The following is a 57,671-nucleotide window of genomic DNA, read 5'->3' on the forward strand; positions in this document are numbered from 1 at the left end:
CGTCAGGGAAGGTGTACGGGCTATCAAGGAAAGGCGACCGCCTCACTTCAAGGCCCGACAGGAAGCAGAGAAGTCACTCAAGTTGCCGGGCTTCTAACCAAAGGATGCACTATGTCACGAGACTCCCGCGTTTGCCACGAAACACGAAGACCTGCCCGCAGAACGGATCCGGTTCAAGCACCGTCTGCACCTTGGTGGCGAGACTGTTGAATCATGCCCGCATGCCTTCACGCCCGCAGCAAGCCACACACGCGTGCCGACAGGAAGACCGATCACGCATCAGTCTCCGCCGCGGCGCCCAACGTACGCAACACAACACGCAGCGTGGCTGCGTCGGGTGTGCCCTCGATACGCACGCGTGTAATACAGGCCGCAGGCACGCTACTTCGAACAATGTAGTCATTGCTCGCAGGTGAAATCGCCGAACCGAAAACCGAAACATGAGGGTCTGCTCTCGGGTCTGTTGCGGGTCTGAGCCGATCGCGTCAGGCAGTGTCGGTCAGGCAGGGTCATTCGCTCGTACCGCCGGTCGGACATTCGGACAGCGGCTCAGAATCTGCAAACGGTCACTCGTCGCACTCGGAGGCGACTGTCCGAACGACATGGAACCCGGCGCCCTAATGGGAGGCCCCCCGCTGACGCCACTACAACAGCAACGATGCTGGGGCACGTGGCCGGGAACGCCGGCACGAAGTTTTGGTGATCAATGTTGATGCAGAGGGTCTGGGCAAGAAACTACCCTACAGAATTGCCGTGCGGGTCGGGCTAGCGCCGTCGCATGCCACCGAAGCCGCGCATGCCGCTGGGCGCTTGCATGCCGCCGAAGCCACGCATGCCGCCGGACGCTTGCATGCCGCCGAAGCCGCGCATGCCACTGGACGCTCGAACGCCGCCGAAGCCACGAATGCCGCCGCTCGGGAAAGGTCCGCGGTGAAAGCCCGCGCCCACCGGGTTGCCGAAGTGGTTGTGATCCAGTTGATGGAAATGACGGAAGTGGTGGAAGTGATGGAAACGATCGACGAAGATGAAGCTCACACCCGCGCCGATGAAAATCGGCGGCCCCCACCACCACGGGTCAGGATATGGGTAGGCGGCAACCGAATACCACAACGCCCCGCCATCGGGACTCTGCTCGAACTGCCATGTCCCGTCACTTTGCAGGCACGCGCGCCCGATGATCTGTTGCATCGAACCGTCGATGTTCGCCTGACCGGCGACCGCGCGGCAATTGGTGCTGTTGGCCTGTATGGGTAAGCCGTCATATGCTTGCGCGAACGCGGGGGCAGAAAAGCTGACGTAGACGAGTAACGCCCCAAAGCCAAGTATCTTGTCCATGATGGACTCTTGCATGTATCGCCGACGTTTCGACGCGCGAAGTCGTCGGCGTCGCCCGGCACATCGGCGTGCTTCACAAATTCAAACCGCCACGAAAAAACGCGCGGCCGATGACGTGTTGCCTCACGATTAAACGATGCAGCAAGCTGGGTTATTCCGGAACGAAAATCTGTCCGGCAGGGTCAGTTTATCCAGGTGATTCAATAGTTGAAGCCATCAAGCGAACTTCAGCACCGACCCGCTCGGAACATTCGACCCGGAAGGTTGACTACCGCCGATGGCACAAATCAGGCGGGACATCGATCGGGCCTGCGGTCTGTGAACGTCCTTTTTTCTCGTTGGGCTAAGAGCTAAGGCCCCCCGCCGTACGCGGGTCGCCGAGCACCGACAGGGCATCGTCGGTCGGAGTGCCGCGAACTCCGGTCGTCGCTGCAAATATGATGGCGACGGTGCGAGTTAACACAGAGATGAGTCTGTACGTACTTGCCTCCAGCATGAAGCGCGTTATTAAGCTCCTTGTTCACAACGGCTGATTGAGACGTAGCAAGGTAACGCCGCCAATTTGACGGCGCTGCCCCCACGCTGTGGCTTAGGACATCGTTGTATTGACGGTTCATGACAGATCTTAAGCGTTGAATGTGATTGAGAAGTCGCCTACAAATCGAACCGGAAAGCCAAAAATGCAACTCGAACCCCGAAAAGGCTCATTCGCGCGTGCGCTATGTGCAGAGCGTTACAGACGAATCTAATTGAAGGTAGAGCGGCTGTATAGCGCAGACATCCTCACGCGATCGACATTAATTATTTCGCTCTTCACTCTCCCGCGCAGGCGGCGTAGCAGGCTGTGATTGACCCGGTGCGACCAACATCGACGTCAAGCGAAACCGGCTTTACTTCTGGCTAACCCGTCATGCTGAACCACGCTGACGTGGCGGACGCCCAAATTGCGCAGCCAAAAGCAAGACGCTGGAAGAAACAGTGACCGCAGACTGCATCCGGATCGGGACCTTTCGCGTATATCCCAATGCAGAAGGGGAAGGTCGATGTCGGGTTGGCGATTCGTACCGTTGGTAGCCGCGCTTGTCCTGCTCTCAGGCGAGAGTTGGGCGAAACCGTATGTACCCGAAAGCGACGGCGTGGTGCTCGAACACCTTCCAGAGAAAAACGATCCGGCGCTTGCGCAACTGAAGCGCATGCGCGCGACGCTGATGATGAACCCGCGCGATCTCAACCTCGCAGTGTCCGTCGTGCGTCGCGCTCTCGAAGCGGGGCGCAGGCTGGGCGATCCGCGCTTCTTCGGCCAGGCGCAGGCCGCGCTGGCGCCGTGGTGGGACGCGGAGGATGTGCCGCCGACCGCGTTATTGCTGCGCGCGACGCTCAAGCAAAGCCAGCATGATTTCGAAGGCTCGCTTGCCGATCTGGATAGGTTGCTGGCCGCGCATCCAGCGCTCGCGCAGGCGCGACTGACGCGCGCCACAGTGCTCAGCGTGCGCGGGCGCTACGCGGACGCGCGGCACGATTGCGAGCAACTGAGGGGACTCGTTGCACCCATCGTCGTCATGGGGTGCGATGCGACACCGGCGAGCCTGACCGGCAACGCAGCGAGCGCATACGGGGCGCTCGTGCAGGTGCTTGCGCAAGGTGCCGGCAGCCTCGATCTGCGCGAGTGGGCGTTGACGCTCGCCGCGGAAATTGCCGCTCGCCGCGGCGACTTCGATGCAGCCGAGCGACATTTCCGCGACGCACTTGCGCTCGACCCGCATGACGCTTATCTGCAGGGGGCATACGCCGATTTTCTGCTAGATCGCGGTCGTCCGCGAGAGTTGTTGCCACTTTTGCGTGATGCTGCAAAAAACGACATGCTGCTGCTTCGTTTAGTGCTGGCCGAGCAACAGCTGCCGGAATTGCGCGAGTCATTCGCTGCGCACCGTGAGGATCTTTCGGCGCGCTTTGACGCTGCGCGTCGCCGCGGGGATAGCGTGCATCGCAGGGAGGAGGCGCGCTTTCGTCTCACAGTGGAACATGACGCCAAAGCGGCACTCATTCTCGCGCGCGAAAACTGGTTGGTCCAACGCGAGCCGTCCGACCTGCGGATTCTGATCGAAGCCGCGCGCGCGGCCGGCGATGCTGATGCCCTAAAGAACGCATCCGATTGGGTCGCCGCAATGCATCTCGAAGATGTGGCGATCGCCACGCTGCTGCAGGTACGGCAATGAAACGGGTCCTCCTCGCCTTAATGCTCGCATTGCTGATAGCGCCCGCGTTTGCGCATAAGGCAAGCGACGCCTACCTCACGCTTGAGCGCAGCGGGCAAGCGCTGCGCGGTCAGTGGGATATCGCGCTACGCGATCTCGACAACGCGCTTGGGCTCGATGAGAACGGCGACGGGGACATCACGTGGGGAGAAGTACGTGCGCGAAAGCGCGATATCGCGGCATATGCGCTTGCACACCTCAAGGTGTCCTCTGCTGGCAAACTTTGTGCGCTCGAACCGGCTGGGCAACTGATCGACTCGCACACTGATGGCACCTACGCAGTGCTGACGTTCACAGGACAATGTCCGCGGGCGAGCCCAACGCTTTCTATTGATTACCGGCTGTTCGAAGGCCTTGATCCCCAGCATCGGGGACTTCTCAACTTCGTCGAGAATGGCCAGAGCCGAAGCGTCATATTTAGCGCTGACGCGCCGCACCGCATTGTCGGTACCGATACCGGCGGGCCGTTGACGCAGTTCGCGATATATCTGAACGAAGGCGTATGGCACATCTGGACCGGATACGACCACATCCTGTTCCTGCTCTCGCTGCTGCTGCCTGCGGTGCTGATTCGTGAGGGGCGTGCATGGCAGCCGGGCGCATCGTTTCGCCAGGCACTCGTCGATGTCACCAAGGTTGTGACCGCATTTACGGTGGCGCACTCGATCACACTCACGCTGGCGGCGCTATCGATCGTCGTGCTGCCTTCGCGGCTCGTTGAATCGGGCATCGCCTTGTCGGTAGTGCTGGCGGCGCTAAATAACCTGTTTCCGCACGTGACGAACGGACGCTGGATGGCGGCGTTCGGTTTCGGCCTGCTGCACGGATTGGGTTTTGCAGGCGCGTTGCACGACCTCGGCTTGCCGGCAGGTTCGCTTGCGTTGTCGCTCGCGGGATTCAATCTTGGCGTCGAAGCAGGACAACTCGCCATCGTATTCGCTTATCTGCCACTGGCGTTCTCGTTGCGGGCAACCTGGACATACCGGCGCGTGGTACTTGCCGGCGGCTCAGCGGTGACCGCGACCATCGCCATGATCTGGCTAGTCGAGCGCGCACTTAACGTTGCCATATTTGGCTCGTTGGCCGCCCCGTTATAACCTTGAAGGAGAACACCATGAGATCTGTTGCCCGCATCATGGCAGCCGTCGCGCTTTGCGCCGCGGCGCTTTGGAGCAGTGGAACACTCGCTGCCAGTCACCGCGAGGCCCCCCTGATTGCGAACGACCCGACCGCCGACAACACCGACTTTTACATGTTCCGGAGTTGGACGAACCCTAACAACGTCGTTTTCATTTTGAACGTGATTCCCATGCAGGACCCTGACGCCGGGCCGAACTATTTCAATTTCGGCGATGACGTGATTTATCGCATCAACGTCGACACCAATGGCAACGGCAGGGCCGACGACCTCGTCTATGAAATCCGCTTCAAGACCGAATTGCGCGGGGATCTGGCGAACCAACAGCTGCCGCTGTCATATGCCGCGCTACCGCCGATCACTGCGCTCGACGGCCCGGGCTCGGACGGTCTGATCCTGCGCCAGAGCTACACGGTGACGCAAGTGCGTCACGGCGAGCGCACCAATCTGGGTACCCAGACGATGTTCGCGGTCCCGTCCAACGTGGGACCGCTAACGATGCCCAATTGCGAAGCCCTGGCCGCACAGGGTATCTACTTGCTGGCGAACGGCGGCAAGGTCTTTGCCGGCCAGCGCGGTGAGACGTTCTACATCGACCTGGGGGCAGTGTTCGACACTGTCAATCTGCGCCGCACGCCACCCGTGTTGACACCGGCGGAGGATGCCAACGATCACGTGAATCCTTTTGGCAATGACACGTTCTCCGGCTTCAACATCAGCTCCATTGCGATCGAAGTGCCAATCAGCACGGTGACGTCTAAACCCAATGCCGTAATCGGCGCGTACGTGTCCACATTGCGTCGGGAAGGCCGCGGAATGGACCGCGATGACGACAGAGCCGGACGTTGGGTGCAGGTGTCCCGCATGGGCAATCCACTCGTCAACGAATTGATCATTGGGACCGACACGAAAGACAAATGGAATGCGACCGATCCGGACGACGAAGCGCACTTCCTGGGTTTCTATCTCAACTCAAGGCTGGCGACTGCACTCAACCTGCGGTTCGGCTTGACGATTCCCACGACTAACCGGACCGATTTGGTCAACGTGCTTCTCAAGTATCCGTCCCAACCGCAGACTGGGACGTGCGGCGCACGCGATTGCTCGGAACTTCTGCGGCTCGATCTGGGTGTTTCTCCGACACCACCTGCGCAGCAGCGTCGCCTCTCCGTTCTTGCTGGGGACAACGCCGGCTGGCCCAATGGGCGGCGCCCGAATGACGACGTGACCGATATCGCACTGAGGGTCGTTGCGGGCCGCCTGACAGGCGCGCCGACGGGCAATCTGTTGCTGGGTGATGGCGTGAACTTCAACATCGGTGCCGAAGGCAGCAACTTGACCGCGAACGGCATCTATACGATCTTCCCCTACCTGCCGACACCGCACGCAGGGAGAAATCGCCGCCACATCGACTGCGGTGAAGCGGGTGCCAATTCCTGCTGAATGGTGATCGAGGTCCGCCGCGATCCGGCATAAGGTGTTCGCGGCGGTCGACAATTGCACAAAACATCACCAATACTTAAGCAGAGAGATCTGGCAGGCACTGTGATCTGGAAGATCGTGCGCGCGGCGAGTTCGCGCTGGCCCACAATTGACCGCGGCCGGGCAAGTCCACACCGGCCGTTCCAACGAGCGCCGTGACGGTCGGCGAAAAGTTGCTCCAGGCTCTTCGGCTTACTCATCGCCGACTCTTCTATTCGTTCAGTTCAAAACGCTAACCGATTCGCTGGCGCGATTTGCAGCAGACGCGTCAGATCGGCCTCTCGGCAGCTCAGGACGCATACAAGCGGGTTTTCCGCTGAACGGACCGACACAAAATTTTGCGCTGCACACAAAAACTGAGCAAAAAGTACAGACAAACTGCCCCGTTTTGGTGTGGATGGCACTCCGGCTAGGTGCTAACTTGTGCTCGCTATCTGCCGGCAGGCAAAACTCGCCGCCCGATAACGCGGATTCGAACGAAAACCTACAAGGAGACAGCGGTGAAAAGGTTCCCCTATTGCACACTGTGTGCACTGCTGAGCGCGAGCGTGCCGATCGTGTCGGTCGCGCAAACGTGCGACGTCCCAGTCCTCAAAGTGCTTGCGCAGAAGAGTCTCGGCCTGACCGTGATGGAAAAGTCCTTGCCGGACTACCAGAAGAAGACCGGCACGAAGATCGAAATCAGCTATTTCGGAGAGAACGACCGCCGCGCGAAATCACGGCTCGACGCATCGACCGGCGCTGGGTCCTACCAGGTCTATTACGTGGATGAAGCAAACGTCTCCGAGTTCGCGACAGCGGGCTGGATCGTGCCCTTGCTGAAGTACTACCCCAAGGATGCCGATTACAACGATTTCCTCCCCGGACGCCGCGCCGTAGCGAGCTACAAGGGCGTCGCGTATTTCGCGCCGCTGATTGGCGGTTCCGATTTCCTCTTTTATCGCCGGGATATTCTCGACAAGGCACACATGCCCGTGCCGCGCACGCTCGACGAACTGGTTGCCGACATCAAGAAGCTGAACGCGCCGCCGAACCTCTACGGTTGGGTTGCGCGAGGCCAGCGCGGCTCTGGAATGAACGTCTGGCGCTGGGCTCCGTTCATGCTGGCTGAAGGCGGAACATGGACCGACAAGGAGCAGCAACCCGCGTTCAATTCGCCGTCCGCCGTCAAGGCCACGCAGCTTTACACGGACCTCTTCAAGTACGCACCTCCCGGCTCGACCACCTACGACTGGAGCAACGCACTCGAGGCATTCCGCTCCGGCAAGGTGGCGTTCATGATCGAGTCAACTCCGTTCGCCGACTGGATGGAAGACCCCACCAAGTCGAGTGTCGCTGACAAGGTCGGCTACGTCCGGCCGCCGGCACCGCTGCCCTCCGCTGCTTACGGGCATGGCCTGGCCATTTCCGCGGTTGGCGCGAAGGACGAATGCAGCCGGCAGGCCGCAGGCAAGTTCATCGCGTGGGCAACGAGCAAGGAACAGGAGCAGGCGCGTTTGCGCGAGAACGTATTCAGCGACTACAACCGCACCAGCACGATCGAAAGCGACTACTTCCAGAAGCACGTCAAGCCGCAGATCCTCGCCGGATTGAAGGATACGACGCCGGTGTCGAAGGTCACGTTCTGGCCAAGCCCGCAATGGCCGGATATCGGCGACAACCTCGGCGTGGCGCTCGAGGAGATCTTTACGGGCACCCAAAAGGACATTCAGGGTGCGCTGAACGATTCGACCCAGTACGCGCAGGATGCCATGGAGCATGCGCGCAAGTGAGCAGCAGCACGGGGATGAACGCGAGGCGCGCGAATCCCCTCTGCGAACGGGAGCGGCAGCAGACGCTCCTGAGTGGTTCGATGCTGGAGATCTGAATGTTCAATCGCGGAAAGACTAGCCTTCCGTTCGTGTTTCTTGTACCGCCTCTCGTTGCGATGGCGGTGCTGGGATTCGTCCCGACCGTCGCGGCAATCAACCTCGCGCTCAGGAATCGCGTGCTGCGCTACCCGGATAGCGAACTGGTGTGGTTTCGCAATTTCGTGCGCCTTGCCGCCGACCGGCGCTTTATCAACTCCATTGAAGTTTCAGTGATCTGGGAGATTGTCACGGTGCTCGGTGCGGTCGCGCTCGGCATCGTCGTTGCAATTTATCTGTTCGAGCACGTGCACGGCCGGTTGCGCAATGCCATCAGTGTTTTGTTGATCATTCCCGTGCTGTTGCCACGCGTTTCCGCGGCGTTTATCTGGAAGTTCATGTACTCGCCGCTCAACGGCATCCTCAGCTGGCTGGTCGGTCTGTTCGGTTTTACGAACACGGCCTTTCTCTCCGATCCGGGGCTCGCGCTCTATGCGGTCGCGCTGGTCGATGTCTGGCAATGGGGGCTGTTCTTCTCGGTGGTCGTGCTAAAGCTGCTCGAAACGCTGCCGCCCGAGCCGCTCGAAGCGGCACGGCTCGACTATGCGAGCACCTGGCAGGTCTACGCGTACATCGCGCTGCCGATGCTCAAGGCGCCGATCATGAGTCTCGTGTTCATCAAGATGGTGGAATCGCTGCGCTCGTTCGACCTGATTTACGTAATGACCAAAGGCGGCCCGGGCGTCTCCACCGAAACGCTGGACCTGTATGCGTACTCCCAGGGGATCGGTCTCGCGGGAAAGGTGTCGTACGCATCGAGCATGGCGGTGTTGATGATGGCCGCAACAACCTTGATTTTCACGCTGATCTGGAAGCGGGTGAACAAATGGGAAGACTGATCTCCCGCAGTACGATCCTGTTGTTTGGCGTGGCGCTCGCCGTGGTGGCGGTGTTTCCCGTCCTTTGGGCGGTCCTCAATTCGCTGAAAAACCTGCTCGATATCGTCACACCTACGCCGCGTTTCATCTTTACGCCGACTCTGGACAATTACCGGCAGGTCATTTCAAGCCCGGAGGTGCTGATCGCGCTGGAGAACAGTTCCGTGATCGTGGGCACCGCGGTCGTGCTGGGCACGCTGCTCGGCGTGCCGGCGGCCTATGTGATCGCGCGTTTTCACGTTCCCGCAAAACGCGACATCCAGTTCTTTCTGTTGTCGCTGCGTTTCCTGCCGCCCGTGGCAATCGCGATTCCACTCATTGCGATCTGGGTAGACCTGGGTCTGTATGACACGCGTTTCTCGATGATAGTCACCTATCTGCTGACGACGTTGTCCACCATCACATGGCTGTCGATACCCGTATTCCAGCGTATGCCGCGCGAGATCGAAGAGGCCGCCACGCTCGACGGCTATGGACCTTACGCGGTGTTCTGGCGCATTGCGTTGCCGACCTGTGGCAACACGCTGCTGGGCGGCATCATATTCAGTTTCGTGCTGGTCTGGAACGAACTGATGATAGGCCTCGCATTGACGTCCTCGCGCAGCGCCACCCTGCCCGTCGTGGCGTCTGCCTTTACGTCGCTCGGACAGGAAGTGCCGTGGGGCGTGATCAATGCGTCGACGGTCCTGCTCGCGCTGCCACCGATCATCTTCGTGGGCGTGCTGATCCGCTTGCTGAACTCAATGCTCAAAGGAAAATGAGGAGAATGTCGTGAAGGCACTTGTACTGGAAGAAGCTCGACGCCTGAGCCTGCGGGACATCGATTTGCCGCTCGCCGTCGGGCCGCGCGACGTCAAGGTCCGCATTCATACCGTTGGCGTGTGCGGGAGTGACGTGCACTACTTCACGCACGGCCGGATTGGGCCGTTCAAGGTCGAGCAACCTATGGTGCTCGGTCATGAAGCATCGGGCACGATCGTCGAGGTGGGTAGCGAGGTGGGCCACCTGAAGGTAGGCGACCGGGTTTGCATGGAACCCGGAGTGCCGCAGTTCGACTCGCGTGCGACCATGCGCGGACTCTATAACCTGGACCCTGCTGTGCGATTCTGGGCCACTCCGCCGGTGCATGGCTGCCTGACACCCTACGTGGTTCACCCAGCCGCGTTCACCTACCGCCTGCCCGACAATGTTTCGTTCGCGCAAGGGGCGATCGTCGAGCCGCTGTCGATCGGACTGCAAGCGGCCACGAAGGCCGCCATGAAGCCCGGCGACGTGGCGGTCGTGATCGGCGCCGGCACCATCGGCGCAATGACGGCACTCGCGGCGCTCGCGGGCGGCGCGTCGCGCGTGATCCTGGCAGACGTCGTGAAAGAGAAATTGCGCCATTTCGCCGGCAATCCCGCGGTGACCACCGTGAATGCCGCCGAGCAATCGCTCGTCGACGTGGTGCGTCGGGTGACCGAAGACTGGGGCGCCGATGTCGTGTTCGAAGCGTCGGGCAACGCGAAGGTCTTCGAAACACTGCTGGATCTGGTGTGTCCGGGCGGTTGCGCGGTGCTGGTGGGCATGCCGCCAGGCCCGGTCGCGCTGGACGTGGTAGCCATGCAAGCGAAGGAAATCCGGCTCGAATCCGTGTTCCGCTACGCGAATATTTTCCCGCGGGCGCTGGCCCTGATCAGTTCGGGAATGATCGACGTCGATCCATTCATCTCCCGCAAATTCGCCTTTTCAGAAGGCATCAAGGCGTTCGAGGAAGCCGCAGCCGGTCGGCCCGAGGACGTGAAGATCCAGATCGAAATGGACTGAATCATGGCGAATATTGTCTGCGAAGGACTGACGAAGCAGTACGACGGGGGGCAGCCGGTGTTGCATCCTCTCGACCTGCACATCGACGAAGGCGAGTTCGTCGTGCTGCTGGGGCCGTCGGGATGCGGCAAATCGACGATGCTGCGCATGATCGCGGGGCTGGAGGAAATCTCCGGAGGCAGCCTGTCGATTGGCGGCCGGGTAGTGAACGATGTGCCTGCACGCGAGCGCAATGTTGCAATGGTGTTTCAGAACTATGCTCTGTATCCGCACATGAGCGTGTACGAGAACATTGCCTTCGGCCTGCGGCGCCTCAAAACGCCCAAGGCGGAGATCGACCGCCGCGTGCGCGAAGTGGCGGCCCTGCTGAATCTGGACGCCCTGCTCGAACGCAAGCCGCGCGCCATGTCGGGTGGCCAGCAGCAGCGCGCCGCCATCGCCCGGGCGATGATCAAGACGCCCTCTGTCTTCCTGTTCGACGAGCCGTTGTCGAACCTCGACGCCAAGCTGCGGGCACAGTTGCGCACTGACATCAAGCGCTTGCATCAGCGCCTCAAAACGACCACCGTCTACGTGACGCACGACCAACTCGAGGCGATGACGCTAGCCGACCGCGTCATTCTGATGCGAGGCGGTCACATCGAGCAGGAAGGCACGCCGACCGAGCTTTACCGGTATCCGCGCACGATTTTTGGCGCGGGTTTTATCGGCACGCCCGCGATGAACTTTCTCGATGGCTCCGTGCAATGCACAGGCGAGCGAGTGACTGTCTCGTCTGCCGCCGGTCACTGGCAGCTACGCGCGAACCGTTTTCGGCGCTTGCAGGACGGGCAGACGATCAAACTGGCAGTCCGGCCTAATTTCGTACGGATTCCAGAATCCGGGACAACGGACGGAGATCTCGTGCTCAACGGTGCGGCGGAGCTCGTTGAAGTGTTGGGCGCGGAAGCGCTCATTACCGTTGACTGCTCGGGTGAACGTGTAACCGCACTGGTTCCGGCGAGTGCCGCGCCTCATACCGGAGATCACGTCAAGCTCGCGTTCCACGAACGGGATCTGCATGTTTTCGACGTCGCGACCGGAGAAAATGTTTCGCTCGAGCCGGCAGATGAGGCGGCGGCGCCCCTACCCGCCGCGCGCCTGCACGCGGCGTCCGGCCTCGGAGTACATTAGCGTGCAAGCGCGCGCATGTCACGCGAAGTGAGAGTTGCTGTGGAGGCGAGAACAATGAATCCGGATCTCGAATTGGTCCATACCCGTCAGGACGAGTCCTTTCGCGCCTGGGTGCACGACTATCCGCATACGGTCGCGAAATGGCACTTCCACCCGGAATACGAAGTGCACGTGATCCGTGCCTCCTCGGGGAAGTTCTTTGTGGGGGACCACATAGGGGACTTCCAACCCGGCAATATCGTGTTGACTGGCCCGAATCTGCCGCATAACTGGGTGACGGACAGCGACGGCGGTGCCAGCGTGCCGTCCCGCGACCTCGTGCTGCAGTTCTCACGCGATGCCGTCGACAGGATGGTCGCGGCTTTTGCCGAACTCAGTCCTGTGATGGCGCTGATTGACCAGGCGTCGCAAGGCATGCAGTTTCCGGACGCACTCGGCCTCGCGATCGCCCCTGTCATGCAGGAACTCTCCGGTGCGCACGGTGCGCGACGCGTCATGCTGCTGATGTCGATCTTCGATCAGTTAATCGCCTGCAGCAGCAGGAAGCTGCTCGCCGGACCGGCGTACAACGTCAGTGCGCAGCGCTATATGTCGTCGACCATCAACCAGGTACTGTCTTATATCCAGCAGAATCTCGCCGGAAACCTGCGCGAAGTCGACGTCGCAGAAATGGCGGGCATGAGCGTCAGCAGTTTTACGCGTTTCTTCAAACGTCACACCGGCTGCACGTTCATCCAGTATCAGAATCGGCTGCGCCTGAATGAAGCCTGTGAGCTGCTCATGTGTTCGGATCTCGGAGTGACCGAGATCTGCTACCGCGTTGGGTTCAATAACGTATCAAACTTCAACCGGCAGTTTCTCACGCAAAAAGGGATTCCGCCTTCGAGGTTTCGCGCGTTGCACCGACTCAACGACGCTCCGTCACGCGAACACAAGGCTGCGGCCTGAGACCATGCCAGGCGGCGCGGCCGCCTACTCACCGTTGGGAATACACCTTGAGTTATCTGGGAATCGACCTCGGTACGTCCGAGGTGAAGGTAGTGCTCACCGATGCCGACTCGAACGTCATCGCCAGCAGCCGGGCTGGACTGCGTGTCGACAATCCTCACCCCCTCTGGTCGGAGCAAAGCCCTCAGGACTGGTGGAACGCCACGCTCGACGCCATAGCGGCAATCCGCGCCGAGCACCCTCGCGTGTTCGGGGCACTGCGCGGTATCGGCCTCTCCGGCCAGATGCACGGTGCAACGCTAGTCGATCGCAGTGGCAATGTTCTGCGTCCGGCGATCCTCTGGAATGACACACGCGCATACGCCGAGTGCGTGGAGCTCGAGGCGCTCGTGCCCGATTCCCGCAGTATCACCGGGAATCAGGCCATGCCGGGCTTCACGGCGCCCAAGCTGCTTTGGCTCTCGAAGTACGAGCCCGCTGTCTTTCGTGCCGTGCACAAGGTGCTGCTTCCGAAGGACTACATTGCGTGGCGCCTGACTGGCGAGTTTACCTCCGACATGTCCGACGCCTCGGGAACCCTCTGGCTCGACGTCGCGAAACGGGACTGGTCGGACCGCATGCTCTCCGCGATCGGTATGTCGAGGGAGAACATGCCTCGGCTGGTTGAAGGCAGCGAGCCTGCAGCCCAACTGCGGGGAGAACTTCAGCGCGAGTGGAGCCTCGACGGCAGCGTGACGGTTTGTGGCGGCGCAGGTGACAACGCCGCGAGCGCAATTGGCATTGGTGTTGCCCGGCCGGGCGATGCGTTTCTGTCGCTGGGGACATCAGGCGTGCTTTTCGCCGCGACCGACGGCTATGCACCGAACCCGGGGCAGGCGGTCCATGCGTTTTGCCATTGCGTGCCGCAGCAATGGCATCAGATGAGCGTGATCCTCAGCGCAGCGGCGAGCCTGCACTGGCTGTCCGGTTTGCTTAAGAGCAGCGTTGCCGAACTGATCGAGATCGCACCTTCGGGACAAAGCGCCACAGCGCCTATTTTTCTGCCCTATTTGAACGGAGAACGCACGCCGCACAACGATGCCACTGCAAAGGGCATCTTCTATGGCATGACGTCAGCGCACGGTGCTCAGCATCTCGCCTACAGCGTGATGGAAGGTGTCGCGTTCGCGATGGCGGATGGATACGCCGCGTTGCAGGCTGCGGGAACGACGCTGAGCGCCGCCTCGTTTGTGGGCGGTGGCTCGCGCAGCGCATTCTGGGGGAAACTCTGTGCTTCCGCACTGGGCTTCGAACTCAATCGGAATGAAGGCAGCGAACTCGGCGCGGCACTTGGAGCAGGTCGCCTCGCTCGTCTTGCATGTGAACGGGAAACACTTGCTGCCGTGGTCAAAACGCCGGCCGTCGTTGAAAGATATGAACCCGACCCGGCGCTTCGGAGCGTGCTGGGAGACCGGTTCGCACGGTATCGGCGGCTTTATCAGGCATTGAAATCCGAGTTTCGTACCTGACCGGCTGGAGGACATCAGGCGCGAAGCGTTCGCCTGGCCATCCGCTGCCGCTTCACGAAACGCTTGCTGACCACCTGGTTGACAGCCGACTCGACGTAGCTCGAGAGGATCGGCTGGCCATGGTGGCAGGCGTTTCCGGTCACACTTCCCTAGTTCTTTCTTCTGTGCCGGGGCGTGGTTGTGTCCGCCACGACGGCCTTGTGGACCGGTGTCTTGTCCTTCCAAGCCCAGCAGCGCGGGACTCCGACAGCAATTCGGCTATGTCGACGACGTTCGCGGTTTGCCTTTCATGGTGCAATTTCTCTTTTCCGCTTCAAAGCGATGGCTCTTTGTCGTCTCCGCGCTGATTCGGTCCTAAATTCGTTACCGGTAACCAACCGCATTGCACGCGCCAAAACCAGTCGCTATACTGGCTCCGCGATCAATTGGCCTGACCAGAATAATTGGCCTGACCGCTGCAGCGATCAATACAGACCGATAGCGGCGCACTGCCAGTGAAGCCGCGTCATGTCGCGAAGAAAAACCATAGGAGACGACAGAATGTTCCGTAGAGGAATCGATGTCAGGGCCGCGCTCGTGCTCGCAGCGTGCATGGTCGGCAGCGCGGCGCACGCACAGGTCGCCATCGGCGATACGTCGCAAAAGAAAATCGCGCTATCCAACAGCTTCGCGGGCAACGCGTGGCGCCAGTCGATGCTCAAGAGCTGGAACACGGTCGCGCAACAGGCGGTGAGCGACAAGAAGATCGCCGCCGCGCCCGCGTTCACGACCGCTGAAAACCAGGTGACCGAGCAGGCGCAGCAGGTGCAAAACCTGGTCCTGCAAGGCTACAACGCGATCGTGATCGACGCCGTGTCGCCCACCGCACTCAACGGTACGATCAAGAAGGCATGCGCGGCGGGCATCGTCGTCGTGTCGTTCGACGGTGTGGTCGACGAGCCGTGCGCGTATCGCATCAATTTTGATTTCAAGGGCTGGGCCGAACAGGGCGTCGACTACCTGGCGACCCGCTTGAACGGCAAAGGCAACGTCCTGGAAGTGCGGGGCGTGGCCGGCATCTCCGTCGACAACCTGATGCATGAAGGCGTGCTCGAAGGGCTGAAGAAGCATCCGGGCCTGAAGCTCGTCGGCTCGGTGAACGGCGACTGGACGCAGTCGGTCGCGCAGAAGGCCGTCGCGGGCATTCTTCCGACGCTGCCGCAAGTCGATGGCGTCGCGACCGAAGGCGAGATGTCGTTCGGCATCGCGCAGGCGTTCAAGGCAGCCAATCGACCCACGCCGCCGATGATCATCGGCAGCACCTACCCGGAACTCCAGTGGTGGAACGAGCAGGCGAAGACCGGTTACCAGTCGCGCTCGCTGTCGAACCCGCCGGGCGCTGTGTCGTTCGCGTTCTGGGTCGCGCAGCAGGTGCTCGCCGGCAAGCACATTCCGAAGGACGTAACGATCAACGTGCCGCTGCTCGCAATCTCCGAACAGGAATTGCCGGCGAAGCTCGCAGCGACGCCGCCCGGCGGGCTCGCCGACGTGACCTACACGTTACCGCAGACCGTGGCCTTGCTCGACAAGAAGTAAGCGCGTCCGGTCACATCCCAGCAAGCAATTCGAGCAGGCAGTTCGCGTCGCCAAGCATGGAGGCATGTGAATGGGAGCAACATCAAGCAACGAGCAGCAGCGCGCGCTGATTCGCTTCGAAGGCATCGGCAAGGTCTTCGGCCGGGTACGCGCGCTCGCCGACATCGACTTCGCGTTCCAGCGCGGAGAATGCGTCGGGATCGCGGGACACAACGGCGCCGGCAAGTCCACGCTGATGGCGGTGCTGGCCGGCGTCTATCCGCCGACGCAGGGGCGCATCGTCGTCGACGGCCAGCCCGCGCCGCATTACGACGCGAACGCCGCGCGCGATGCGGGCGTGCGCTGCGTGTTCCAGGAGTTGTCGCTGTGCGCGAACCTGACGGTCGCCGAGAACATGACGATCGTGCATCCGCAATTGCGCGGGCGCGGCTGGCGCCGCGAGGCGACCGCGCTGATGCGCGAGAAACTCGATGAAATCTTCCCCGGCAATGGGCTCAAGGGCAACGAGCTGGTTTCCGACCTGACGCTCACGCAACAGCAGATGGTGGAGATCGCGCGCGGCTTCACGGTGACAGACACACCGGTGCGGCTCGTGATTCTCGACGAGCCGACCTCATCGCTCGACGCGCATACCGCCGATCAATTGCTCGCGTTCGTGCGACGCGCCGCGCAACGCGGTATCACGTGCGTACTGATCACGCACATGCTCGGCGAGATCGAGCGTGTCGCGGATCGCGTGGCCGTGATGCGCGACGGCGGCATCGTCGGCGTGTTGCCGCGCGAGGCGTCGAGCCGCGCGGCGATCATCCAGGCGATGGGCCAGCAGCTCGAAGCGGACAAGACCCCCACGGCCGCGCGCTCGAGCAACGCGCGCGGCGGCGAACGCGCGTTCCGCTGGAACGTCGGCGCACATAAGCGCACGTCGATAGAGGCATCGCGCGGCGAGATCGTCGGCTTTGCGGGACTCGCCGGACAAGGGCAGACGGAGGCGCTGCTCGCGATCTACGAGGCCGCGACGCGTCACGGCGCCGCCCGCGTGAAGGCCGCGTTCGTCGCGGGCGACCGCGGCCGCGACGGCGTGTTTCCGGTCTGGTCGATTGCGCAGAATCTGGATCTGCGGTGGCTACTCGGCGGCGCGAAAGCGCGGCGAGGTCTGGTTGATCGCACCGCGGCGCGCGCGCTCGTCGAAGCGTGGCGCACGAAGATCGGCATACGCGGCGCGCCGATGAACGCGGGCATTCTGTCGCTGTCCGGCGGCAATCAGCAGAAGGTGCTGTTCGCGCGCGCGCTCGCGTCGGACGCGGAGTTGATCCTGATGGACGATCCCACGCGCGGCGTCGACGTCGGCACGAAGCGCGATATCTATCAGCTCGTGCACGACGAAGCGCACAAGGGCCGCACCTTCATCTGGTACACGACCGAAAACGAAGAGCTGTCGCATTGCGACCGCACGTATGTATTCCGCTCCGCCGCGGTCACGCGTGTGCTCTCTGCCGACCAATGCACGGAAGAAGCGCTGCTTGCGGCGAGCTTCGAGGAGCAGGCCGCATGACGCCCGCGCGCTTTACAGTCGAACGCTTCACTGTCCAAAACACTCAGGCGCGCCTGCGCGCACTGCTTCCGGCGATCTCGCTGATCGCGGTGCTGGTGCCGATCGTGATCATGCAGCCTGCGGTGATGAGCTACTTCGGCAGCAGCCTGCTGCTCAATCTCGCGGTGCCGATCGTGCTCGCGACGCTCGCGCAGCTCGCGATCATCACCGTCAACGATCTCGACCTGTCGATCGGTTCGTTCGTGAGCCTGGTCGCGTGCATCGGCGCGACGCTGCTCGCGAAAGAGCCCTGGCTCGGCGTGCTCGCGCTGGTCGGCTGCGTGCTGGCGTATGCGGCCGTCGGCGCGCTGATCGAGCTGCGGCAAATCCCGTCGATCGTCGTGACGCTCGGGCTTTCGTTCGTGTGGAGCGGCCTCGCGATCGTGCTGCTGCCTTCGCCTGGCGGCACGAGCCCCGGCTGGCTCGGCACCGCAATGAACTACCAGACGCCGTTGATCGCGGCGCCGATCGTGTGGTCTGTGGTGATCGCGATCATCGGCCATGTGCTGCTTATGCGCACCTCGGCCGGCGTGCGGATTCGCGGCGCCGGCGGCAATCCCCGCGCGATGCGTCGCTTCGGCTGGTCGCTCGTGCGCAGCAAGGCGACGCTGTACGGGATCGCGGGCATCTTCGGCGTGCTGTCTGGGCTGTCGTTGCTCGGCCTCACGACCTCCGCCGACGCGAATCTCGCGCTGCGCTACACGCTGCTGTCGATCGCGGCGGTGATCCTGGGCGGCGGCGAATTCATCGGCGGACGCGTGTCGGTGATCGGTGCCGTGCTCGGCGCGATAACGCTGACGCTTGCGGCATCGTTCCTCGCCTTCCTCAACATTTCGGCTGACTGGCAGGTCGGCATGCAAGGAGCGATTCTGATCATCGTGCTGTCGCTGCGCGTGCTGCTTCAACGCGGGGAGCGTCAATGAAATCGCAGACTTCGGACAGCGCGATCGGTGCCGGCGACGGCGTCTTCACGCGCTTGAGGGAACTTCAGGCGCCGTGGGCGTGGTCGTTCGTCGGCGCGGTGCTGGTGTGGTTCGGCATCGTCGGCGTGTTCGGCTTCGGCATCGCCAGCAACGTCGCGCAAACGGCGCTCACGTACGGCGTGTTCATGGTGTTGGTCGGTCTCGGACAGATGCTCGTGATCACGTCGGGTGTCGGCAACATCGACCTCTCGGTGCCGTCGACGATCGCCCTCGCCGGCGTGATCGGCATGCACGTGATGGGCGGATCGGACGCGCGCGTCGCCCTCGGCGTCGCAGCCGCGCTCGGCGTCGGCGTCGCGGTGGGCCTCGCGAATTATTTGCTGATCCGGTTGCTGCGCATTCCGCCGATCATCGCGACGCTGTCGTCGAGCTTCATCATCCAGTCGATCGCGATCACGCAAGGCCGGCAGCTGCCGCCGCCGCCGCCCGCGCTCGGCGCGTTCGCGACCGGCCGGTTCGTCGGCGTGCCGTACATCGCGCTTTTTGCGCTCGCGCTGTCGGCGGCGCTCGCGGTGCTGTTGCATCGCGCGGTGTATGGCCGCAGGCTTTCGGCGATCGGGCAGAACGCGCGGGCCGCGTGGCTCGCCGGAGTCGACGTGCACCGCACGCGCTGCGTCGCGTACGCGTTGTGCTCGATGATCGCCGCGCTCACCGCGCTGCTGCTCGCGGCGACTTCGGGCGGCGCGTCGCTCGACATGGGTGTCGAGTACATGCTGATCTCGATCGCCGTGGTCGTGATCGGCGGCACGCTGGTCGCCGGAGGCAAGGCGACGATCGTCGGCGTGTGGGGCGCGTCGATGTTCCTGTACCTCACCAACGCCGCGCTCAATGCGCTCGGCGCCGACGCGGGCGTGCGCGCGATCGTCTACGGCGTGCTGATCGTCGCGGTGACGGTCGCGGCCGGCGGAAAGACCGTGCGGTGAAGCCGCGCGAACCCGCATGAACTGCTTTTCGAATCTCCACAAAAAACGAGAGGGGACATGAAATCCAGCGACTACGAAGTGCATGACTCGCGTTTCAGGCGGCTGCTTCAGCCCAACGCGTTCCTGGCGCGCGTCACCGATCAGAGCCTGTGGGCCGAAGGACCGGTGTATTTCCCGGCGACCGACCTGCTCGTCTGGAGCGACATACCGAACAACCGGATGCTGCGCTGGGCGCCGGGCATGGGCGTCGGCGTGTTTCGCGCGCCGTCGAACTACAGCAATGGCAACACGCGCGACCGCGAAGGCCGGCTCGTCACCTGCGAGCACGGCACGCGGCGCGTGACGCGCACCGAACACGACGGCAGCGTGACCGTGCTCGCGTCGCACTATGAAGGCAAGCGGCTCAATTCACCGAACGATGTCGTCGTCGATTCGAGCGGCAACATCTGGTTCACAGACCCGGACTACGGAATCCTGAGCGACTACGAAGGGTATCGCGCTGAGAGCGAGATCGGCCGGTGCAACGTTTATCGTGTGTCGGCGGACAGCGCACGAGTGGAACTCGTCAGCGACGAGTTCGTGAAGCCGAACGGTCTCGCATTCTCGCCGGACGAATCGCGGCTCTATATCGCGGATTCCGCCGCGTCGCACGACGACGACGCGCCGCGTCATATCCGTGTGTTCGACGTGGCGGGCGACGGACGTTTGCGCAATGGACGGGTGCTGGTCGGGATGAAAAGCGGCGTCCCGGACGGCATGCGCGTCGACGAGCACGGCAACGTGTGGACCAGCGCGGAAGACGGCGTGCACTGCTATGCGCCGGACGGCACGCTGCTCGGTAAGATCCTCATTCCCGAGGTAGTCGCAAACCTCACGTTCGGCGGAATCAACCGCAATTGCTTGTTCATCGCGGCGACCTCGTCGATTTATTCGCTTTACGTCGGGGTGCGCGGCGCGGAGCGTTGAAGCGTTACACCATCAAAACAACCGGAGACAAAAATGAAGATGACAACAATCGCCGTAGCGCTGTGCATCGCCGCCGCATCGGCAAGTGCCTCGGCTCAGGTCGCGACGGGCGACACCTCGTCGCAGAAGCTCGCGCTGTCGAACAACTACGCGGGCAACAGCTGGCGCCAGCAGATGCTCAAGAGCTGGGCTAACGTCGCGGACCCCGCGGTCAAGCAAAAGATCGTCGCGGCCGCGCCGAGCTTCACGACTGCCGAAAGCCAGGCGACCGAGCAGGTCCAGCAGATCCAGAACCTTGTTCTGCAGGGCTACAAGGCGATCGTCGTCGACGCCGTTTCGCCGACCGCACTCAATGGCGTGATCAAGCAGGCTTGCGGAGCGGGCGTGACGGTCGTGTCGTTCGACGGAATCGCGACCGAGCCCTGCGCGTACCGAATCGCGGTCGACTTCCAGGGCATGGGCCGCATGCAGGTCGATTACCTTGCGAAGCGTTTGAACGGCAAGGGCAATCTGCTGGAGATCCGCGGACTCGCGGGCGTGTCGGTGGACGACGAGATCCACCAGGGCGTCGTCGAGCAGTTGAAGAAGTATCCCGGGCTGAAGATCGTCGGCTCGGTACACGGCGACTGGACGCAGACGGTCGCGCAAAAGCAGGTCGCGGGCATTCTGCCGACCTTGCCGCAGATCGACGGCGTCGTGACCCAAGGCGGCGACGGCTTCGGCGCCGCGCAGGCGATCAAGACGGCGGGACGGCCGACGCCGATCATCATCCTCGGCAACCGTCAGGAAGAACTCGCGTGGTGGGCCGATCAGAAGAAGAGCGGCTACGAGACGATGTCGGTGACGATTCCGCCCGGCGCGTCGACGTTCGCGTTCTGGGTGACGCAGCAGATTCTGGCCGGCAAGAAGGTGCCGCACGATATCCGGATGCCGGTGCTCGAGGTGAAGCCGGAAGAACTCGATGCGGTGCTCGCGAAGACGCCGGCCGGTGCGCTGGCGAACAAGGAATACACGCGCGGCGAGGTGGTCGCCGTGATTGATGGGAAGAAGTGAGCTGGCGGCACCTCGAGCACCCACACGGCCATCGCTCTGAGCCACAGACGACGCCCGGATCGTAGGAGCCGCACCGGTGTCTTTGACGGCTAGCGGCTATGCGAGCGTCGTTTTGGGCAACGCTTCAGCCGCGCGACGGCGCGGCTGGGCGTCGTGCTGACATTCACGAAGCTTTCCTCAAACTCGGCTGTTGCCTGATCTGCTGGAACACTCTGCAGCGCGTGCAGCAGTCTTGATGAAACTGTCTCTTAGGCCGGAGAGACTCTGCTTCGCGGCGTGGCGGGTTACCCAGAGTCGACGAATGGAAAATACCCGATAAATTACAAACCCCCAACCGGAGACGTTTCGCACGATGAACAATAAGTTTGCCTTTCCCCGTGTTTCGATGATCGTCGCAGCTGCGGCGCTGGCCTTCAGCGCGATGTCGGCTGAAGCGCGCGTGTTCCGCGTCGCCGAAGTGCACGGCGACACCTTCCCGACCAATGTGGCGGTGAAGCATATGGGCGAAGAAATCAGCAAGGCGACCAACGGCAAGGACACCGTGAAGGTGTTCGGCAACAGCGCACTCGGCTCGGAGAAAGACACGATCGACCAGGTCCGCATCGGCGCACTCGACATGACGCGAGCCAACGGTGCTTCATTCACCGAGATCGTGCCGGAAATCATGATCCCGTCGCTGCCGTTCCTGTTCCGTGACATCGATCATTTCCGCAAGGTGATGTACGGCCCGGAGGGCCAGAAGATCCTCGACGCGTTCACGGCGAAGGGCATGATCGCTTTGACGTTCTACGAGAGCGGCGCGCGCTCGATGTACGCGAAGAAGGCGATCAAGTCGCCGGCGGACATGAAGGGCCTGAAGGTCCGCGTCCAGCCGTCCGAGCTGGTTGTCGACGAAATCAAGGCGATGGGTGGCATCCCGACGCCGATGCCGACCGCGGAGGTGTACACGGGCCTGAAAACCGGCATCGTGGACAGCGCAGAAAACAACTTCCCGACTTATGAAGAAGGCAAGCACTTCGAAGTCGCCACGGTCTACTCGGAAACCCAGCATACGATGACGCCGGAAGTTCTGGTGTTCTCGAAGAAGGTGTGGGACACGCTGTCGCCGCAGGAGCAGCAGATCATCAAGAAGGCCGCGGCCGACTCGGTGCCGGTGTATCAGCAGTTGTGGACCGCACGTGAAGCCGAAGCGCAGAAGACCGTCACCGCAGGTGGCGCAACGATCATCCCGGCAGCGCAGATCGACCGTGCAGCGTTCGTTAAGGCGACCCAGCCGGTGTGGGCGAAGTACGAAAAGACCCCCGAAATGAAGCAGATCGTCGACGAGATCCAGGCGATCAAGTAAGTCTCGCTCCCTGGCGGCAATGGTCCCGCGAGATTCTTCGCGGGACCTGTAGCGCAACAATAGAAACGGGTGCCAATCGTAACGACTTCCAGCTGCCGCATAACAGCTTTTCTCGGAAACATCTCATTGAGGATAGAACCACCGACCAGTGATTAAATTAATGAGAGTGTATGGGCATGGGATGTGTTCAGCGAGATCCAATTCAGACGCCATTCGCAGACTGCATCGTCCAGCGATGGCTCCCAGCGCTGCCAGACCTGCAACATGAGATCGATGCTCCATTTGCAAACTTTCTGGAATCGTGAGATCTGCCAGGAGTATTCCCCTCTTCCGGTTTTTTCCGACGCACTGACCCTTCCTACGCAAGCCTCCGTCAAATCCGATTTGCCAGGTGAGCGCAATTCCAGAGCGAGCACAACCCACTGCTGCCCTCGCCCCCGACCGGCCTTTTAGGGCAGCAACCAGCGGACTGAGATGGGCCATCTCGACTACACATAAGACGACCATTCAATGTGGGCAACGCACCGGGCATCCACCACTGCACGCGTCACTCACACTTGCGAATGCCGGGGGGCAAGCTGTGACGGCCAGGTGTAAAACGACTTCAGCGCTGGTTCGCCTGGCTGACCTTGACGAAATGAGTGCGTACCTGAATGGCGACTTCGCATCCCATGTCACATTTTGTTCCGTCAAGCGCGGGCGCGCCGCTAGCTATATGCTGAGCGCTCGTGACACCAAAGATCTCATTGCCGTTGTCGACAACGACCATTTTTTGCGTAAGCGTGCTCCCATTGTGAAAGTCGAGTCGCAGGTCGCCAGTACAATCCGCATTCACGGTGTATGTGAGCGTTTCGTTGTCCTGGAATGAATCGGGCGGCGAGCCCGGCCTGACTGTGCCGTTGAGCATGGCATAGTCAATCTGTGTGCCGGCTCCGGCACCATCAAATTTCGCAAGGGCAACGCCGTCGATAAGGTTGGGAGTGGCGTACCGGTGGAGCAGCTGACTCGGTGCGGTCCCCGTGAGGATGCCGAGCGCCTCTTCGTGGACTTCGACGCCGTATGCGCCCCTCAGGCTCGCGGTTGTGCATGCGTGATTCTGCGCCTGGACCACACCGCTCAGTGACGCCAAGATAATCGAGGCGGTTGCGGCTTCTTTCAGTAGCCTGCCAGTCATCTTCGCCTCCTGTCTTTTGCCGATTCAGTCACAAAATAAGTATCTAGTGACCACTGTCGGCGTTGCATTTCGGTAGATGACCGCAGGTAGCCGACACCGAGCGATCCATATTGCCGCTTGCACTTGTGCTCCCTGAAACCCCGCCATATCCGGAGTTACTGCTAGCATTGGTCGATGCCGGTTGCTCATCTTGTTGCGTGGATGCATCCTGAGCTTGGGCCAAGCTCGCAAGCGAGAGAACGCCCAAGAGCGCTGCAGACGCGAAAATTGTCGTCTTCATGGCTTACCTCCTTCAGTAGGAAATCAGGTTCAGTTACGGCGGCTGCTTTGGCCTAGCCGGAGGACGTAGCAGCCGACATCAGTTGCCGATGCACGGATGATCCGTATATGCGTATTCGCGATGCTGTCGGTTCGAGCATGCGTTGGATATGGGGTGGGTTCACTTTAATCTCGGCATCAGGATTAAAACGAGGTCGGTAACGACACTTGAGCTGGAAAGATCGGCACATGGTGTCTACAAGGGGGCGCCCCGATTAACCCAACGATAGTTCGGAAAACCGACGGTGCGCGTGTATGCACTGCGTGTCCCCACCGTTCGATAACAGTGCGGTTTTCGCAATATGCGTGCGAAAAGAGAAGAATTTGAAATATCGCGCGGTGAATTACACCCCCCCTTGTGTCGAATTATGCTGCATTATTTTGCGGAGCAATCCCGTCAGTTGTAGTGAGATCGGTTATTTGATGTTCGGCATCAAATGTTCCTTAGTGAGCGAACAAATGCTCGGTGTCGCTTTGCGACTACTCGTTACAGTGACTTCTTAAGAGTACACGCACACGCTGGGAATGGATGCAGGTCGACGCGTTAAACGCGCTGCCAGCGCCGAACGTCGCGTTGGGCGGGCGGTGCTCCAGGCCCCCGGCGCCGCGGGCACAAATCTCCCGCGAGCTTCCGCCACGTGGACCATACATTTGTTCGGCATGTAACAGAACACTTGTTCCCATCGACGTGCTCGCGGACCGCTAACACAATGGGCGTATGCTGAGCGTGACCCTCCGAGGAGGCCTTCGATGGCGTCCAGTACGCAAACTCGATGTGATTCTGATGTGGGCGAAAAACCCGGGGCCAGAATGTCACTGAGCGCAAGCAAAACAGCTCACAAAATCGCGTGCCGCAGATTCGGTGAACTTGTTGATCTTGTCCGAGGGCCGATTGCGGCACTCAGTGCCGAGCAGAATCTCCGCGTCAAACGCGATTTATTGGAATCACTGTCTCGTCGAGCGGTATATTGGATGGCGTTGGCGCTGTTAGGAAGCTTGTTCGAGCTCAAATCTGGCTATTGGATAATACCCGACTATTGGATCAAGGCGTCGGATATTTATCGTTTGTTCCGTGTGGCCTGGATCTTCGGACTGTGGGGGATGGCCGCTCCCATGGCAATATATTTACTGAAAAGGACCATGGCGCTTCCAAAGCACGCGGACGTCAACGCGGTCGAGCAGATGCACGGGGCATGGGCTGCATTGGTCATACTGACATCGGTGTGGTGGGCGGCGGGTAGCTTTGGGTTAATCCCCCTCCAATTCCAGTTTCATGGTACTGGTTCCGGCAGGATTGGCTTCCTGGAGCTGACGCTGATCAGCTATACATTTACTGTGCTGCTGCTCGCTCCTAGTCTTCGTGCAACTTTAGGTTCACTCGTGCTGGGCTCTATCCCATTCGGATTTAGCGTGGGAAGTTATCTGTTATTTGCACGGCCAGTATGGTTTGCCTGGTATATGGGTCAACTAATTGGCTATTGTCTCATCGCATGGTTTCTTTGTTACAACCAGGAGCGCGCATGTGTAAAAGAGATTATTCTCGAAGAGGCGCGATCGCAGGCGGAGGCGGCAATGGCGGAGAAGAACCAATTTATCGCTGCAATAAGCCATGATTTGCGCCAGCCGCTCACAACGCTCGGCTTGAAGTTGAACTATATCGAGCGGACCATTGAATCGACCAGGCTGGCCGAAGACGTCTCGATTGCGCAAAGGCAAGTGGATGCGATGGAAGGGATGATTAACGGCACACTGGATATCTGCCGTCTCGAGTCCGGCACCTGGAGTGTAGAAATTCAGGAGGTGGGGCTGCCTTCCCTTTTACACGGCATAGTTGTGGATATGCAGCCGCTAGCCCTGGCGAAGGGGCTGAAGTTAAGACTCCATAGCCGGCCCTATCTGACCCATACGGATCGACACGCGTTGGACCGGATCGTCCGAAATATGCTGGCCAATGCCGTCCGTTACACGCCTTCCGAACAGGGAGGAAAGAAGGGGCATATTCTGGTGGGTTGCCAAAGGCGGGGCAACCTCGTCAGGATAAGCGTCTGGGACAACGGAATCGGTATCCCCGAAGATAGACAGGCCGATATCTTCAAAAGCTATGTACAGGTCGATAATCCCGAGAGGGATCGTGAAAAGGGATTCGGTCTGGGTCTGTCCATCGTTCAGGGTCTCGCGAACCTTCTTGGTCACAAACTGGACATGAATTCGACGCCAGGACGGGGATCGCGTTTTTCGGTTACGGTCCCCTTCGCAGGACGCATACCGCCTGAGTTGCTGGAGGTTCAGACGGTTGAAAGCGGCGACCTGGACCTGACCAATATGGTCGTGGTGGTCATCGAGGACAATAACGACTTGAGAATCGAAATATCGATGCGCCTGATCGAGCATGGATGTTACGTCGTGGCGGGAGAATCATCATCCGACGTGATCGAGCAGTTGCGCATCGAAGCCTTGGCAAGTGGTCCGCACTTCATCCTCTCTGACTACCGGCTGAAAAACGAGGACGGTATTGCCGCGATTGCGGCAGTCCGCGCTGCTACCGACGCTTCGACCCCTGCGATCCTGTGGTCGGGAGACACCTCGTCAGCTGTGCTCAAAAAAGTAGCCGCCAGCGGCATGAAGCTTTTATCAAAACCGGTTTCTGAACAGACCTTATTGGCCTTGCTGGCGAAACATAAGCCAAAAACATCGACCGAAGGCAGGTGAAGGTGATGGCGGTGAAACGTAACTAGCACAAAGGGGCGTATGCTGAAAGTGCCCCTCCGAGGAGGCCTTCTATGGCGTCCAGTACTCAAACACGATGTGATTCTGACGTGGGCGAAAAGCCCGGGGCCAGGATATCACTGAGCGCAAGTGAAACAGCTCACAATGTCGGTCGCCGCAGATTCGGTGAATTTGTCAATCTTGTGCGGGGACCGGTTGCGGCACTCAGTGTCGAGCAGAACCTCCTTGTCAAACGCGATTTATTGGAATCACTGTCGCGTCGAGCGGTGTATTGGATGGCGTTGGTGTTGTTCGTAAGCTTGTTCGTGTTCGTACTTGGAAATTGGATCAAGACGTCGGACATTTATCTTTTGTTCCGTGTCGTCTGGATCTTCGGTCTGTGGGGGATGGCCGCTCCCATTGCAATATATTTACTGAAAAGGACCACGGCGCTTCCAAAGCAAGCGGGCGTCAACGCGGTCGAGCGGATGCACTGGGCATGGGCTGCATTGGTCATACTGACATCGTTGTGGTGGTCGGCCGGTAGCTTTGGGATAGAGCCACCCATTTTCTGGGCCTACCACGGTGATATTCATATTATTTTTCACAGGACTTTCTTCCTAAAGCTGACGCTGATGTGTCATGTATTTACTGTGCTGCTGCTCGCACCTAGTCTTCGTGCAACTTTAGGTTCACTCGTGCTCGGCACTATCCCATTCGGATTTAGCGTGGGAGGAAGTCTGTTAATTAATCGGCCAACTTTGTTTGAGTCGCTTACGGCTCAACTAATTGGCTATTGTCTCATCGCATGGTTCCTTTGTTACGATCAGAAGCACGCATGCGTAAAAGAGATTATTCTCGAAGAGGCGCGATCGCGGGCCGAAGCAGCAAGGGCGGAGAAGAACCAACTTATCGCTGCAATAAGCCATGATTTGCGCCAGCCGCTCACAACGCTCGGCTTAAAGTTGAATTATATCGAGCGGACCATTGAATCGACCAGGCTGGCCGAAGACGTCTCGATTGCGCAAAGGCAAGTGGATGCGATGGAAGGGATGATTAACGGCACACTGGATATCTGCCGTCTCGAGTCCGGCACCTGGAGTGTAGAAATTCAGGAGGTGGGGCTGCCTTCCCTTTTACACGGCATAGTTGTGGATATGCAGCCGCTAGCCCTGGCGAAGGGGCTGAAGTTAAGACTCCATAGCCGGCCCTATCTGACCCATACGGATCGACACGCGTTGGACCGGATCGTCCGAAACATGCTGGCCAATGCCGTCCGTTACACGCCTTCCGAACAGGGGGGAAAGAAGGGGCATATTCTGGTGGGTTGCCAAAGGCGGGGCAACCTCGTCAGGATAAGCGTCTGGGACAACGGAATCGGTATCCCCGAAGATAGACAGGCGGATATCTTCAAAAGCTATGTACAGGTCGATAATCCCGAGAGGGATCGTGAAAAGGGATTCGGTCTGGGTCTGTCCATCGTTCAGGGTCTCGCGAACCTTCTTGGTCACAAACTGGACATGAATTCGACGCCAGGACGGGGATCGCGTTTTTCGGTTACGGTCCCCTTCGCAGGACGCATACCGCCAGAGTTGCTGGAGGTTCAGACGGTTGAAAGCGGCGACCTGGACCTGACCAATATGGTCGTGGTGGTCATCGAGGACAATAACGACTTGAGAATCGAAATATCGATGCGCCTGATCGAGCATGGATGTTACGTCGTGGCGGGAGAATCATCATCCGACGTGATCGAGCAGTTGCGCATCGAAGCCTTAACAAGTGGTCCGCACTTCATCCTCTCTGACTACCGGCTGAAAAACGAGGACGGTATTGCCGCGATTGCGGCAGTCCGCGCTGCTACCGACGCTTCGACCCCTGCGATCCTGTGGTCGGGGGACACCTCGTCAGCTGTGCTCAAAAAAGTAGCCGCCAGCGGCATGAAGCTTTTATCGAAACCGGTTTCTGAACAGACCTTATTGGCCTTGCTGGCGAAACATAAGTCAAAAACATCGACCGAAGGCAGGTGAAGGTGATGGCGGTGAAACGTAAGGCGTGGAGTCGCAGCGATCTTCACGGCAGTCCCTTAGCTGGCCCACTTCCTCCGGCCAGCTCGGCATTGACTTTAAGTGCAGCTTCAACCCGGTTCCTGACTTGAAGTTTGTCGTAAATAACACAGGAGACCTGTCTGACGTGTCCCTCGGTGATGTTAAGCTCTCTTGCGATCTGTTTTCCTGACAGGCCACCTGCAATGCAACGCGCCACGTCCCACTCCCGTGGAGAGAGTCCAAGATGATGCTGATTGCGGATAGCTGAAGGCGCTTGCGTCGGGCAGGCAAAGCGCATCAAGAGTTCCTCCGGAATCCAGAGTTCACCTCCTAAAATCCTGCTCAGTCCAATGAACATTTTTTTGTGTGCGCCTCCCTTCAAAATGATTCCTCGAGCAGCGTAATCCCGCATGCACATTCGCAAGATTTCAACTTCATCATCGTTTCCAGGAGCGAGTCCCGTGCAGACGACCACGGGAACATTGGATGGATTGCCAGCCTGGAAACGTTCCAGCGTCGTGGCGCCACGGTTCTCACCGTCCAGGTTGAGATCCAGGAATACGAGGTCTGGCGGAGGTGCCTTGCTTATTTCTTCAAGCGCGCTGGCAAGCGTGAATACGGGTGTGACTTCGATTGGGACTACGCTCAACTCCGATGCGTGGGTTTGAACATATTCGGAAAGAGCAACACAAAGAATTTCGTGGTCATCGACCCATAGAATTTTCATGGCCGCTTCCCCCTCGATACCTCAGAGAAAAACAATCGATTGCGCTACGTTTCTGCGCGGCACCGCTTGATAGTTAACTCACTGGCATTCTCCGACCGTCGAAATTCGTGCATGGAGCGCCGCAGTATGCGCGTTCGCCCGGGTCAGGTCGGTGGGCTCGAGGCAGTTTTGGCCGCCTGGCGCTGCGGCGCCGCAGCAGCGTCGACAGCACCGCGCGATCGAGCAAACCTTTCAGAGTCGTCATCGCCTGCTTCGCCTCGTCGAGGGTCTGATTCTTGCTACACGTTACCGGGCCGGTGGCGCGACATAACGAAGAGGATACATCGCGTCCCGGAAGGGAGGAACATTACACTGAAATCCCCCGTCAAAGAACTCGCATTTGGCCGGCGTTTCCGGGAACGCATCATTGTCTCGTCGCGGAAATCGCCTTTGCGGGCACGCCGATCGAAATCGTCAACGGCCATCTGCGGTCGTGCTCGCGGGATGGCCTCACGAGCTGTTGATCTCGGGATCGCAAGCGGCTAAAAAAGCCAGCCGACCATCTGCGTGCGTTGTGGTGCATTGGCAGCAATCAAGCGTGCTTCTTCCGAAGGTCTGCAACGGCCAACGTCGGGCAAATCGGTTCATATGAACGGACGGCCGATCACCCTGAAAAACGACAGCGAGGCCGCCTTATATCGAAAGGCTAGTCCGGGTCATTCGAGCGAACGCGTAGCGGATGTTTGGAGCGCCGGCATACATAAGGTCTAGACCAGGATAGCGGACGAATTCAACTGGCTTCGTCAACGGCTGAGCGCTTCAATCTTTCGCTGCGAGCCGTCCGGCATCGCCCAGGATCGTCATTGACCTAGGAACAACAACTGACTCGCCGCTTCTACCCATGAATGGTCGGCCATTCCGGTTGTTGCCCCGACCTTATTTTCCGCGCAGCACTGGAATCCCCAACTGCGCCATGACTGTGGCGATGTGGTCCAGGCATTTCTCGACGTTCGTGTTGTACCGATCCGATAGCGTCGGGTCGGATCGCTTCGGATCGGTGTACTTTCTCTGCTTGATGTCCAGGTAGCCGGCCGCCATGTCTAGCTGACTGGTCTGTCGCTCGCCCTTAATGAAGTTAATGATGCCAAGGCTCCGATCCTTGCGATGCGCCGTATCGAATCTGTCATTAAGGTTGAATGAGACCGATCTTTTGATTCCGGTGCTTTTTAAATCCCAAACTGGCCGTTCGCCGACGGTGGTCGTGTGTGCCATGTGCACATACTTCGCGCTGTCTACACGGCCCGATGCCGCTGCAGTCGGATCGTCCTGACCGTAGTAGGCGAGGAAGTCATTTTCCGTGGAAAAATGCTCGATGGCGGCGCGGCACATTTTGCAGGGCTTAAGCGTCGAGTAGATGCGTGCGCCTGCCGGCAAGCGCTTGCCGTACATCAGCAGCGCGCTGGTTTCCGCGTGCAGCAATGGATGGTCACTGTTCTTCTTTCCCCAGGCCAGGATCTGCCCCTGCGAGGACACAATCAGTGCGGCCACGCCGGTGTTCCCTCCCTTACCAAGGAGCAAGCGGAACGCCGCCGACAGATACAGACGGTGGACGTTGTGGACACCTGTATGAGGTGCGCTCAACTCGGCCGGGGGAGTGCGCTGAGAGATGTCGACGTTCGGTCCCGCGACATGGAGCTCGTCGGCCAGGAGGCGGACGTCGCGGGGCATCAAGTCGTGCCCCGTGCTTGTCCCGGATAGGACGTAGGCGCCGTTGATCTCGACGGACGAAATTTTTTGGAAACCGACTTTCGTCTGCTGATCCTCATCCGTGAGCAGGCCCAGCGCGGCTTTTTCCCAAGCGGTAGCGTCCTGATCGCTCTGAATCTCCTTGATCTGCTTTGGCGCGAAGCTGTTTAACAGAAGACGCATTCCCGGCGGGATGAGGTCGTCTTCGGTCGCGCAATAGGCGCCACGCTTGCTGCCATATTTCGGTACGGTGCGTGCACTGCCCATCTTCTTTCTCCAATGAGGCCGGTCGAGCGCGCCAGCCGCGCGACGTCGATATAGGCGATGACCGGTTGCTTTGCGCTGTCGAATTCTCCGCATTGAACTTCAAGCAACGGTCGACCATGGAGGCTCGGTGAGCGAGCCGATGCGCAATCACGCTTGCCCGCGACTACCCTATTTCATACTCGAGTTACTCGAGTCGTTTCGATAGTCGCCAGCCTTAACCGTGACCGCCGAAAAAGCCACCGGCGCCGCCGCAAGTGAGACTGCGCCTATCCTGCTTTTGAGCTTTGGCCAGCTGGTGGGATCGTACTTCGCCGTTTCCTTGACGCAGCACCATTTTTCACAGGTGGCATGCGCCGCCAATATCTTCGTGGCCTCGGCCTCGTTTGAACCCTTGTGCCCTCCGTATTCCTTTACGGTATCGCTGGTGCCTTTCTTAAGGCTTTCCTTCAATTTATGCATATCGACGGACTGCTTTTTTTCCAGATCTCCGATCCATTCTTCCACGTGATCCAGAGCTGTTTTGAATTTCCCCAATTCGTCCCGAAGTCTTTGATTTCGACGTTCGACCTGTTGAATCAGAAGCGCCATCGCATAAATGTCGTCGCAGGTCCGGTCCGCAGGCTGCTTTTTATTGAACTCCGCGATGCCGCCGTTCAGCGACTCGAACGCATGTGCGACCTTCCATCGATACCGGTCGAGGTTTTCTACGGTCAGATCCTTGATTTCAAATTTTGCCAGGTTGGCCTTATCCCCGGCAGCTTTAGCAGCATCGAGGTTACTTTCGAGCCTTTTCCCGCGAGCGAAGTCACTGACGCCCTCGATGATCGCTCCCGCGACCGAGCCGACAACGGGCACAGGGATCAGGGACAGAAACAGCTTTCCGATGCCAATGGCAGCCCCAATACCCTTGCTGGCGGCAGACCCCCTATCTGACGAAAAGAGGCTGGTAAAAGCACTGCGGGTGCTGTGAAAGAGCCTTGAATGAAGAATCTGCTCATCCCAGCTTTTGTTATTGACTTCCGCTTCAGCCTGCACAAACGGATCTGCGTTAAACCGCTCAGCCATGTCACCCCCGATCAAGCTTGATATGAACGTACTGTTGTGAGTTCGGAAAATTCAAAATGAATCCATTATTCGAGTCCGAGCATCGCAAAGAATCGCGAGGTATCTCCTTCGGTGCGCAAGACCTCGCGCATCAGATCCGGCAAAGACATCGCACCCCACGAGACCGCACGCCGCAGCAAATATGGAGTCGGGCTATGCGGCTCGTGCTCGGCCAGGTAACTGGCCACGAGTTCGATCAGGTCATAGGCCTGCGCGCGGCTCTCCACTCTCGCGGGCGAAGACCTGACAGCAGCGTTCGGCGACGGTAATTCCAGCGTGGCATTGCTCATGGCGTTTTCCATCGATGCGAGGTGTGAAGCCGCGCTCGACGCACGCGCGGGGTTGTTGCCGGCGTCGTCCGCCGCGATTGTCTGCGGCGCGGCGGATAGCGCCTGAGAACCGCACAGGCTGCTCACGGCGCGTGTCAGCCGCATCAGAACGTCATCGACCCGGCCAAGATGGGGCGAGTCTTCCTGCAAAAATTCATCGAGCAGGTTCCCGAAATTCCCCCACGCCGCTCGCGCCAGTTCCAGTTGTTGATGAAGCGATACGAGCGCGGGAAGGTTGCGCCCCCGCTTCACGTGCTTGTCGAGTAGATCGCGTGTGAGGCTTGCCGCCCCGGCATCGCCGCCGTCCAGCACGACACGCTGCCACTCGTCGAGATTGACCTGCGCCGGCTCGCGCTCGTCGATGACAAGTAGCGGCACGTGCAGCGTCAGCACGAGAGCGAGCGTGTCATTGAGCCAGACGAATGGCGCCACGCGTGCATCGGCATCGCCCGCTTCGAGCATCGGCCATGCACTTGACCAGTAACGCTCGGCGAGTGCCGTCAGCAAGCGTGTGCCAGTCATCAGGCCTTCGACACCATGCAAATTCGTCCATGCCTCGCACAGCCAGGCCGCGAGCTGAAAGTCCTTGCTGCGCGTCGCGAGAGCGTCGCTGCTCAGCGCCGCGACGCGCTTCCAGTCCGCCTTGACGAGCGGGCGCTCCCATTCGCCCATTGGCACGCTCGCGTCATCCTGGTGTCGCGCTTCGCGGATCTGCTGGTACACCGGGTCATAGCGCAGCGAAACGCCTGCGCCGTCTTCACTACCGGGAACGGGCGCCAACAGCGCGTCGAAATCCACGTTGAGGCCCGGCTCGACTTCCATAGGGAATGCCTGTTTCATAGTGCGCTCCATTCCGGCGCGTGCACCGGGAAACTGCCCGGCCACGGCAGCGGTGTTTTCTTGCCGGCGGGCATCAGCGCGATCCGCAAATACACGCGCCCATGGGCCTGCTTTGGCAATAACGAAAGGTCGACGGGGTTCGCCGTGCCCAGCGGGAACTCGATTTTCAACAGTTGCGAAGCGCGTTCGCCGCGACCGCTGGCGTCCGCCGCGCGCTGGCGGTTGATGAACGTGATGAGCGCCCACGGATCGGAGAACTGCCAGGTGAGCGTGCGCCCGTCGGTCGAGTAGGCGCGCTGCTGCGCGTCCTCTGCCGCCGCCAGCGGCGAGTCCTTCGCGAAGCGCAGCACGAGCGAGACCGGCGTGCCGAAGTCCCAGTGCAGCGCGTGCGGGGCGTCATTCATCGACAGGCTTTGCGAGCCGATGGTGAGCGTCCAGTCGATGATCTGGTTCGCCGCGACTTCGCCGTTCCGGTTCGCGCGAAACTCGACGTTCACGTCGTAACCGGTGGCCGCTCCATCGTCGGACGGATAAAGCGGCGCGAGCAGCGTCTTCACTTGATCGAAGTTCTCGATGAACTGGCGCACCTTGTAGTTCGTCATCGCCGACGACGCTCCCGCACCCGACGCATGGAACGTCTCCGAGACCGGCTCGTAGTGCTTGAGCACCTGCCCCAGTTCGCCGAAGTCGACCACCCCCGGCATGCCGGTATTGCGCGTGGCCACGCGCAGCATGTCGCCGTTGTCGAACGGCATGCGCCCTGCCACGCTCTCGTTGAACGCCGTGGCGAAATTGCCCCACTGCCGACGCATGTCGAACACATAACCCTGGTTGCAACGCGCGAGCAGGCGATCGTACAGCCGTGCGTGCAGCGTGGCGAAGTAGTCATCACCGCCGCTCGTGGTCGGCCGGCCGGTGAACTTCGACATGCAGCCCGCCGGCCCGGGATCGGCCGCCACCGAGAGCGCGAATTGTTCGAGACGCAACAGGCTGCTGTTCGGGTTCTTCAGGCGATAGCGCTCCAGGTCGCGGTTGATTGCCTGCCAGCGCTGCGCGAGCGGCGATGCGGCGTCGCTCGCATTGAGCGCGGCGAGATACACCGAAGCCTGCTTGCCGAGCATCAGCGCGCGCGACGACTGCTGGTCGAGATACGGCGCGAGCGCGGCCGCGTCGGCTACGCCGAACGCCGCGAGAATCGGCGAGCGCGCGCTGTGCGCACTGTCGGCACTCGCCTCCTGGCGCGTCGCGTACAGCTCGGATTGCGTGAGCGCGTCGTCCACGCGGCGCAGGTGCGCCATCGCGTCGTTCGAGGCGAGCGTGTCGATATCCTCCAGCTGCGCGTTCGCGTGAAGCTCGGTAAGCAGCGCCTCGATCCGCGCGAGTCGCATGCGCGCCGCCTCGAACGCCGCGCTGTCGACATCGGCCGGCGCCGTGGTCACGTTTGCGGCCGCCGCGGTCTGGTCGAGAATCAAACGCGCGAACTGGAGATCGAGTGCGGTCTCGATGCCGGGACGCGCCGCCGCCGGCAGATTCGCAAGACCCTCGGCGAGGAAACGCTTGCGCACGTCGCCCAACGCGAGCGCCTGGTCGAGCTGCGCGCGGTCCCACACGATCGTCGAGCCGTCGGCAAGGGTGGGCAATTCACGGTTGCGCGGCGCGACCATGAACGGCTGACTCAACAGCCCCGACAGGCCGTCGCGCAATGCGGCCCGGCCCGGCGAGATGTTATAGCGCGCGTCCTTGTCGATCCAGACGATGCCGCTATCCGCACTGCCAAAGCGCAGCGAAAACTCGCTGCGAAAGGCCTGGAAAGCACTCTCGTCGCGATGGCGAATCTGCGTCGCGAGGTCAGTGCCGAGCAGGCGGCTCTGCGCCACGTGCGCGAGCGTGCGGTCGTACGTCGGCCCCGGGGTGAACTGCGTCTGGTGAATCCATCCGCCCTTGCCCGAAGCGAGCAAGTCGCGCTGCGTGTCGATCCCTGCCACCACCGCGCGATAGCCGTCCGTGAGCTTCGTGAAGTCGCCTGCGCCCGAGTCGGCTACGGTCAGGCCGCCCAGTCGATCGGAGATGGCGCGCTCGGCGACCAGCAGCGGATTGCCCGTGAACAGGGCGGCGTCGAGTTGCTGCGCGCCCTTGTCGAGCGTGCAGCGCAGCGCCTGCTGCACGGCCGCGAGATTGACGCCGGCCGTACCGTTGCCGGTCACGCTGCGGCGGTCCTGATCGCGGTAGAAGTAAGGCACGCTGCCTGCCACGTTGCCCTGAAGGTCCGCGCCGAGCGCGTAGCGCACCACGAGCCGCAACGAGTCCGCGTTGTCGGCCGCCGGTTGCTGCAATCGCTGCAGCGCCTGCAGCGCGGCGTCGAGTTGATCGACGTTGTGCACATAGAGCTGGAGGGCGTGCATCTGCGGCAGATCGTCGAGCGCAAGGCCGAGCGGCGCGCCGACGCGGCCAGCATCGGGCGCCGTGCAGTCGTCGCCGATGATGAGCTGGCCCGAACTTGGATCCCGCCCCACGCCGGTGAGCTGGCTGACGTGCGCGTACATTTCGCGCTCCAGTGCAGCGACTGCGATCTCGCCGAACTCGCGCTCGAAGCGATCCTTCACGCGGGCGTTCAGGTCATCGACGAAGCCCCACGAGCCCGGCATGAAGATCGTCCAGCCGCTGCTCGTCCTGAGGTTCTGGTTCATCGCGATCAGCGCGAGCGCCTTGCGGCGATACCAGTCGGCGGGCAGGTCCTGGCCTTGCTGTGCGGCGTTCGCCCGCTCAGCCGAGTCGCGCCGCAGCGCGCTAAGGGCCGCAACCAGCTCGCCGTTGCGATGACTTAGCTGCACGGTCGCGATGACGAGCCCGAGCGCCCAGCCTCCCAGCAGAGCGATGCCGCCCCAGCGTAGTGCTCGATTGAGCACGGGACGCGTGAGGTGCTGCGAACGGGACGGCCGCGTGAGGCCGTATTCGAGGAAGATCTTTTTCTCGAACAGATCGCGCAGAAATGCCGGCTGCAGCATCAGATCGTTGAACTGGCCGCCAGGCTCGCGCCGGCCGTCGCCCATCTGCGTGCTATCAGCGTTTTCCGCTGCATGGAGAGGCGCGCTCCCCACATACGCCGGCAGCGCGTCGTGCGACTCGCCGGACGGCGCTTCGAGCGCGGGCAGTTCGTCGCCCTCCACCATCGGCTTGGTGGCCTGCGCCACGCTCCACTGCGCGAATTCGCTCGCGTCTCCGGTCAGGTAGATGCCGCGGAAGAAGAACGGCTCGTGGTACGCGCTCGCGCGCAGCAGCTCGTCGACGTAGAGCTGGAGCTGAGCGCGCATCGCGTCGATGCGCGAGGGCAGTTGCAGGAACTGGCGCGCGTCGAGGTGCGACGAATCGAGTGCGAACAACTCGGCGCTCGCGTCCGAGACCGAGCGCATGATGCTGTTCATCGCCGTGTCGACCCAGCCTGGCTGATAGGTGGTCGAGAGATCGAAAGGCGAAGACCAGCCGAGCATGCTCGCGCGCAGCGGCTCGGGCAGCGCGCGAGCGAACGTTGCGAAACCCGGTAACGACTCGCAGCCGGTCACGACCACGTACACGGCAAAGCGCATCGCAAAGCGGTTCTGCGCGAGCCACAGGCGGCGATGCGCGAGCTTCGCATGGCGTACGAGCTCAAGGCGTGCATCGGTGTCGTCAGCCAGCAGAGTGGCGGCCGGCACCGTGATCACCACCGAGTCGAACGGACGCTGCTGGCGATAATTGCGGCACAGGCTCAGAAATTCGTCCCATGGCTTGCCGTCGCCATCATCGTCTGGCGAGCCCAGATAGGCCGCCTTGATGTCCACCACGATGCCGCGATCGAAGAAGTGCCACGACATGCCCTGCGTGGCCGCGGGGCTCGCCGCGTCGGCGCCGAGGACGCTCGCCACGCCCGCCTGGGCGATTGGCAGCGGACGCGGATCGTCGCCCTCGTTGAGGATCATGATCCACGGAATGTTGTAGCGCTCGGCGCGCGTGGCGATGTTGCCTTCGATGAGTTCAACGGCCTGGCGGAAGGCGCTGCGCAGCGAATCCGAGCGCAGGCGCACGATCTTGCGCTCCGCGGTGGGCTTCGTGTGCGAGCCATGCAACGCGAAGTAAATCACCGCGCCGAGCACCGCGCACGCAACGAGCGTCAGCACCGCGATGGAAAGCAGGAACAGGTTGCTCGTCAGCATGAACGCGCCCCCACGAATAACAGGTTCGACGACGTCATTGCACGCGCTGGCATCGCATGATTCGGCTTCATCGGTTCACCCCCGTCACCGTGTCGGCATGCAGGGCTTCGCGCACGGGCCACGACTGCCACAGCCAGAGCACCTCGGAAATCGCCAGCAGCGACACGGCCACCAGCATAAAAATCATGGCCCAGCGGCTCACGGTCGGCAGCTTGCGCGGCGCGACGTGTGAGAGCGTGTTCGCATAGGCGATCTCGGAAAGCACGCGGTCGCGGCCGCCCAGATCGGCGCGGCGTTGATAGACGAACTCGTAGAGTTCCTCGCGGTAGCTGCGCAGGCGCTCGGCGGCATCGGCACCGCGAAAGCGGCCCTGGAAGCCCATCGCGAGCGAGAACAGATAAAGGCGCGCGATGCTGCGGCGCGATGTTTCGCGCTCGGACAGCAGTTGTTCGATGCGGCGGAACACGAGGTCGCCCGCCACGTTGGTACGGAACAGCGTCGATTCGAGCAGATACGCGGTCCAGCGCTCCCGTCCGGCCCACGGCGTATTCAGCAGGATTTCGTCGGCGAGCACGGCCTTCAGATAGCGCGCGTCCGCGACGATCTCCATTTCGAAGCGCGTACTGTCACGCCGCGATTGCAGCGTCTGGATCTCCAGCAGGTTCAGCAGGTGACGGCTCAACCCCTGCGCGGCGAGATCCGGGTCTGCGTCGGGCAGCTCGGAGAAGCGCGCCTGAGCCATCATTAGCTCATCGAGGAAGGTGCGGAACTGCTCCGTCACGAGATCGTCTTCTTCTGCTTCTGGTCGGATGCGTGCCATGCTCAGCGTGCCTTCGCGTTTAACGTCTTCATTGCAGTCATCGTTGCTTGCATCATCCCTTCACGAACAGCAGCATTTCCTGCGGCCGCTGCGCGCTCGTGCCTTCGTTGGGATTTCCGATCACAAGTGTTTCGCTCGCGAGCACGAGCGCGGCCTCCGCCGTGACCTCGAACAGCAGGTAGCCCGAGCCTGAGCGCAAACCGAGATCTTCCGCATAGTCAATGCCGCGCCGGGCCGCGCCCAGCACCCGGCGGCTGCGCAGCGAGGCATAGACCGACTGCGAGCCGATCACCGCGCCGTCCATCCACGCGAGCAGGTCGCGATCGGACTGGCCACGCAGGCCCACGACGAGCCGTTCGCCGATCCAGTCCGGATGCAGCGTGATTTCGAACGCGCCATGGCGGAATTCGAACTTGTGCTCGCGATGCTCCTCGTTCACCTCCGACATCGACTCGCGCAGCGAGCGCAGCAAAGGCGTGAACACCGAGAGCGGATCGCCGTGATCGTAGTCGGGCGGCACGGGTGGTAGACCACCGGGCTTGAGCATGGCGAGCGAACCGTTGAGTGCGGCCAGCGCGTGATACAGCGCAAGCGGATGCAGATGCGGCGTGCGCAGCACCGCTTCGGCAAGCGGCAGCGCGCTCAGCAGACTGCGCAAGCGGTCCTTCAGCTCCAGTTGCGTGAGACGATCGTCGACCCGCGACGAAGGATTCGCGGTCTGTCGCGCGACGAATGCTGCCTTGCCTCGCAACTGACCCAGCAGCGAGGCCACGCTCGTCCACAGTGGATTGTCACGGGCGACTTCGAGGAGCGGCGGCTGGTGTTCGCCTAGCCGCACCACTTCATTGTCCTTGTAGAGCGAGCCAAGCCGCAGCCACACGTGCATCGCGGATGGCAACTCGCCCGCCGCCAGCGCAAGGTTTGGGACGAGGCGCGCAATGTCGGCGGGCGGCGCGTCGGATACCAGGTCCTCCACGGGCGCCACCGACGTCGAGCGAAAGCGCCGGACCTGCGCCGCTCGCCGCATCGTCGACGCGCCGGGCAGCACGAGATAGAAGTCGAGCGGCCCGTTCGACAGCGCGTCGGCGAACGGCTCCAGCGACAATTCCAGCCGCTCCGCACCCGCGGCCTGCGCATGGTAGGTGACGGCCGTGCCGTCGGGCAGAATCGCGTCGAGCTCCAGCACGCGCAGCAGGCCAGCGGGCAGCAGCCCGTTGTCGAACACGAGGCGTCGCACGCCCCAGCTGAACGGCGCCGCCGCGAGCGTCTGCCACGCCACGAGCGCATCGGTGCGCGACGCCATCTGCTGAAAATGCTGGGGCGAGAGCAACATGCCCTCGAACCACTCGATCCGCTCGGGTACTGCCATGTTGCGGTCATGCATCATTTCGAATCCACGACGGTAAGGTTGTTGCTGTCCAGCTGCACCACCATGTGGCCGCTGAAATGCTCGATCCGCGCGCGATGGGCGCCCGGGTCCTGATAGTTGGCGAACACGAACGCGCCCGCCACACGCGAGCCCGCGAATGCATCGCCGCTCACGTCCAGATGCAGGCCCGGCACGATCTCCCAGCTTCGATAGCGCAGGTTCTTCGGATACGTTTTCACGAGGTCGTCGCGCGCCGTGAACCATTTCGACGCCGGCATCTCGGCGAGCCGCGCGAGCATCGCGGGGTCGCTGACGAGCACGACGTCGACGGCGACGGGGCTGTTGTTGTTGATGTCGTCACTGGCGGTGAAGGTCACTTGCGACCATTTCGCCTTCTCGCCGCTCAAGCCGAGCATGCTGCAGCCGCCGACCGCGAGGGCGACCCCCGAGGCCGCCAGCAACACGGCCGCACCGCGCGCGAGCCGTGCGCGCAAACGCAATCCCACCTTCTTCATCTCGCTCCTACTCCGATTCCCATCAGCAATATCAGCGAGGCCACCATCACCGCGCAGCCCGCCGCCAGCGCGAGTTGCCCGCGCGTGAACGTGAAACGCAGCACGGGGCTCAACCCCGCGGCGCCGCCTTGCACCTGCACGGCTACCTGACGCTCGGAAGGCAGTCCGGCGGACACCAGTGCGATCACCGTGCAAACCGCAAGCAGGCTCAGCACGTTGCGCGGCCCTTCACAGATCAGATCAACGGACACGAACAGCACGGCCGCCGCCTCGGCGGGCAGATGCAGCATCGACAGCACCACGCCCGTGTACCCCACCGCAGCCACACCGCTCTGCCCCGCCGAAACGAAGGCCGCCACGACGGCCGCGGCACACACGAGCGCGATTTCGCCAGCTCCGAGCGGCCGCTCGTAGAGATTGGCGACGAATACCGTCGCCAGCGCGTAATAGAGCGCCGAGCCCGCGCGCACGAACACCGAGCCGAACGGCACCACGAGTTCCGCCACTCCACGGCTGAAACCAAGGCGCTCACTCATCGCCTCGATCGTGTGCGGAATCGGCGCGGTCGCACTGCCCGAGGTCAGGCCGATCAGCAGCGGCGCCTTCAGTCCGCTCAGCACTTGCAGCAGCGGCTGCCTGGCGCGCGCCGCGATGGTCGCGAGCGCGAGCATCGCGAGCACGAGAGCCGAGAGTGCGAAGCACAGCAGGAAGCTGCTCATCGCTTCGAGCGTCACCGCCTGCGTGTGCGACGTGAGATGCGCGGCAACGCCGAACACCAGCACCGGAATCAGCAGGTTCGCCTGCGCAATGATGGTTTCCAGCGCACGGTAGACGCCTTCGAACACGCTGCTCAGCATGCGCGTCTGCTCGCGCGAGAGCGCCGCGAACGCCAGGCCGAACAGGATCGTGCCGGTCAGAATGCCGAGCGAATGGCCCTGCGCCAGCACGCGATAGAAGTTGTCGGGAAAGATATCGTCAACGCCGATGAGGCGCGACCCGGCGCTGGCGCTGCTCGCGCCGCGGTCGAACAGCGCGACCCGCACTTCGTCCGCGCTCGCGCTCTTGCGCACGAGTTCGCCGAGATGCGCATGCGCGTCGGCTGACAGATGCTGACCGGGCATGGCGAGCACGCCGATCAGCGTGCCGCCGATCCCGCTCAACACCACGAGGGCGAGCGCGAGCAGCATGATGGTGCCCACCCGTGTGCGCGGACGCGGCAGCGCAATCACCTGGCGCAGCCCAAAAAACGTCGCGACGACCAGCAGCGGAATCGCCGCCATGTTGACGACAGAGAGATACAGTTGCCCGACAAAGTACGCGGCCGCGCCCGCCGGTTCGGCGAACACGCCGCACAGGCCGCCCGCCGCGAGGCAGACGATCAGTCCGAGCGTACTCTGCGAGAGCATATGCAGTGCTTTCATGCGGGACGGTTCCAGCCGCGCTCGCACCCGTATTTCACAGTGGCGCGCGCGAGTTCGAGCGAGCTGTCGATGAGGACGAGAGGAGGCGACGCGATGTGCTGAGCCGCCAGCGGAATCTCGGTGCAGGCCATGAGCGCCGTGTCCACACCCCGACTGGCGAGCGCCATCAGCACGTCTTCGAGGTGGGCGCGGGCCGCATCGAGCTTGCCCGCCTTCACCTCGCGGATGCAGGCCGCGACGCGCAACTGCATCGATGCATCTGGCAGCACGGGCTCGATGTCGAGATCGGTCAGCGCCTGCTGGTAGAAGCCCGAAACGAGCGCGCCGCCGGTGGCGAGCAATGCCACGCGGCGCGCCGCGCGCGGCACGGCCGCCACGCACGTCTGCGCGATGTGCAGAACCGGCGCCTTGCTGCGCGCGCGCATCGGCTCATACCAGTGATGTGCCGAGTTGCACGGAATCGCAATCAGCCCCACGCCGTTCTGGTTCAGCAGATCGATGCCGTCGAGCAGCGCCGGCAGCGGATCGGCGCCGCCGTCGATGATCGCGCTCGAGCGGTCCTCGATGTGCGGCAGGTTCGCCACCAGCAGCGGCAGATGCTCCTGGTCGCTGTTCGCATGGGTCAGGCGCACGATCTTGTCCATGAAGTCGACGGTCGCAAGCGGCCCCATGCCGCCAAGAATGCCGATCATTGCCATTGAGGCTCCTAGATCTTGAGCGGACGCGGGCAGATCACGGAAACAGCCGCCGCATTGCCGATCACGAGCACGAGCGTGCGCAGCATGTCGCAAATCGGATCGACGGCGAGAAACAGGATGAATGCGGCCTCGAACGGCAGGCGCAGATAAGCGCACGTCATGCCCACGAGAGAGACGGTCACGAGACCCGTCATGCCCGCCGACGCGAAGCCCGCGAGCACGGAGGCGAGCAGCACCGTCACCACCTCGACCAGCCCGAGCGAATGCCCGTAGAGCTGCGCGATGAAGAGCGTCGCGCACACGTAGTAGACCATCGGTCCCACGCGCAACAGCGAGATTGTGAGCGGCACGAGCAGTTCGACGCGTGAGCGCGCGAAACCCAACCCGTCCACCAGGCTCTCGATCATGCTCGGCATGCAGGCCGCGCTGTTGCGCGTGGCGAGCGCGAGCGCGAACGGCGCGCGCAGCGCGTCGAGGGTTTTGGCGAGGCTGTGGCTCGAACGCTTCCAGATGATGACGGCCGCGAGCACCAGCAGCAGCGCCGAAGCGACGAAGAACGCCAGCACGAACTGCAGCATCGCATGCAGGGGGCCCACGCCCGACTTGCCGAGCTGGGCCGCGCTCATGCAAAAGAGAATCAGCGGCAGCGGGTAGCTCAGCCAGTGCATGAGCTTCTGGCACGCGTGATAGATGGTTTCGAGCGACTGGCTCAGGCCCACCGAGATCCGCTCCGGCACACGGCCCACTGCCAGGCCGAACAGCAGCGCGAACACGAGCGCCTTCAGCGCGTCGCCGTTGGCGAGCGCCGCGAAGATGTTGGTGGGCACAAGGCTCGCCAGCACGTCGGACAAACTCAGCGACTTGGCCGGGAGATCGGCGCCATAGAGGTTCATGACCGTGTCGCTCGATGAAGTGTCGTTGCCAACCATCAGGCCGAAGGTCTGCATCGTCGCCGTGGAGATGTTGGCGCCCGGGTGCATGACGAGCAGCACGATCGCACCGACCACGGCGACCGTTGCCGATGCGCCGAGGAACACGGAGATCACGCGCATGAGCAGCCGCGACGTGCCGCCATCGCGAAAGAGCCTCTGCAGGCTGAAAATCACCGCGGAGATCATGAACGGCAATGTCGTCATCTTCAGCAGGTCAACGTAGATGTCGCCGATGAAGCCGAGCTTTTGCGCCAGTTCCGGCAGAAACAGGCCAAACGCGCCGCCAAGCGCGAGACTGCCGATCACCACCCAAGGGTTGAGAACGAATGCGTAAATCCTGCTGGAATTCATGGTGGTCTCTCTCGTGCTGTTTCGCACTGTTTTTGGATTAGTGGTCCGCGGCCTGGAGAACCGCGCTCACGTCGAGCTTGACGCTGCGCTCGGCAAGAAACTGGTTGACGAACGAAAGCAGGGCCGGGTCGTTCACGTTGACGCCGATCGCGAGCGTGTCTTCCAGATCCTGCAGCGTCACTACACGCAGGCGCAGCGAAGCGGTCGGATCGACCTTGAGCACGCGCTTGACTTCGAATTCGTCGCGATAGGCCGCCGTGATTTCGCCCGCGTTGAGCGCCTTGAGTACATCGTCCCAGGTCGGATAGCTGCGCACCTGGGCATGCGGGAAATTGTTCACGACGTAGCCTGCGTACGACGAGTTCGCCACTACGCCGATAGTGCTGTCGAACGAGCGCACGACTTCGGGCACCGAGCGGCCGTGCGCGAGTTGCGCGAACTTCACGCGGTTGAGCAGCAGCGCACGATTCAAGCGCAGGTAAGGCGAGCTGAATGCGATCACCGTCGCACGCGTGAGCGTGCGCGACAGTTTGCTCACCGCGATGTCGGCCTGCCCACGCGCGAGCAGGCTCACGACGTCGTCGAAGGTATGGGCGTCGCGGTTGAAACGCACTTTCACGTGGAGCTTGCTCGCCATTTCGCGCGCGAGATCGATGTCGAGGCCTTCTAGCTTGCTGTTGCGCTCCTCGAAGAACGGCGGCTGGTCCACGCTCAGCACTGCAACCACCAGTTCGCCGCGGCCGATGATGCGAGCAAACTCGGGCGCGAGCAGGCGGCCATCGGGCATCTGGACGAGACCGGTCGAGGTGGTGACGGGCACACTCGCCGGGGCCGGGGCCGCGATTGCGTTCGCGACGACGGGCGCGCTCGGGCTAGCCGGCGTCGCAGCAGCGGTACCGGCTGCGACGGCAAGCGCGGCGCCGGCCAGCGATGCGCCGATCCCGCGCCACACGGCGCCGAGCTTGAGGGCGGTTCGCGAGCCGCGCACGTCATTGGACAGAAAAGCGAAAAAGAAAGACGACATGGAATTGGCGGTCTCAAGGAGTCGAAGAAGCGGGTGCGGGTGCAGCGGCCAGATCGCCTGTGTCGAGCGACGACTGGGCGGCTGCGCCGGACTGCGGCGCGACGGAAACGACGACGGGCGCGGCGCTCTGCGCGGGCGAGCGGTTCATGCGAGCGCCGATCTCCATACCGAGCAGGAACAGCAGCACGCATAGCAGGAGCGCGCAGCTCACGGCGATCGTCACCATGCGCGAAGTCATCGAAAAAACGTATTGCATATCTGTCTCGCCCTCAGGCGGTTAGCGTGGTGAATTGCGCGGGTGCGACGACCTGGATGACGCCGGCCCACATACACATCAGCTTTGAGGAGTTCTGCAGCGCAGGCATCGCGCCGATCGTGACCGTCGGCGAGCCCGGCGCCCACGGCGCGACCGTCGCGGGCACGCATGGCATCGGCGTGAGCGCGCCCAATGCCGCGGCCGTGGCAGCGGCCACCATGGGATTGGCCATCGAACTGCATTGCCCGAACGGCATGATGTTGACGAACGGCTTGGAGTCCGTGATGTTCGCCGCCGGCGCACCCGCCATCACGCGGTTGAGCGGCAACACCTGCAGCGTCGCGGGCGCGGCGCCGAAGCTGCACTGGAGCGTTGCGCCCGAAGTCACCTGAATTCCCATGTCTACCCTCTCACCCACTTTTCCAGTTGCTTGACGATGCGCGGCCCACGCGCGGCGTCGCGGTTCGCCGCGGGTGCGTCGAGCGCTCGCCAGTCGCCTTGCGGCTTGCCCAGGCGATAGACGCGCTCGTGTGTCGCGGTCCCGTCGGGTGCGTAACGGCGTGCGGTGCCATGCAGCAGGTCCGCCCGGTACGGCAGGCTCTGCGCGAGCGTGCCGTCGGCGGCATACTCGCGCGTCTCGCCTTCGAGCCTGCCTTTCGCAAAGCGCGCGCGTCGTATCACCACGCCGTCATGCAGGAAGAGCGCATCGCGTTCGAGCTTGCCAGCCTCGTAGGTCATGCGCGACGTCACGAGACCGGAGGGTGCGTACGTCGTGCTCTCGCCGTGCAGCACGCCGGCCACGTATTGCTGCCTGCCCGCGAGGCGCCCGTCCTGATACACCGACATTGCGCCATCGAGCTGGCCCATGCGGTACTGCGCTTCCTGCACGGGCCGCCCCTGCGCGTCGAACGTTCGCAACATGCCGTCGAGCAGGCCGAATGCGTAGCTCGCGCGCAGCAGCGCACTTCCGTTGGGGGCGTACTGCACGCTCTCGCCGTGCGGCACGCCGTTGACGAGCTCGGCGCGGCTCACGATGCGGCCCGCGCCATCGTGCGTCTCGGCCACCGTCGGCTGGACGGTCTCGGCGGACCCGGCGACGGACAACACGGCGGTAGCAGGCATAGGCGCGGACATGGCGTTCTCAATTGAGCTGGACAATGCCGCCCTTGAGCGCGAGCTGACCGCCGCCGTCGACCGTCTGCTGCGCCGAGGCCTTGTGCGAAATCGTCATGCCCTCGGTGCTCAGCGTGGTCGTGGCCTTGCTCGTGTGCGTGGTGCCGGCTTCGCTCGCGAACGATGAGCCGGCCTTGATACTGACCGAGCCGGTCACCTCGATGACCAGATTGCCACCCACCTTCAGCGTGTAATTGCCGTTGACGGTATGCGCGTGATCGCCCGTCACGCTGTGCGTGAACTTCGCGTGATTCGTGTGCGTTTCGTCGCCTGTCACATCGAGCGTGCGTGTGCCCTTCACCGTGTGCGACTCGTTGCCCTTGCTCACCGAGATCGTGCGATTGCCCTGCGTCACGGTGTGCGTTTCGTCGCCGGCCTTCACGGTGGTCGAAACAGCGTTCTCGACCTCGACGGTCATGTCCTTCTGCGCGTGGAAGTACAGCTCTTCCGAATCGAGCTTGTCCTCCATGCGAATCTCGTTGCCCGCCGTGCCTTTCTTCGATGAGCGGGAGCGCATCACGCTCTGCGTCTGGTTCGCCGGCAGCGTGACGGGCGTCGCGTTCTCTCCGTTGTAGACACACCCGGTGACGAGCGGCCGGTCGGGGTCTCCATCCACATAGCTCACGACGACTTCCTGCCCCACGCGCGGCAGGAACAGGTGTCCCCAGCCCGGCCCGGCCACCGACTGCGCCACGCGCACCCAGCAGGAGCTGTTCTGGTCGGCCTCTTCTGTGCGGTCCCAGTGGAACTTGACCTTGATGCGGCCTTGCGCGTCGGTCCAGATTTCCTCATCGGTGGAGCCGACCACTTTCGCGGTGTGCGTGCCCGCCACGAGCGGCCGGGGCGTCGCGAGCGGCGCGCGAAACGGCACGGTGACAGGAAAGACCTCGAATTCGTTGCTGTAGGCGGTATTCGAAGCCGTATGCCGCACCGAGCGCGCGACATAGCTCACGTTGAGCGAACTGTCCGGATGCCCGCCGAGCGTGAAGGTGGTGCCGGCGGCGAGGCCGTAGTACCCGCTGGCGCCCTGCCCGACCTGCTGCGTGACGTTGTGCGCCTCGAGTTGCATGGTCGATAGATGGGTCGCCTGCCCGGCCGTGGCGACACGGCCGGGAAACGTATAGCGCGCGCCGGTCGGCAAGCTCGACGAACCCTTCGACGATGAAATCATCGTCGAAGGCTTGGTGTAGTCGTAGTCGCTGACGATGTGCTCGCCGGGTATGACCCCCCGCGCCATCGCGAACGAATCGAGTCGCTTCGCGCTGCTGGCGGTATTCGCGTCGGCGGCGAAATACAGGTCGCCGGCCGGGGTTGTGTCGTGACCGGAAGGGTCGTCGGCGAGCACCATCGTGTGCGCACCGTCCGCGAACGTGAAGAAATAGAAAACACCTTCCTCTTCCATCAGCCGCGAGATGAAGTGGAAGGCGCTTTCATCGTACTGAACGCAGTATTCGCGCACGCCATAGGCGCTGCTGCTCTTCGTGCGGTCCTCGAAGGTGACGCCGAAGGTGCCCAGCACGCTCTTGATGATGTCGAGCGCCGACTGGTTCTGCCAGATCACGCGGTCTCGCCCGAGCGTGAGCAACCAGAGGCGCGGCGCAAGCTCCGCCGAATAGAAGCCGTGCTGCGCGTCCGCTCCCGCGTGTGCGAAGCGCGTCACGATGCCGTTGAAATATCTTGCGACACCGCTCTGGTCCTTGAGCGTCACCGTTACGCTTTTGCCGACGATCTCGTCGGGATCGAGCGCCTTGTTAGTCGAACGCATCCGCAGATCGAAGCTGAATAGCTCCGAGATCGCTTCATGGCCCCCAAAACCGTCGAGCAACAGCACGTCCGCGCCGAACGGCGTCGAGACCGATGCAAACCAGTTCGACTGGCTGGGCGTCGACATGCGCTTACGCCTCCTCGCTGGACAGGAAGCGGAACTCGATCGCGCCGGCCGGCGTCAGCGCGAGATGCACGCCGCCAAATGGTTCGGAAATCGAAATGCGCTCGAGGACCTGGCGCGCGAGCTCCGGCAGCACCGACTGCGTGAGGATGTGGTCCACGTTGCGCGCGCCGCTGTCCACTTCCTTGCAGCGCTGCGCGATCAGCGTGGCCACGTCTTCGTCCCACGTGAGGCCAGCGTGATGGTTGCGCTCGAAGCGCTGCGCGAGCCGTTCGAGCTTCAGGTTCACAATCGCGCTGATCTGCGCGTCGCCGAGGTGGTAGTAAGGCACGAGCACGAGCCGGCCCAGAAAAGCCGGACTGAACTGCCGCAGCAGCGCCGGGCGCAGCTTCTCGATCAACTCGTCGGGCGGCGGGCGGCGGCCGCCCCGGCTCGCTTCGGTGATGACATCCTGCGCGGCGTTCGAGGTCAGCAGAATGAGCGTGTTCTTGAAGTCGATCGGCACGCCTTCGCCGTCTTCCATCACGCCCTTGTCGAACACCTGGAAGAACAGCTCCAGCACGTCGGGATGCGCCTTCTCCATTTCGTCGAGCAGCACGACGCTATACGGACGGCGGCGCACGGCCTCGGTGAGCACGCCGCCACGTCCGTAGCCGACATATCCCGGCGGCGCGCCCTTGAGCCCGGACACGCTGTGCGCCTCCTGAAACTCCGACATGTTCACGGTGATCATGTTGCGCTCGCCGCCGTACAGCATGTCCGCAAGCGCGCACGCTGTCTCGGTCTTGCCCACGCCGCTCGGCCCGACGAGCAGGAACACACCCACCGGCTTGCCCGGATCGTCGAGATCGGCGCGGAACGTGCGCACGCGCCGCGCGATCGCGTCGAGCGCTTCGTCCTGGCCGACTACGCGCTCGGCAAGCTTGTCCTGCAGATACAGCACGGTGTGCAGTTCGTCGGCGAGCATGCGGCCAACGGGGATGCCGGTCCAGCCCGAAATGACCTGGGCGACCGTCTCCGAGTCCACGCATACGGGCACCATCGGCTCGTCGTTCTGCATGGCTTCGAGGCCTTTTTCGAGGCGCGAGAGATTGACCGCGAGCGATGCGGCATCCTCGCCATCGGCCGCGCTGTCCGGGTCCGACAGATAGCCGCGGATCTTCTTGCGCCACGCGAGGATCTCTTCCACTGCGCGCTTTTCGGTGGCGAGCTTGTCGGTGAGGCGCGAGCGCTGCGCGCGCGCGTCGTCGAGCTGCTTCGTCGTCACAGCGATGGCGTCAGCACGATCGGCGCCCGTGGCCGCCTCGTGGCGCAGGATGCGAAGCTGGTGCTCGGCCGCTTCGATCGTGCGGCCAAGCGCCTCGATTTCCTCGGGCGTGCCGCTTTGGCCGATCGCCACGCGGGCGCACGCCGTGTCGAGCACGCTGATCGCCTTGTCCGGCAACTGGCGCCCGGAGATGTAGCGATGCGAAAGCTTCACGGCGTCGCGCACCGCGTCGTCGAGGATTTCCACGCCGTGGTGCTCTTCGAGCTTCTGCACCATGCCGCGCAGCATGTCGATCGCGACGGCCTCGCTTGGCTCCTCGACCTTGACCACCTGGAAGCGCCGCGCGAGCGCCGGATCGCGTTCCACGTATTTCTTGTACTCGGCCCACGTGGTCGCGGCGATCGTGCGCAGCTCGCCGCGCGCGAGCGCCGGCTTGAGCAGGTTGGCCGCGTCGCCCTGGCCCTCGCTGCCGCCCGCGCCGATCAGCTGATGCGCCTCGTCGATGAACAGGATCACCGGCACCGGCGACGCCTTCACTTCCGCAATCACCGACTTGAGCCGGTTCTCGAACTCGCCCTTCACGCCCGCGCCCGCCTGCAGCAGCGCAAGATCGAGCGAGCGCACCGACACGTTGACGAGCGCAGGCGGCACGTCGCCCTGCACGATGCGCTGTGCGAAACCCTCCACCACGGCCGTTTTGCCCACGCCCGCCTCGCCCGTGAGGATCGGGTTGTTCTGGCGGCGGCGCAGCAGCACGTCGATCAACTGGCGGATTTCGGCGTCGCGTCCGCGAATCGGATCGATCTTGCCTTCACGCGCGAGGCCGGTCATGTCGACGGTGTACAGCTCCAGCGCCGACTTGCGGCCGCTCCCGCCAGCGCCGCCCGCGATGTTCGGCATCGCACCCGCCTCTCGCGCCACAGACGATGCGGACGCGGACGCCGCGCCAGGCTGCGCCGCTTCGGAGTCCTGGCCGGGCATGTGCGAGCCGCCCGCATCTTCGGACGAGCCCGCGAGAATCGCCGCGAGCCGGTCGCGCAGGGCCGCGCGCGGGAAGTTGAGGAGCGCCGGGGCCGATTCGAGCAGCATGCCGCGCAGAGTGTCGACTTCGAGCAGCGCGAGAACGAGCGTGCCCGAGCGGATCTGTTGCTCACCGAGCAGCATCGAGCTGAGCAGCCACGCTTCCTGGAAGAGCGGCGAAAAGTTCGGCGAAAGCGCCGGCGTGCGGCCATTGCCGCGCTTGAATCCATCAACGGTCTTCTGCAGCTGCGCGCTCAGCGTTTCGGGCTTGACGGCGAAGTGCGCAAGAATGGCCTTGAGGTCCGGCGCATCGGATTCCAGCAGCGTGAGCAGCAGATGCTCGACGTCGACGTTGTAATGCGTCTGTCGCACGCACAGCTGCGCGGCCTGTTCCATCGCGAGCTTGCATTCCGGATTCAGGCGGCTCAACAGCGTGCGAATATCGATATCCATGCGCGGATTCCTTAGTGAACCTTCGTCGCGGGCGCGGCGGCCTCGCGCAGCGCGAGGCGCACCGGTGCCGGTGCGTGAGGGGTATGGCGCGAGCCGCCCAGCCACGTCGTCCAGCCGAGGCGGGACGCGCGCGGCCCACCGACTTCGCAGGCGGTGGTTTGCGACGCAAGGTGCAGCACGAACTGCACGTCGAAATCCTGCTGCAGATACGCGCGAATGAGCCACGCGGCGAGCGCGTGATCCGCGCCGCCGGGCAACAGCGCCTCGAAGCGCGCCCTGCTCAGGCCGGGGAATTCGAGGCAGATGCCGCTCGCCTGGTCCCACGTGCGACGCCCGAGCACGGCCACACCGGTGAGCCGCGCCGAGCCCGCGCGCCCGAGGCGCAGCGAGTCGGCGCTGTCGACCTCGCGCCAGCCGCCGACGAATTGCTCGCCGCGCACTTCGAGCCCGAGCCGGTCGGCAAGCATCGCGATGAGGCCCGTCATCGAGCGTGGCGCGGCGCTCAGCAGACCTGCGTGGCGCAACCACAGGCGCGCGTCACGCGGGCCGCGTATGCCGTCGCGCAGGCCCAGATTGCTGAGCGCGTCGAGAGAGGCCGCGATCGCGCTCGCGTGTGGCGAGCGCCAGTTCAGCCCGGGCGCATGCTTCTTGCGACTGCGATACAGGAACGACAGAAAGCGGTGATTGAAGATGTCGAGCAGGTCCGCCGTCGCCGTGTCGCGCTGTGCGCGGCGCTCCAGCACGAGTTCGGTGTACGCCATTGGCAACGGGCCGTTGGCGCCCGCGAGCGTAAGCACGGGCGTGGACAATGTCCAGGTTGCGCGCGGCGCGTACGACACACTGGTGCCAGCGGGCATGCCATCCTGTTGCGCCGCCGTCTTCTCGCGCACGCTGTGGACGTCGCTCGGCTCGAATGCAAGCGAGACGTGGCCAGTGAGGCGGACGGCTTCGCCTAGCCCATTGCCGCGGCCGAGCGCACGCGCCCACGGCGCGGCTCGCTCCAGCAGACTGATCGCCTGGAACAGATCGAAGCGCTGCGGATTCGCCTTGAGACGCGCGATCAGAGCAGCTGCTGGCAGCCTGTCATCGGCTCCCATTGCTTCCATATCTCGTCTCCACGGCGCACCAGCAGCCGTACAAAGGAATTGACCGACGTATACATCGCGAAGAAGCGCGCGAGCACGGCCCCCAGCAGCAGCGGCGAGCCGCCCACGAAGTTCTCGGGATCGAACTCGACGACGACCTCGGTGCCGCGGCAATAGCCGCGCCACGCGTCGCTGCCGACATGCGCGGTCGCGCTGCGCGCCTCCACGCTGCGGATGCCGCGAATCTGGTCCTGCTCGCGCGTGCTGTCGGAAGCGAACAGCCGCAGCATTTCCTGCAACTGCGCGCGGCCCGTCGCGCCGCTCACGAGCGAGTGATAGTTGAGCGTGAGCAGCGAGATCAGACGCCACAGCGTTTCACTGCCGAGTGCGGGGCTGCGCTGAGCGGTCGGCTCGTAAAGACAGCGCACGCGCACGTTCTGCGAGACCTTCTCGATCAGCATGCGCGCGCCCACTGGCACCTGTTCGGCAAGACGGCGATTCGTGCACAGCACGTTCGCGTAGATCACGGGTGCGCCGGGATCGGCTAGCACGTTGGCCGAATCGACGAAGCTCAGGAACATGTCCGTGCCCTGCACGTTCTCTCGCAGGCTATGTTCCCGGCGCGCGGACCAGAACACGGTGTTGCCATCGGCCTCGACGTGATCGATGGCCGAAAAGCACGGCACCGCCGCCTCGGCCCCAAGAGTCGGATGCGACGCGACGACGGACTCGATCGAATGAATCTCCGTGATCGACTCGCGCCGCTGATCCGCGACCAGGCGGTACTCGTAGTGACGGTGATCCACGACGATCGGCTCGCTCGTCTGCGAGAACAGGTTGATCACGGGCGCGCAGCCGAGCTGGAAATGCCCCGCGTGCAGCATGCCGAGACCGCGCGGAGTGCGGTTCAGGTGCAGCACGATCTCGCAACGGCGGCCCTTGCCGAGACGCCCTTCGAGATGGTGCAGATCGAAAAAATGAAACTTGCGCGGAAACGCGAAGTATTCCTGCATCAGCGCATATGCGGGCTGCGCATGGGGTGGGCGCGGTAGCACGTCGTCCGCTTCGCCATAGCCGACTTCGCGCCACGCGCGCGCGGGCAGCAACGACGGCGCCCGCGCGCCTTCCGGGCGCACCGAGACGTCCGTTACACCCGACACCAGCAGTTCGTAGAGCGGCATCGTCACCATCCAGTCGCCGTGGAGGTGCAGGCGAAGCTGCCTGATTTCCAGCTCTGCGAAGTCGACGCCCTCCGCGCATTCCAGCGTGAGACGCAGCGTGGCGTCTTCGCCGAACGCGGCATGGCGGATGCCAATCGGCCACAGCACCGTATCCCACGCCGTGCGAAAGCGACACGCGTCGCCCGTTTCCGTACGGGCTTGCAAGCCCGTGTGGCGCGGCACGGCAAAACCGGCCGTCACCTTGCCTTGGGTCGGATCGAGTTCGAACTGCGCGACCGTCATCGACGGTACGGGTTGCACGAGCGTCGGGCACACGTTCTCGAGCAACGCTGAAGCGACCTGCGGGAACTCCTGGTCGAGATCGCGATGCACGCGCGCGGCGAGAAATGCGGTGGCCTCGACGAGACGCTCAGTATGCGGGTCGAGCGACTCGGTGCCGTGCAGCGCGAGACGCGACGCGATTTTCGGGTAGCGACGCGCGAACTCCGCACCTTGCAGACGCAGGTACGAAAGCTCGCGTTTGTAGTATTGAAGGATGTCGTCGGCCGGCATGTGAGCTTGAGTGCTTGCCTCACGCCGCGACGAGCGTATGACCGTTGTCGGCCAGCTCGAACGCCACGTGCGTAACGCTTTGGCCAGCACGCATTTGAGCACTGATGGTCAGGATTGCCCGCTGCACGTGCGCAGCGGAAAAGGCAAACGCAACCTCGACATTGGCGAGGCGCGGCTCGAACAGCGCAATAGCCCGCCCGATCGCTGCGGCTATCAGATCGCGGTCCGGTCCCGAATGCAGCGACCGGTCCGAAAAATCGGGTACGCCGTAATCGATCACACTCCCGTCGCTTTCGGCAAATTCGTCGAACGTCAAACGGGAGCGCGTATTGAGCAGCCGCGTGAGTTCGCGCGCGATCGACGCCCGCAGCCCGTCTGCGCCGCGTAGCTGCGCCTCGCCGCTGGCGGCGAGGCGATCGAACAATGGCATCGGTGAACCGCTTACGATTGCGGGCATCAAGCAAATGCTCCGGGTATCACCGACCGAAAAGCTCCAGACTCCGCCGGCGGTGCGCAGTTGAGAATCAGGAAGCCGACACCGTGATCGCCTTGTTCGCGGCCAGATCCCAGCCGAACGACGCGGTACCCTTCTTCGTCGAGTCGACGTTTTGCTGCGTGTACGTGGTCGTGATCTTCGAGAAGTTGATCGTCACGTTATCCTGCGATTCGCCGGAGCCCGAAGTCGTGATCGCCGAGATCATGGCGTCGCTGAGCGTGTACTCGATCAGCGGCATGAACTTGCTGTTTTCGTTGCGCCCGATCGAAATCTTGGCCTCCCCGAGCTTCGTGCCCCCGGCGCAAGCTGCGTAAAGCGCCGGCGTGGACTGGTCGGTCGCCTTGTTGACGTTAAATTCCATGAAGTTCGGACGACCGAGCGTACGTTCCGTGCGGCCCACGTCGTTGTTCATCTGCATCGTGACGCCGAGCGAGTACGAATACAGGACGATATGTTCGGTCGCGCCCTCCAGTGTCGAATTACCCTTGATGTCCTTAATCTGCAGCAGAACGGTATCCATAGCTGTCTCTTCTCAATAGGTGATCAATATCTCGTGCGTGCGGCTTGCGCCGCACACACGATCATCAGGCCGCCGCTGCCGGCAGTTCCGCGACGAGACGGATCGACGCCGTCAGTTCTTCCATCTGGAAATGGGGCTTCAGGAAGCAGGTCGCGCGATAAGCGCCCGGCTTGCCCTGCACCTCCGTCACGTCCACGCGTGCCTCGCCAAGCGGGAAGCGCGCTTTCTGTTCGTGCGAAGCCGACGGATTGATCAACACGTAGTCCGCGATCCAGTTGTTCAGATACGCCTCGACATCGCCGCGAGACTGGAAGCTTCCCACCTTGTCACGCATCATCACTTTCAGATAGTGCGCGAAGCGTGAGGCCGCGAGAACGTATGGCAAACGCGCCGAAAGCTGCGAGTTCGCGTTGGCGGCGTCCTTGTTGTAGAGCTTCGGGCGGTTGGTCGTCTGACCGCCGAAGAACGTCGCGAAGTTAGAGCCTTTCGAGTTAACGAGCGCAATAAAGCCAAGGTCATTCAGCTCTTTCTCGCGACGGTCGGTGATCGTCACTTCCGTCGGGCACTTGAGGACGACATCGCCTTCGTCGGTCTTGTACGCGTGCGCGACCATGTTCTCCACTTTGCCGCCGCCTTCGACGCCGCGAATGGAGGTCGCCCAGCTGTACTTCGCGAATGCGTCGGTAATGCGCAGACCGAGCTGGTAGGCGGAGTTGGCCCACAGGTACTTGCTGTGATCGCTACCGTCGACGTCTTCTTCGAAGTTGAAGTTCTCGACGGGCTTCGTCTTCGCGCCATACGGCAGGCGCGCTGCGTACGAAGGCAGCACCAGCGACACATAGCGCGAATCTTCCGAGTCGCGGAAGGAACGCCAGCCGGCAAGTTCGGCACTCTCAAAGGTTTTCGACAGGTCGCGCGTCACACCGAGGTCCGTGAACGACTTCAGGTCGAACAGGCTCGGGGCTGCGGCCGCAATGAACGGCGCATGCGCCGCAGCGGCTACCTTCGAGATGCGCTCCAGCAGTGCGATGTCCTGCGGATGACGACCGAACGAGTAATCGCCAATCAGCATCGAGAACGGATGGCCACCGAACGTGCCGTATTCCTCTTCGTAGATCTTCTTGAAGAGTGCGCTCATGTCGTGATCGACTGCGGTTTCGAGGTCCTTGAGCAGGTCCTTCTTCGTCACGTTCAGGAGACGCAGCTTCAGGCGCGGGCCCGTTTCCGTGCCATAGACCATGTCATGCAGGCCGGTCCACGACGCTTCGAGCGTCTGGAACGCTTCGTCGTGCATGATCGCGTTGAGCTGATCCGAGAGCAGCTTGTCGATCTCGGCGACGCGCTCATTGATCATCGCGACGACGCTCTTGTCCGGGCTCGTGCGCATGCCTTCGTCGAGGATCTGTGACGCGAGCTGGCCGATCAGTTGCTTCGCGTAGCCGCTTTGCGATGGCTCGACGGCCATGTTGCCTTCGTGAACGATGCGCTCGAGCAGGCTCAACTCGGCGCCTGCCGACGCCTCGAGGGTCTGGGCTTCGCTACCGGCTGCGCCGGCTGCAGTAGTGCTTTCCATGTGAATCACCTTTGAAAGTTCATTGCGCCCACAACTGGGCGTTTTGGGTCTCGCCCGTTATGCCGGTTTCGCCAGTCGTGGCTTATTCAGCCGATGCGTCACCTGCAGCCTCGGCTGCGGGTGCGTTGCTGGCCTGAGCCTGGCTTTGAACTTTCTTGAGTTCTTCGCTGCTCTGCACGATGCGCTCGAGCATCGAATCGAGTTCGTCGTTGCCGTCGAGTTTGGCGAGCAGATCACGCAGTTGCTGACGCGCTTCGAGCAGCTTCGCGAGGCGCGGCACCTGATTCACGATGCTTTCTGGGTGGAAATCCTCGAACTTTTCGAACTTCAGCTCGACCTTGATATTGCCTTCGCCCTTCATCGTGTCGGGCACGGAAAGGTCGAGTCGCGGGCGGATTTTGCCCATGATCTCGTCGAAGTTGTCACGGTCGATGTCGACCAGACGGCGCTCCTTGAGCTTTGGCAGCGGCGTGGCCGGATGCCCCGAAAGGTCCGCCAGCAGGCCGACTACGAGCGGAAGCTCACGCTTCTCGACCGCATCGCCGACTTCGACGTCGTAGGTGATCTGGACACGCGGCGGACGGTTACGCCCCACCCATTTCTGCAAACTGTTCGACATGGATCTCTCCGGAGATGCTTGACTATGAGGACAACGAACGCTGGCGCCCGCTTCGTTTGCGAGCGTATGGCACAAGGTACAAAAGTCTGTCGAAGAGCGCGCAGGATCACGCTCGCCGCATGCGCGCGAGCAGAACCCGCTGACGGGTTGTCGTCAACGTGAGCGCC

At 62.3% G+C, this 57,671-nt stretch carries 44 protein-coding genes and 2 pseudogenes; 20 read left to right on the plus strand and 26 right to left on the minus strand.

The genetic code is table 11. From position 1 onward, the window contains the following. Window positions 1-109: 109 nt before the first annotated feature. Window positions 110-199: pseudogene (locus tag VSR82_RS33900) on the minus strand (hypothetical protein); the annotation flags it as partial. 566 nt (window positions 200-765) lie between these two features. Next, complete coding sequence (locus tag VSR82_RS33905) at window positions 766-1,335, minus strand: hypothetical protein (protein WP_429462740.1); 570 nt, start codon at window positions 1,333-1,335, stop codon at window positions 766-768. Between the two features lie 1,043 nt (window positions 1,336-2,378). Between VSR82_RS33905 and VSR82_RS33910 the strand changes: the two genes are divergently transcribed. From VSR82_RS33910 to VSR82_RS33995, 18 genes and pseudogenes are all read left to right on the plus strand, one after another. Then, complete coding sequence (locus VSR82_RS33910; protein ID WP_368584245.1) at window positions 2,379-3,551, plus strand: tetratricopeptide repeat protein; 1,173 nt, start codon at window positions 2,379-2,381, stop codon at window positions 3,549-3,551. Then, complete coding sequence (locus VSR82_RS33915) at window positions 3,488-4,687, plus strand: HupE/UreJ family protein (protein WP_429462742.1); 1,200 nt, start codon at window positions 3,488-3,490, stop codon at window positions 4,685-4,687. The genes VSR82_RS33910 and VSR82_RS33915 overlap by 64 nt, the downstream gene beginning before the upstream one ends. A 17-nt stretch (window positions 4,688-4,704) precedes the next feature. After that, entirely contained in the window at window positions 4,705-6,171 is a 1,467-nt protein-coding gene (locus VSR82_RS33920; RefSeq protein ID WP_498858476.1) for a DUF4331 domain-containing protein, read from the plus strand. 539 nt (window positions 6,172-6,710) lie between these two features. Next, window positions 6,711-7,982: an ABC transporter substrate-binding protein gene (locus VSR82_RS33925; protein WP_368584248.1), complete on the plus strand. Its 1,272-nt coding sequence runs from the start codon at window positions 6,711-6,713 to the stop codon at window positions 7,980-7,982. Between the two features lie 95 nt (window positions 7,983-8,077). After that, window positions 8,078-8,956, plus strand: a complete 879-nt coding sequence (locus VSR82_RS33930; protein ID WP_184129560.1) for a carbohydrate ABC transporter permease — start codon at window positions 8,078-8,080, stop codon at window positions 8,954-8,956. Next, a complete protein-coding gene (locus VSR82_RS33935; RefSeq protein ID WP_410850935.1) occupies window positions 8,944-9,756 on the plus strand; it encodes a carbohydrate ABC transporter permease in 813 nt (270 codons plus the stop codon). Before VSR82_RS33930 ends, VSR82_RS33935 begins: the two co-directional genes overlap by 13 nt. Before the next feature lie 10 nt (window positions 9,757-9,766). Next, complete coding sequence (locus tag VSR82_RS33940; protein WP_368584250.1) at window positions 9,767-10,801, plus strand: NAD(P)-dependent alcohol dehydrogenase; 1,035 nt, start codon at window positions 9,767-9,769, stop codon at window positions 10,799-10,801. 3 nt (window positions 10,802-10,804) lie between these two features. Further along, window positions 10,805-11,974 carry an ABC transporter ATP-binding protein gene (locus VSR82_RS33945; protein ID WP_410850933.1) on the plus strand — a complete coding sequence of 390 codons (1,170 nt, stop codon included), beginning with the start codon at window positions 10,805-10,807 and terminating at the stop codon, window positions 11,972-11,974. 54 nt (window positions 11,975-12,028) lie between these two features. Continuing rightward, complete coding sequence (locus tag VSR82_RS33950; protein ID WP_410850932.1) at window positions 12,029-12,922, plus strand: AraC family transcriptional regulator; 894 nt, start codon at window positions 12,029-12,031, stop codon at window positions 12,920-12,922. 47 nt (window positions 12,923-12,969) lie between these two features. Beyond that, complete coding sequence (xylB, locus tag VSR82_RS33955) at window positions 12,970-14,430, plus strand: xylulokinase (protein WP_498858477.1); 1,461 nt, start codon at window positions 12,970-12,972, stop codon at window positions 14,428-14,430. Window positions 14,431-14,970: 540 nt separating this feature from the next. Then, window positions 14,971-16,005, plus strand: coding sequence for an ABC transporter substrate-binding protein (locus VSR82_RS33960; RefSeq protein WP_429462746.1), 1,035 nt, complete (start codon window positions 14,971-14,973; stop codon window positions 16,003-16,005). Between the two features lie 70 nt (window positions 16,006-16,075). After that, window positions 16,076-17,557: a sugar ABC transporter ATP-binding protein gene (locus VSR82_RS33965; RefSeq protein WP_429462747.1), complete on the plus strand. Its 1,482-nt coding sequence runs from the start codon at window positions 16,076-16,078 to the stop codon at window positions 17,555-17,557. Then, window positions 17,554-18,519, plus strand: a complete 966-nt coding sequence (locus VSR82_RS33970; RefSeq protein WP_152853071.1) for an ABC transporter permease — start codon at window positions 17,554-17,556, stop codon at window positions 18,517-18,519. The genes VSR82_RS33965 and VSR82_RS33970 overlap by 4 nt, the downstream gene beginning before the upstream one ends. Further along, entirely contained in the window at window positions 18,516-19,502 is a 987-nt protein-coding gene (locus tag VSR82_RS33975; RefSeq protein WP_498858478.1) for an ABC transporter permease, read from the plus strand. The genes VSR82_RS33970 and VSR82_RS33975 overlap by 4 nt, the downstream gene beginning before the upstream one ends. 57 nt (window positions 19,503-19,559) lie before the next feature. Continuing rightward, complete coding sequence (locus VSR82_RS33980; protein WP_429462749.1) at window positions 19,560-20,468, plus strand: SMP-30/gluconolactonase/LRE family protein; 909 nt, start codon at window positions 19,560-19,562, stop codon at window positions 20,466-20,468. Window positions 20,469-20,501: 33 nt separating this feature from the next. Then, window positions 20,502-21,521 (plus strand): ABC transporter substrate-binding protein, encoded by a 1,020-nt coding sequence (locus VSR82_RS33985; protein WP_429462750.1) that lies wholly within the window; start codon window positions 20,502-20,504, stop codon window positions 21,519-21,521. A gap of 149 nt (window positions 21,522-21,670) precedes the next feature. Continuing rightward, window positions 21,671-21,757, plus strand: a pseudogene (locus tag VSR82_RS33990) (IS5/IS1182 family transposase); the annotation flags it as partial. A gap of 116 nt (window positions 21,758-21,873) precedes the next feature. Continuing rightward, on the plus strand, window positions 21,874-22,866 hold the full coding sequence (locus tag VSR82_RS33995; protein WP_368584257.1) for a TRAP transporter substrate-binding protein: 993 nt from the start codon (window positions 21,874-21,876) through the stop codon (window positions 22,864-22,866). A gap of 604 nt (window positions 22,867-23,470) precedes the next feature. On the opposite strand, the gene VSR82_RS34000 is transcribed toward VSR82_RS33995, so the two are convergent. Further along, a complete protein-coding gene (locus VSR82_RS34000) occupies window positions 23,471-24,040 on the minus strand; it encodes a hypothetical protein (protein ID WP_429462751.1) in 570 nt (189 codons plus the stop codon). Window positions 24,041-25,108: 1,068 nt separating this feature from the next. Between VSR82_RS34000 and VSR82_RS34005 the strand changes: the two genes are divergently transcribed. Next, window positions 25,109-27,067 carry an ATP-binding response regulator gene (locus tag VSR82_RS34005; protein WP_429462753.1) on the plus strand — a complete coding sequence of 653 codons (1,959 nt, stop codon included), beginning with the start codon at window positions 25,109-25,111 and terminating at the stop codon, window positions 27,065-27,067. Window positions 27,068-27,138: 71 nt separating this feature from the next. Then, the gene (locus VSR82_RS34010; RefSeq protein WP_429462754.1) at window positions 27,139-29,091 is read left to right on the plus strand and encodes an ATP-binding response regulator; all 1,953 of its coding nucleotides are present in this window, start codon (window positions 27,139-27,141) and stop codon (window positions 29,089-29,091) included. Between the two features lie 43 nt (window positions 29,092-29,134). Here VSR82_RS34010 and VSR82_RS34015 read toward each other — a convergent pair whose 3' ends face one another. The 23 genes from VSR82_RS34015 to tssB all read right to left on the minus strand — a co-directional run bounded on the left by VSR82_RS34015 (window position 29,135) and on the right by tssB (window position 57,504). Continuing rightward, window positions 29,135-29,836: a LuxR C-terminal-related transcriptional regulator gene (locus VSR82_RS34015; protein ID WP_429462755.1), complete on the minus strand. Its 702-nt coding sequence runs from the start codon at window positions 29,834-29,836 to the stop codon at window positions 29,135-29,137. Window positions 29,837-30,751: 915 nt separating this feature from the next. After that, window positions 30,752-31,828, minus strand: a complete 1,077-nt coding sequence (locus VSR82_RS34020) for a Bd3614 family nucleic acid deaminase (protein WP_498858479.1) — start codon at window positions 31,826-31,828, stop codon at window positions 30,752-30,754. A 168-nt stretch (window positions 31,829-31,996) separates the two neighbouring features. Continuing rightward, entirely contained in the window at window positions 31,997-32,893 is an 897-nt protein-coding gene (locus tag VSR82_RS34025) for a hypothetical protein (protein ID WP_429462757.1), read from the minus strand. A gap of 65 nt (window positions 32,894-32,958) precedes the next feature. Continuing rightward, on the minus strand, window positions 32,959-34,101 hold the full coding sequence (tssA, locus tag VSR82_RS34030) for a type VI secretion system protein TssA (protein ID WP_429462758.1): 1,143 nt from the start codon (window positions 34,099-34,101) through the stop codon (window positions 32,959-32,961). Continuing rightward, the gene (locus tag VSR82_RS34035) at window positions 34,098-38,291 is read right to left on the minus strand and encodes a type VI secretion protein IcmF/TssM N-terminal domain-containing protein (RefSeq protein ID WP_498858480.1); all 4,194 of its coding nucleotides are present in this window, start codon (window positions 38,289-38,291) and stop codon (window positions 34,098-34,100) included. Before VSR82_RS34035 ends, tssA begins: the two co-directional genes overlap by 4 nt. Before the next feature lie 67 nt (window positions 38,292-38,358). Continuing rightward, a complete protein-coding gene (locus VSR82_RS34040; RefSeq protein ID WP_429462760.1) occupies window positions 38,359-39,111 on the minus strand; it encodes a DotU family type IV/VI secretion system protein in 753 nt (250 codons plus the stop codon). A 52-nt stretch (window positions 39,112-39,163) separates the two neighbouring features. Then, the gene (gene tssK / locus VSR82_RS34045) at window positions 39,164-40,498 is read right to left on the minus strand and encodes a type VI secretion system baseplate subunit TssK (RefSeq protein ID WP_013093179.1); all 1,335 of its coding nucleotides are present in this window, start codon (window positions 40,496-40,498) and stop codon (window positions 39,164-39,166) included. Next, window positions 40,495-40,995, minus strand: a complete 501-nt coding sequence (locus tag VSR82_RS34050) for a hypothetical protein (RefSeq protein WP_429462762.1) — start codon at window positions 40,993-40,995, stop codon at window positions 40,495-40,497. Before VSR82_RS34050 ends, tssK begins: the two co-directional genes overlap by 4 nt. Further along, window positions 40,992-42,416: a dicarboxylate/amino acid:cation symporter gene (locus VSR82_RS34055; RefSeq protein ID WP_368584264.1), complete on the minus strand. Its 1,425-nt coding sequence runs from the start codon at window positions 42,414-42,416 to the stop codon at window positions 40,992-40,994. The genes VSR82_RS34050 and VSR82_RS34055 overlap by 4 nt, the downstream gene beginning before the upstream one ends. Continuing rightward, window positions 42,413-43,114 carry a cysteate racemase gene (gene cuyB, locus VSR82_RS34060; RefSeq protein WP_368584265.1) on the minus strand — a complete coding sequence of 234 codons (702 nt, stop codon included), beginning with the start codon at window positions 43,112-43,114 and terminating at the stop codon, window positions 42,413-42,415. Before cuyB ends, VSR82_RS34055 begins: the two co-directional genes overlap by 4 nt. 8 nt (window positions 43,115-43,122) lie before the next feature. Beyond that, a complete protein-coding gene (locus VSR82_RS34065) occupies window positions 43,123-44,397 on the minus strand; it encodes a dicarboxylate/amino acid:cation symporter (protein ID WP_368584266.1) in 1,275 nt (424 codons plus the stop codon). Window positions 44,398-44,434: 37 nt separating this feature from the next. Continuing rightward, window positions 44,435-45,421: a substrate-binding periplasmic protein gene (locus VSR82_RS34070; protein ID WP_429462763.1), complete on the minus strand. Its 987-nt coding sequence runs from the start codon at window positions 45,419-45,421 to the stop codon at window positions 44,435-44,437. A gap of 13 nt (window positions 45,422-45,434) precedes the next feature. Further along, window positions 45,435-45,677 (minus strand): hypothetical protein, encoded by a 243-nt coding sequence (locus tag VSR82_RS34075; RefSeq protein ID WP_429462764.1) that lies wholly within the window; start codon window positions 45,675-45,677, stop codon window positions 45,435-45,437. Window positions 45,678-45,690: 13 nt separating this feature from the next. Then, the gene (locus VSR82_RS34080) at window positions 45,691-46,077 is read right to left on the minus strand and encodes a DUF4280 domain-containing protein (protein WP_429462765.1); all 387 of its coding nucleotides are present in this window, start codon (window positions 46,075-46,077) and stop codon (window positions 45,691-45,693) included. A gap of 2 nt (window positions 46,078-46,079) precedes the next feature. After that, window positions 46,080-46,811, minus strand: a complete 732-nt coding sequence (locus VSR82_RS34085; protein WP_429462766.1) for a toxin-antitoxin system YwqK family antitoxin — start codon at window positions 46,809-46,811, stop codon at window positions 46,080-46,082. 7 nt (window positions 46,812-46,818) lie between these two features. Next, window positions 46,819-48,741: a type VI secretion system tip protein TssI/VgrG gene (tssI, locus tag VSR82_RS34090; protein ID WP_429462767.1), complete on the minus strand. Its 1,923-nt coding sequence runs from the start codon at window positions 48,739-48,741 to the stop codon at window positions 46,819-46,821. A 4-nt stretch (window positions 48,742-48,745) separates the two neighbouring features. Further along, the gene (gene tssH / locus VSR82_RS34095; RefSeq protein WP_368584272.1) at window positions 48,746-51,478 is read right to left on the minus strand and encodes a type VI secretion system ATPase TssH; all 2,733 of its coding nucleotides are present in this window, start codon (window positions 51,476-51,478) and stop codon (window positions 48,746-48,748) included. A gap of 11 nt (window positions 51,479-51,489) precedes the next feature. Further along, complete coding sequence (gene tssG / locus VSR82_RS34100) at window positions 51,490-52,584, minus strand: type VI secretion system baseplate subunit TssG (protein ID WP_429462768.1); 1,095 nt, start codon at window positions 52,582-52,584, stop codon at window positions 51,490-51,492. Further along, window positions 52,539-54,296, minus strand: a complete 1,758-nt coding sequence (gene tssF / locus VSR82_RS34105) for a type VI secretion system baseplate subunit TssF (RefSeq protein ID WP_429462769.1) — start codon at window positions 54,294-54,296, stop codon at window positions 52,539-52,541. The genes tssG and tssF overlap by 46 nt, the downstream gene beginning before the upstream one ends. 19 nt (window positions 54,297-54,315) lie before the next feature. Further along, window positions 54,316-54,753, minus strand: a complete 438-nt coding sequence (gene tssE, locus VSR82_RS34110) for a type VI secretion system baseplate subunit TssE (protein WP_429462770.1) — start codon at window positions 54,751-54,753, stop codon at window positions 54,316-54,318. Window positions 54,754-54,820: 67 nt separating this feature from the next. Then, window positions 54,821-55,312 (minus strand): Hcp family type VI secretion system effector, encoded by a 492-nt coding sequence (locus tag VSR82_RS34115; protein WP_368584276.1) that lies wholly within the window; start codon window positions 55,310-55,312, stop codon window positions 54,821-54,823. A gap of 64 nt (window positions 55,313-55,376) precedes the next feature. Beyond that, the gene (tssC, locus tag VSR82_RS34120; RefSeq protein WP_368584277.1) at window positions 55,377-56,885 is read right to left on the minus strand and encodes a type VI secretion system contractile sheath large subunit; all 1,509 of its coding nucleotides are present in this window, start codon (window positions 56,883-56,885) and stop codon (window positions 55,377-55,379) included. Between the two features lie 82 nt (window positions 56,886-56,967). After that, the gene (gene tssB / locus VSR82_RS34125) at window positions 56,968-57,504 is read right to left on the minus strand and encodes a type VI secretion system contractile sheath small subunit (RefSeq protein WP_368584278.1); all 537 of its coding nucleotides are present in this window, start codon (window positions 57,502-57,504) and stop codon (window positions 56,968-56,970) included. Window positions 57,505-57,671 lie beyond the last annotated feature (167 nt).

It is taken from the genome of Burkholderia sp. JPY481, assembly GCF_038900515.1.
Classification (GTDB): domain Bacteria; phylum Pseudomonadota; class Gammaproteobacteria; order Burkholderiales; family Burkholderiaceae; genus Paraburkholderia; species Paraburkholderia youngii.

What these genes read in the sequence shown, in the direction of transcription:
- VSR82_RS33905 (WP_429462740.1), bottom strand. Translation starts at nt 1,335, where the DNA reads ATGGACAAGATACTTGGCTTTGGGGCGTTACTCGTCTACGTCAGCTTT.
- VSR82_RS33910 (WP_368584245.1), top strand. Translation starts at nt 2,379, where the DNA reads ATGTCGGGTTGGCGATTCGTACCGTTGGTAGCCGCGCTTGTCCTGCTC.
- VSR82_RS33920 (WP_498858476.1), top strand. Translation starts at nt 4,705, where the DNA reads ATGAGATCTGTTGCCCGCATCATGGCAGCCGTCGCGCTTTGCGCCGCG.
- VSR82_RS33930 (WP_184129560.1), top strand. Translation starts at nt 8,078, where the DNA reads ATGTTCAATCGCGGAAAGACTAGCCTTCCGTTCGTGTTTCTTGTACCG.
- VSR82_RS33935 (WP_410850935.1), top strand. Translation starts at nt 8,944, where the DNA reads ATGGGAAGACTGATCTCCCGCAGTACGATCCTGTTGTTTGGCGTGGCG.
- VSR82_RS33945 (WP_410850933.1), top strand. Translation starts at nt 10,805, where the DNA reads ATGGCGAATATTGTCTGCGAAGGACTGACGAAGCAGTACGACGGGGGG.
- VSR82_RS33950 (WP_410850932.1), top strand. Translation starts at nt 12,029, where the DNA reads ATGAATCCGGATCTCGAATTGGTCCATACCCGTCAGGACGAGTCCTTT.
- VSR82_RS33960 (WP_429462746.1), top strand. Translation starts at nt 14,971, where the DNA reads ATGTTCCGTAGAGGAATCGATGTCAGGGCCGCGCTCGTGCTCGCAGCG.
- VSR82_RS33965 (WP_429462747.1), top strand. Translation starts at nt 16,076, where the DNA reads ATGGGAGCAACATCAAGCAACGAGCAGCAGCGCGCGCTGATTCGCTTC.
- VSR82_RS33970 (WP_152853071.1), top strand. Translation starts at nt 17,554, where the DNA reads ATGACGCCCGCGCGCTTTACAGTCGAACGCTTCACTGTCCAAAACACT.
- VSR82_RS33975 (WP_498858478.1), top strand. Translation starts at nt 18,516, where the DNA reads ATGAAATCGCAGACTTCGGACAGCGCGATCGGTGCCGGCGACGGCGTC.
- VSR82_RS33980 (WP_429462749.1), top strand. Translation starts at nt 19,560, where the DNA reads ATGAAATCCAGCGACTACGAAGTGCATGACTCGCGTTTCAGGCGGCTG.
- VSR82_RS33985 (WP_429462750.1), top strand. Translation starts at nt 20,502, where the DNA reads ATGAAGATGACAACAATCGCCGTAGCGCTGTGCATCGCCGCCGCATCG.
- VSR82_RS33995 (WP_368584257.1), top strand. Translation starts at nt 21,874, where the DNA reads ATGAACAATAAGTTTGCCTTTCCCCGTGTTTCGATGATCGTCGCAGCT.
- VSR82_RS34000 (WP_429462751.1), bottom strand. Translation starts at nt 24,040, where the DNA reads ATGACTGGCAGGCTACTGAAAGAAGCCGCAACCGCCTCGATTATCTTG.
- VSR82_RS34005 (WP_429462753.1), top strand. Translation starts at nt 25,109, where the DNA reads ATGGCGTCCAGTACGCAAACTCGATGTGATTCTGATGTGGGCGAAAAA.
- VSR82_RS34010 (WP_429462754.1), top strand. Translation starts at nt 27,139, where the DNA reads ATGGCGTCCAGTACTCAAACACGATGTGATTCTGACGTGGGCGAAAAG.
- VSR82_RS34015 (WP_429462755.1), bottom strand. Translation starts at nt 29,836, where the DNA reads ATGAAAATTCTATGGGTCGATGACCACGAAATTCTTTGTGTTGCTCTT.
- VSR82_RS34020 (WP_498858479.1), bottom strand. Translation starts at nt 31,828, where the DNA reads ATGGGCAGTGCACGCACCGTACCGAAATATGGCAGCAAGCGTGGCGCC.
- VSR82_RS34025 (WP_429462757.1), bottom strand. Translation starts at nt 32,893, where the DNA reads ATGGCTGAGCGGTTTAACGCAGATCCGTTTGTGCAGGCTGAAGCGGAA.
- tssA (WP_429462758.1), bottom strand. Translation starts at nt 34,101, where the DNA reads ATGAAACAGGCATTCCCTATGGAAGTCGAGCCGGGCCTCAACGTGGAT.
- VSR82_RS34035 (WP_498858480.1), bottom strand. Translation starts at nt 38,291, where the DNA reads ATGCTGACGAGCAACCTGTTCCTGCTTTCCATCGCGGTGCTGACGCTC.
- VSR82_RS34040 (WP_429462760.1), bottom strand. Translation starts at nt 39,111, where the DNA reads ATGGCACGCATCCGACCAGAAGCAGAAGAAGACGATCTCGTGACGGAG.
- tssK (WP_013093179.1), bottom strand. Translation starts at nt 40,498, where the DNA reads ATGATGCATGACCGCAACATGGCAGTACCCGAGCGGATCGAGTGGTTC.
- VSR82_RS34050 (WP_429462762.1), bottom strand. Translation starts at nt 40,995, where the DNA reads ATGAAGAAGGTGGGATTGCGTTTGCGCGCACGGCTCGCGCGCGGTGCG.
- VSR82_RS34055 (WP_368584264.1), bottom strand. Translation starts at nt 42,416, where the DNA reads ATGAAAGCACTGCATATGCTCTCGCAGAGTACGCTCGGACTGATCGTC.
- cuyB (WP_368584265.1), bottom strand. Translation starts at nt 43,114, where the DNA reads ATGGCAATGATCGGCATTCTTGGCGGCATGGGGCCGCTTGCGACCGTC.
- VSR82_RS34065 (WP_368584266.1), bottom strand. Translation starts at nt 44,397, where the DNA reads ATGAATTCCAGCAGGATTTACGCATTCGTTCTCAACCCTTGGGTGGTG.
- VSR82_RS34070 (WP_429462763.1), bottom strand. Translation starts at nt 45,421, where the DNA reads ATGTCGTCTTTCTTTTTCGCTTTTCTGTCCAATGACGTGCGCGGCTCG.
- VSR82_RS34075 (WP_429462764.1), bottom strand. Translation starts at nt 45,677, where the DNA reads ATGCAATACGTTTTTTCGATGACTTCGCGCATGGTGACGATCGCCGTG.
- VSR82_RS34080 (WP_429462765.1), bottom strand. Translation starts at nt 46,077, where the DNA reads ATGGGAATTCAGGTGACTTCGGGCGCAACGCTCCAGTGCAGCTTCGGC.
- VSR82_RS34085 (WP_429462766.1), bottom strand. Translation starts at nt 46,811, where the DNA reads ATGTCCGCGCCTATGCCTGCTACCGCCGTGTTGTCCGTCGCCGGGTCC.
- tssI (WP_429462767.1), bottom strand. Translation starts at nt 48,741, where the DNA reads ATGTCGACGCCCAGCCAGTCGAACTGGTTTGCATCGGTCTCGACGCCG.
- tssH (WP_368584272.1), bottom strand. Translation starts at nt 51,478, where the DNA reads ATGGATATCGATATTCGCACGCTGTTGAGCCGCCTGAATCCGGAATGC.
- tssG (WP_429462768.1), bottom strand. Translation starts at nt 52,584, where the DNA reads ATGGAAGCAATGGGAGCCGATGACAGGCTGCCAGCAGCTGCTCTGATC.
- tssF (WP_429462769.1), bottom strand. Translation starts at nt 54,296, where the DNA reads ATGCCGGCCGACGACATCCTTCAATACTACAAACGCGAGCTTTCGTAC.
- tssE (WP_429462770.1), bottom strand. Translation starts at nt 54,753, where the DNA reads ATGCCCGCAATCGTAAGCGGTTCACCGATGCCATTGTTCGATCGCCTC.
- VSR82_RS34115 (WP_368584276.1), bottom strand. Translation starts at nt 55,312, where the DNA reads ATGGATACCGTTCTGCTGCAGATTAAGGACATCAAGGGTAATTCGACA.
- tssC (WP_368584277.1), bottom strand. Translation starts at nt 56,885, where the DNA reads ATGGAAAGCACTACTGCAGCCGGCGCAGCCGGTAGCGAAGCCCAGACC.
- tssB (WP_368584278.1), bottom strand. Translation starts at nt 57,504, where the DNA reads ATGTCGAACAGTTTGCAGAAATGGGTGGGGCGTAACCGTCCGCCGCGT.